The organism is Candidatus Zixiibacteriota bacterium (genome assembly GCA_035574315.1).
In the GTDB taxonomy this organism is placed as follows: domain Bacteria; phylum Desulfobacterota; class Binatia; order UBA9968; family UBA9968; genus DATLYW01.
Genome location: DATLYW010000053.1, coordinates 112,718 through 167,801 on the forward strand (window position 1 = coordinate 112,718; position 55,084 = coordinate 167,801).

Consider the following 55,084-nt stretch of genomic DNA (forward strand, 5'->3'; position numbering starts at 1 on the left):
GTGATCGACCTCGGCGGCTGGAAGTACGTGACCTGCGCGATTTCCTTCTTCATCTTTTTCCTGGCCGTGATTCTTCCGGTCTTCGTGCTCCTCTGGTCGTCGTTCATTCCGTACTACGGTGTGCCGTCGCGCGAGCTGATGGCGAAGATGACCCTGGGAAACTACCAGTACATCCTGACCTACCCGCTGGCGATCACCGCCTTCAAGAACAGCTTCTATCTCTCGCTCGGCTCCGCCACGCTGGTGATGCTGTTGACCTCGGTGATCGCCTGGATCACCGTCCGCACCCGGATCCCCGGGCGCGCCTTTCTCGACAACATGACCTTCATACCGATCGCCATGCCCGGCATCGTCCTCGGCGTGAGCCTGATCTGGGTCTATCTGACGCTGGCCAGGGTGGCCGAGTCGAGCCGGTTCCTCGGATTCCTGAATCTCTACGGGACGATCTGGGTCCTGCTTCTGGCCTACATCACGAAGTTCATGCCGTATGGCATCCGGGCCGCCTCCGCCTCCATGATTCAGATCAACAAGGAGCTGGAGGAGGCGTCCATGACCGCCGGCGGCACGTGGTTCCAGACCTTCAAAAAGGTGATCCTGCCGCTGTTGATGCCCGGGTTCACCGCGGGGTGGATCTACATCAGCATCATCGCCCTGCGGGAGCTGTCGACGTCGATCCTGCTCTATTCCTACAACAGCACCGTCCTTTCGATCATGGCGTTCGACTTGTGGGAGGGCGGCCAATATACTTACGTCTGCGCGCTGGGCGTCCTGATGGTGCTCTTGCTCGTGGCGATGGCTTTCACGGCGCGCAAGCTCGGGGCTAAAATAGGAATCGCGGAATAAGAGAATTCGTTCGGGGCCCGGCCGCCGGGCCGGGTCGGTGCGGGAGGCGCAATGGCTGACAAGCAGGACATGGTGCAAATCGAGGCGCTCGAGAAGTACTTCGGCGAGGACAAGGAGCGGGTGCACGTGCTGAAAGGGGTGACGCTGCACGTGCCGGAGGGCTCGCTGTACACGTTCCTGGGCCCGAGCGGTTGCGGCAAGACCACGACGCTCAGGTGCGTGGCCGGGCTGGAGCGGCCCGACGGCGGCCGGATCAGCATCGGCGGCCAGACCGTCTTCGCCGCCGGCGAGCGGGTTTACGTCCCGACCAACAAGCGGCCGATCGGCATGGTCTTTCAGTCGTACGCGATCTGGCCGCACATGACCGTCGCGGAGAACGTCGCGTACCCCCTCACCATCCAGCGCCGGCCGAAGGACGAGATCAAGCGGCGGGTCAGCGAGGTGCTCAGGATCGTCGGCCTCGACGGCCTGGAGGACCGCCCGGCGCCCAAGCTCTCCGGCGGCCAGCAGCAGCGGGTCGCCTTCGCCCGCGCCCTGGTGAACGAGCCGAAGGTGATGCTGCTCGACGAGCCCCTCAGCAACCTCGACGCCAAGCTGCGGGTGCAGATGCGGTCGGAGATCAAGGCGCTGCAGCGGCGCACCAACATCACGACGATCTTCGTCACGCACGACCAGTCGGAAGCGCTGGCGATCTCGGACCAGATCGCGGTCATGCACGGCGGCAAGCTGATCGAGGTGGGCTCGCCCTATCAGCTCTATACGCGCCCGAAGAGGAAGTTCACCGCGACCTTCCTCGGTCTCACCAATCTGATCGAGGGGAAGGTCGTCGAGGTCGACGGCGACTCGACGCCGGGGAAGATGGAGACCAAAAAGGGGCTCCTGAGCTTTGTTCCCACGACCACCCTCAAGCGCGACCAGGCCGCGGTCATTTCGATCCGACCGGAGAACATTCCTCTCTACAAGGAAAAGCCGCAAAATCTGGAGAACGTCCTCGAGGGCACCGTCAAGGAAGCGGTTTTCATGGGGGACGCCTATCAGTGCAAGGTGGCGGTGGGTGACGACATCCTCGCGGTTCACACGCATCCCTTCAATGCCGTAAGCCCGGGAGACAAGGTCTACCTCCACCTCGATCCAAAGAGCTGCAACGGTCTGCCGGCCGACGACACCGAAGGGGTTGATGAGTCGATGTTGGGGAACTAGAATACCGGCAGCCGACGTGCCGGGCTGAAAGGAGATCGAAACTGATGACCGCACTGGAAGCGAGGAAGCTCGCCGAGGAGGAGATCAAGGCCGGAAAGACGCCCAAGTACAAGGACCTGCGCGACTGGCTGGAGATCGTCGACAGCTTCGGCGAGCTGAAGAAGATCGACGGGGTCGACTGGAACCTGGAGATGGGGACGCTCTCGGAGCTGATCGCGCGCGAGAGCAAGGGGCCGGTGCCTGCGGTCCTGTTCGACAACATCAAGGACTATCCAAAAGGATACCGGACGCTGTTCGCGCAAAACGCTTCCTTCAAGCGGATGGCGCTGAACCTGGGGCTGCCCCTGGACCTCACGAGCCTGGACCTCGTGCGGGCGTTGCGCCAGAAGCTGGCGAATCACCAGCCGATTCCGGCGAAAAAAGTGACCAAGGGCCCGGTCCTCGAAAACGTCATGTCGGGCGACGACGTCAACCTGCTGAAGTTCCCCGTGCCGTTCATCCACGAGCTGGACGGCGGGCGCTTCATCGGGACCGCGTGCCTCGTGATCACGCGCGACCCGGACGAGGGCTGGGTGAACTTCGGCGCCTATCGCGGGATGGTGCAGGACGAAAAGACCATGAGCTGCTACATCTCGCCCGGCAAGCACGGCAGCATCCAGCGTGCCAAGTACTTCGAACGCGGCCAGCCGTGCCCGGTGATCATCTCGGTCGGCCAGGATCCGGTGCTGTTCATGGTTTCGGGTAACGAGATCGACTACGGCGTATCGGAGTTCGACTACGCCGGCGGCTTGAAGGGAGAGCCGATCGAGGTCATCGAAGGCAGGGCGACGGGGCTGCCGTTCCCGGCGCACGCGGAGATCGTGATCGAAGGCTTCATGGACCCCAACGATCGCCGAACCGAAGGCCCGTTCGGCGAATGGACCGGTTATTACGCCAGCTCGAGCCGGCCCGAGCCCGTGGTGCGGGTGCAGAACATCTACTACCGCAACGACCCGATCCTCACCTGCGCCCGGCCGGGGCGGCCGCCCTCCGACTACTCGCTCGCCAAATGCATGGTAAAGTCGGCGCTGATCTGGGACCAGGTGGAGAAGGCCGGCGTTCCCGACGTCAAGGGCGTGTGGTGCCACGAGGCCGGCGGCGGCCGGTTGTTCAACGTGATCTCGATCAAGCAGCGCTATCCCGGCCACGCTCGCCAGGCGATGCTGGCCGCCTCTCAGGTGCACGCCGGCGCCTACCTCGGGCGCTACGTGATCGTGGTCGACGACGACATCGATCCCACCAACACCTTCGACGTCATCTGGGCGCTCGCCAGCCGCTCGGACCCGGTCGAGTCGATCGAAATCCTGCGCCGCTGCTGGAGCGGGCCGCTCGATCCCAGGATCCAGCCGGGCAAGAAGGGCTTCAATTCCCGGGCGGTGATCGACGCCTGCCGGCCGTTCGAATGGATCAAGGACTTCCCGCCGGTCGCCGAGTCCTCGCCCGAGCTGAAGGAAAAAGTTCGGGCGAAGTGGAAGAAGGTCATCGAGGGCTGAGAGAATTCGTCGAGCCGACGGCAAGGGCAGCCGCGCCTGACGCGGCTGCCCTTTTTTGTGCGTGGCGCCGCTTGTAGAACCCCTTCCCAATGCAGCGATGACCCGGAGGCCACGAGCTCAGGGTTGCTGAAATTTCTCGTTGACGGATTGTCTCGGAGCAGATCCGGCGGTCGGCTCGGCGGCACCGGGCTCCTTTTTCCGCGCCGTCCGTTGCTGCCCGGCTGCCGCTCGTAGAAGGCCGAAGGCTACGTCTCCGGGGGCACGCCAGGGTCAGGCGGCTGGCTCGCGTTTCCCGTTTCCGACATCCGGCTTTTGGCTTTGTCCGCCTTTCGCTGAAGCCGCCGTGCGAGCTTGTCCTGTTGTTTCCGCTTGCGCGCCAGCTCTTTCTGGCGCTTGCTATAAGTTTGATTTCCCATGCGAAAGCCCCCCTGGTCGAAAACTCCCCGGCCGGCTAACGCCGGCGCTTGCGGCGCGCCGGGCGGTGCGGGGATCCAACCGATAACGACACCGCGTTCAGCTTCCTGTCGGGCTCGCTCTCGCCCGGGCCGTTGAGCGCCCGGTCGATCCGCTCTTCCGCGGCCACTTTGCTTTCGTTCAGCACTTCTGCGATCTCGCAAACGAGCAGCTCCCTGGCCCGTTGCAACGTCGCGCGCTCGTGCGGGGCGAGGGGCTTGTTGCTCTGCGATTGAGTCAGCGACCCCACCATATCAGCCAGGTCGAATATGGATCCCGACTTGAAAAGTTTCGAAGTTTCGGCCGCTCGCTGGCGCCAGCTCTTCGGCGTTTCGAGCCCTCCGGGCACTGCGGCGTGCGTCTTGAGGCGGTTCAGCAACATGGGAATCTCGGAGCGGTCCAACAGCGAGCGCGTCTGTAAATGGCTGAAGCCGTCGACCGGCACGAACAAATCGGCCTTGGTGTCATCCAGCAGGGCCAGCCGATAAAAGCTCGCGGACCTTCCGCAAACCACTTTTTGAACGATCCCTTCTACGAGACAGGGCCCGCGTCCTGGATAAACGACTTTCTCGCCGACCGTGAACGCCATGGACCACCGGGACTTCCGCTGGACGCCGGGACGCGAATCCAGCTGATCAGGCCGTTTGTTCCGGCCCTGCGTGCGTTCGTCCGCCGCCGCCGTGAAGCGGACACGGCACGCCGAAACGACCCGTGCGGGGCCTTGCGGGATTCGCCGAAGAAACGCCCGGAGACTCGGCCGGAAAGCGGGGACGACCTCGCTGCGCGACCGGCCACCGACAGTCGAAGCATATCATCGGCCACGGCCGAAAGATACAGGGGCCGGGTTGCGGCCAACGATCTCTCCGGCCGGCGGCGCGACGCCGGTTTGTTCCGGATTGACCGTCGGTTGGTCGGCGCCGGAGGGGCGGCGCAGTCAGGCGCCCGGCGAGCGCGCCTTCCTTGCGCGGTGGTGGCGGCTCTGTTAGCTTCGGAAGAAAACTTTTTGCGAGCGGAGTGGTCATGCGCAAGCGGTCGTTCCAGTACGTCGGGCGCAGCGTTCCCAGGGTGGACGGCGTCGACAAGGTAACCGGCAGGGCGAAGTTTCTCGGCGATCTCGTCGTGCCGGGCATGCTTCACGGGAAAATCCTGCGGAGCCCCTACCCGCACGCGCGGATCCGCTCGATCGACACCACGCAGGCCGAGGCTCTGCCCGGGGTGGCGGCGGTCCTCACCGCCGCCGACCTCGAGGGCCTCGATGCCGTCTACAACGGCCGGCCGGTGATCGCGACGGGCAAGGTTCGCTACGTCGGCGAACCCGTGGCGGCGGTCGCCGCGGCGGACGCGGAGACCGCGGAGGAGGCCGCCGGCCTGATCGCCGTCGAGTACGAGGAGCTTCCCGCGGCCATCGGGATCGACGCCGCCCGCGCTCCGGGAGCTCCGCTGATTCACGAAGGCAAAGTGGACAACATCTGCGCGCACGAGAGCGTGGAGCGGGGAAGCGTCAAGGAAGGTTTCGCGCAGGCCGACGAGGTCTTCGAGGATCACTTCACGTTTCCCATGGTCTACCATTACGCGATGGAGCCTCACGCGGTGGTCGCCAGCTGGACCGAGGAGGGCGTCACCGTGTGGTCCTCGGCGCAGCACCCGTTTCAGGTCCGCAAGGACATCGCCCAGGTCTTCCGGATTCCGGTCGAGCGGGTGCGCATGGTGATCAGCTATCTCGGCGGCGGCTACGGGAGCAAGTCCTACACCAAGTTCGAGCCGCTGGTGGTGGCGCTGGCCCGCAAGGCCGGCGCGCCGGTCCGGGTGTGCAATTCGGTCGCGGACTCGATGGTGACCGTTCGCCGCCACGCCGCCAAGGTCAGGATCAAGACCGGCTTCAAGAGGGACGGCACGATCGTGGCGCGGGAAGCGGAGATCTATCTCGACACCGGCGCTTACGACGACAATGGCCCGCAGGTGACCGTCCGGGCGGCGACCCGGGTGCTCGGCCCCTACCGCATTCCCAACATCCGCACCGACGCCTATGCGATCTATACCAACTCGGGCTCCGCGGGATCGTTTCGCGCGATCGGCGCTCCCCAGGTGATCTTCGCCGGAGAATCCCAGATGGACATCGCGGCCGCGCGCCTCGGCATCGATCCGGCGGAGCTCCGGCGCAAAAACCTGCTGCGGCGCGGAGAGGAGCTGCGGCCCGGCCTCAAGGGAATCGATGCGAACCTCGCCTCAGGGTTGAGAAAGCTTCTCGGCGCGAGCCAGTGGAAGAAGTCGGCGCGAAAAAAGAACGCTCCGATCGGCATGGCCTGCGCCGTGACCAACGCGGGGGCCACACCGGTTTCGGTGGCGCTCGCGCGCGCACAGGCCGACGGAACGGTCGAGATCGTCGCCGGCAGCACGGAGATGGGGCAGGGGGTGCGGACGGTCCTGTCGCAGATCGCGGCGGAGGAGCTGACGCTGTCCCCGGATCGGATTCGGATTTCCGGTGCCGACACCAGGGTCACCCCCTACGACAGCTCGACGGGCTCGAGCCGCTCGACGACCTGCATGGGAACGGCGGTGCAGGCGGCGGCGCGCGACCTCAAGAAGCAGCTGATCGACATCGCCAGCGAGACGTTCCGCTGCCCGCGCAACCGCGTCACGGTCGCCGACGGAGCGTTGATCTCCGGCGAGGCCCGCCTCACGTTCAAGGAAGCGCTCGAACGCCGTTTCGGCAGAGGATCAGGAGGCGAGCTGATCGGGCGCGGCTACACCTCGCCGAGCATCACCGACGGGAAGCTCCCCGTGTTCTGGGAAGTGGGCATGGGAATGGTGGAGCTGGAGCTCGACGTGGAAACCGGGCTGATCGAGATCAAGCGCCTGGTGTCGGTGGCCGACGTCGGCAAGGCGATCCACCCCGAGGGCTGCATCGGGCAGGAAGAGGGGGCGGCGATGATGGGAATCGGCCACACCCTGTTCGAGCAGCTGGTGTACGACTCGAGCGGGCAGCTGGTGAACTCGAACCTCGTCGACTACCGCGTGCCGCGTTTTTCCGACGTGCCCGAGGAATTTCACACGGTGCTGGTGGAAAACGAGGACGGCCCGGGGCCGTTCGGAGTTCGCGGGATGGGGGAGGGAGGGTTGCTGTCGATCGCGCCCGCGGTGAGCAACGCGCTCGACCGCGCCACCGGCGTTCGCATCCGGGACCTCCCGCTCACGCCCGAGCGAGTTTGGCGGGCGCTGCGGGGAACGGATAAAAAATAACCGTTCAGTCGCTTCGCTCCGTTGAAGCCGTCCGCCTCGCGGCGGTCCAAAGAGGGAAGCGACGACCGGCGCGAACGACAACCCGCCGGCGGCTCACCGCCCGCCGCCAGCCGGCGCTCGTTGGAACGCCTCGCGGACGAACAGGCTTTCCAGCGGCGGGGCTTCCCGCAGCAGCCCCTGCTCGACCTGATAGCGGGCGAGAGCCTCCATGGTCCGTTTTTCCGTCTCGCCCAGGACGTAGGCGTAGGGATCTTCCCCGAGCACGGCCCTTTCCTTCTCGTAGCCTTCTATCTCCGCCGCGCTGAGATAGTTGACCGAAAGCCTCTTCGCCTCGCGAAACGCCTCGATCAGCCTGGCGGCGAGGTCCGGGTAGCGGGCCGCGACGTCTTCCTTCATCGCGACGAGGTGGATCACCGGGTAGATGCGCTTTTGCCTGACGTAGCGGACGATCTCGTCGGTGTCATCGAACAGGGGTTTCACTCCCGGGAAGGCTCCCATGACCCGCGGCAGCCTGCCGCCGCCGAAAAGCCCGTAGAAGCCGGAATCGCCGGCCACCAGCGCGGCGTGCAGCTCGCCCTCGCTGAGCAGCCGGGAGAGGTGAGGGATTTCGCGGCCGAAGGGGGGCGGCGGGTCGAGGCGCTCGACCGGGACCGGCAGCTTCCCGTCGATGTAGACCTCGCGGCCCGAAACGAACCACCGCATGTCGGAGGTCCGAAGGCCGTACTCGTCGAGGAGAAAGCCGCGCGCCCAGACGACGGCCGTCGCGCCGTAGCGGAAGCAGCCGATCTTCTTCCCTTTGAGGTCCGAGGGATGGCGCAGCCGCCCCTCGCGGCAGAAGATGTTGCGCTGCCGCGGCCCGCGCTCGAAAAAGATCGGCAGCGCGATGAACGGAAATCCCTTTTCCCGCGTGCGCAGATAGGTCGCGGCGGAAAACTCGCCGACGTCGAATTCTCCGCGGGCAAACCGGTAGTGGCGCTCGCCCGCGTTGGCGAACTCGCAAGTGATCGCCGGCTCGTAGCCTTCGATCTCCACCGTCCCGTCGATCAGCGCCCGGGTGCGCGGGTGGTCTGGAATACCGAGCGTGATTTTGATCCTCGCCATCGGCTCTCCGCGGCGGTCGTCAGCCCGAATTTGCGCCGCGGTCCAGCAACGGCAGGAGCTCGCGAAGGCTGTGGATGCGGGTTCCGCCTGCGACAGGCGCGGCGGAGCCGTCCGTGCGCCGGTCGACGAGCACGCCGGCTAGTCCAGCCTGTACGGCACCGGCGAGATCGTTTTCCTCGCTGTCGCCCACGTGCACGGCGCTGCGGGGCTCGAGCCCGTGCGCTTCCAGCGCGGCCGCGAAGATCTCCGGGGCCGGCTTGGCGTATCCGACCTCGGCCGAGACATAGACGTTCTCGAGGTAGGGAGCGACTCCCAGGCCGCGCAGGACGCCGTGGAGGCGGGAATCGAAGTTCGAGATCACCGCGAGCGTGAGGCCGCGGCCCCTGAGAGCCGCCAGCGTTTCCGGGACTTCGGGATAGAGCGTCCAGGCTTCCGCGGAGCCGTAGTAATCGAACAGCTCGGTAAAGCAGCGGTCGAAAGCGTCGAACGGAGCCCACGGCTCGAAGACGCGCGCCACCAGCGTGCGCCACCAGGAGCGGGCACGCCCGCTTCGCTCGGAGGGCGCAGCGCCGGGGAAGGCGAGCGGCGGAGCCTCCTCGAAGCAGACGCGGAATCGCCGGTCGATCTCCCGCGCCGGCGCCTCCACGCCGTACCGCCGCGCCGCGGCGGCGTAAATCTCGCCGACCGGCCGCGCAGGCCGAATCAGCGTTCCCGCCGCGTCGAAGAATACCGCCCGAAACTCCATACTTGCGCGTCGTTCCCGGGAAAAACTACGTTGCAATGACCGTAGCACCCTTTATAATGAAATTCGATGCCGGACGCAGCGGAAAAAGACGCGCTGGTGGTCGTCGATCTCCAGAACGACTTTTGTCCCGGCGGGGCTCTCGGAGTGGCGGGCGGGGACAAGATCATTCCGATCGTCAACGACTACATCAAGAAATTCGCCGCGCGTGGGCTTCCCGTCATTGCAACTCGGGACTGGCACCCCGAAAAGACCAGGCATTTCGCCGAGTACGGAGGAGCGTGGCCGCCGCACTGCGTCCAGGGAACCCGCGGCGCGGAGTTCCACCCGGAGCTCCGGCTCGAAGGCGCGATCGTGGTCTCCAAGGGCATGGACCCCTCCGAGGACAGCTATTCGGGGTTCGAGGCTTGCGATGCGGAAGGGACACCGTTGCCGGAGCTGCTGCGGCGGCTCGGGGTGGAGCGCATCTTCATCGTGGGGCTGGCGACGGATTATTGCGTGCGGCACACCGCGCTCGACGCGCTGCGCCGGGGATTCAAGGTCGTGGTGCTCAAGAACGCCGTCGCGGGAGTGAACCTGAAGCCGGGGGATTCGGAAGAGGCGCTCGCCGAGATGGCGCGGGCCGGCGCGGAGCTCCGGGAGTCTCTGTAAGGCGCGGTCCAGCGCCGCGGCCGGCTTGGAGAAACGGTGAACGACTTTGAATACCGCGCGGAGCTCGAAACCGCGGAGAAGGCCGCCAGGGAAGCGGGCGCCATCGTCATGGCGATGTTCAGGGGGAAGTTCGATGTCCGGGAAAAGGGCAGGAACAACCCCGTGACCACCGCCGATTTACGGGCGAATCAGAGGATCCGGGAAATCATCCGCGGGCGTTTTCCCGAGGACGGCTGGCTTTCGGAAGAGGACAAGGACAGCGCGCAAAGGCTCGCCGCCCGGCGCGTCTGGGTCATCGATCCCATCGACGGAACCAAGGAGTTCATCGAAGGCGTCCCTCAGTTCGCGATCTCGATCGGCTTCGTTGTCGGAGGCTTTCCCAAGGTCGCGGTGGTTTTCAACCCGGCCGAGCAGAAGCTCTACTGCGCCGGCGCCGGACAGGGGGCGTTTCTGAACGGCCGCTCCATTCACGTGACGACGCGGTCCGAAGTCGAGGGGGCCTTGCTGCTGGTGAGCCGGTCGGAGCCCCAGCGGAAGTTTCAGGTCTTCGTGGACCGTTGCTCGATCGAGCCGATCGGAAGCATCGCCTTCCGGCTGGCCAAGGTAGCCGGCGGCGACGGAGACGGCACGCTGACCTTCCGCTTGATTTCGGAATGGGACGTCTGCGCCGGGGTGCTCATCGTCGAGGAGGCAGGCGGCAAGGTGCTCGACGGCGCAGGACAGGAGCTGACGTTCAACCGCCGGAACCCGCGGCACAGAGGCGTCATCGCCGCCAACGAGCGGCTCGCGCGCGCTCTCCAGGTTTTTTGGCAGAAGGCCATGGCCGAGACCCGCGTCCCGGTCCGCTAGCGGCGGGGCGCGGGGACCGGCGGTCGGACGCGGGGCCGGTCGCGGCCGGTGGTCGCGCTGAGATGCGACTCATGCGACGTTGCGTGTACTGCGGAGACCGGGCGCGCTGGTGGTCCCGGACCTGTCCGGACTGCAAGAGGCTTCTGGCCCGCGTCGAGCAGCTGCGAGGAAGGGTGGGCTACGGTGAATTTCTCGACGGGCTGGAGGCGACCGGCGTGCCCAGGGAAAAGATCATCACCTTCCTCAAGGCCGACCCTGACGGCCGCGGCAGCGTCCAGGATCAGGTGACCGCCGAAATGACGACGGAGCTGATGAAAGTCATGGGCATCCCCGGCCGTCAAACGGCGCAGGAGGTCAAACGGATCCGGAAGTCGGCGGCCAAGGAGAGCGAGTGAGCGGGGTCGTTCGCGCCGCGAATGGAAATCACGATATATCTCTCGCTCGGCTTTCTGCTGCTCTACGCTCTCGGGCTGGTTCTTCACCGGATCAAGTTCGTCCGGGACCGGCGGCGGATGCGCCTCGAGAGCAGGCTCGGGCGCCGGGTGGTTGCCAGGGTGGAGGAGGTTGCGCCGGGCACGGTGAAGAAATTCTGGCTGATCTGCGAGAAGTACCGGGTGGACGGGTTCGTGGTGAACGACGGCGGCGAGTTCCACGCCTACGTCAACCGCTGCCGGCACATGCCGACGCCTCTGGATTTCGTACGCGACGAGTTCTTCAGCGCCGACGGGCGCCATCTGATGTGCTACACGCACGGCGCGCTTTACGAGCCCGCGACCGGTTTTTGCGTCTCGGGGCCGTGCCAGGGCCAGTCGCTGTACCGCCTGCCGGTGACGGTCGACCGCGGCGAAGTGCTGGTCGGATGTCCGGAGGGAGATCTTTCGTTCTTGAAGGACTGAGGAAGGCGCATGGGTTCTGAAGGGAAGGCCGGGCGCAAGCTGATCGGCAAGGTCGGAGATCTGGCGCACGGCGGGAGCAGGAAGTTCGTCCTTCGCTGCGCCGAAAGCACCGTCGAGGCGATGCTCGTCAACTACCGGGGCGAGCTCCGCGCCTACGTGAACCGCTGCCGCCACGTCGCGCTCTCCCTGGACTGGGTCGACAATCGGTTCTTCACCGCCGATACGCGCTATCTGCTCTGCGCCAATCACGGCGCTCTCTACGAGCCGACGACCGGCGAATGCGTCTGGGGACCGTGCGCGGGAAAGGCGCTCCGGCGGGTGCCGCTCGAGATCGAAGGCGGCAAGATCTTCGCCCGCTGCCCGGACGACGGAGACGACCGGGGGGCGTGAACGCGGGAGGAACGATGAGCGAGTGTCTCTTTTGCGGGATCGTGGAGGGGAAGGTGAGGGGCGAGATCGTCTATCGGGGCGATTCGGTGGTGGCCTTCAAGGACATCCACCCGAGGGCGCCGGTCCACCTGCTGATCGTTCCGCGGAAACACGTCGAGACCCTGCTCGATTTCGAGCCCGCGGACGGCGCGGTGGCCGGCGAGATCTTCCGGGCCGCGGCGGAGCTGGCCCGGAAATACGGCGTCGCGGATACGGGTTTCCGGCTCGTGGTCAACTGTGGGCCGCACGCGGGGCAGACGGTTTTTCACGTTCACTTCCACCTGCTCGGCGGGCGCGCGCTCGGCTGGCCGCCGGGGTAGAGCGCTCGTCGCTCGGGCGAACAACGGGAGGCTTTATGGCGACCGAAGAGTGGCACAGCGAGACCTACGACATGGCCGTGCAGCAGTTCGACATCGCCGCCGGGAGGCTGAACCTCGATCCCAACGTGGCCAATCGCCTGCGTCGGCCCGACCGCTCGCTGATCGTGAGCGTTCCGACCCGAATGGACGACGGGCGGGTCCGGGTCTTCACCGGCTACCGGGTGCAGCACAACGACGTGCTCGGCCCCTTCAAGGGGGGCATCCGCTACAATCCCGGAGTGAACCTGGGGGAGGTGTCGGCTCTGGCGATGTGGATGACCTGGAAGTGCTCGCTGGTCGGCCTGCCGCTGGGCGGCGCGAAGGGCGGGATCGCCTGCGACCCGGCGACGCTTTCGCGCCAGGAGCTGCAGTCGATGACCCGGCGCTACACCGCCGAGATCCTCAATTTCATCGGGCCGGAAGTCGACATCCCGGCGCCCGACATGGGAACGAACGAACAGGTGATGGCGTGGGTCATGGACACCTACAGCCAGCACAAGGGACACGCGGTCCCGGAGATCGTCACCGGCAAGCCGGTCGCGATCGGCGGAACGCTCGGGCGCAAGGAGGCGACCGGCCGGGGCGTGGTTTACACCATCATGGAGGCGGCCAAGCACCTCGGGATCGATCTCGGCAAGTGCACGGCCGTGGTCCAGGGCTTCGGCAACGTCGGCTCCGTGGTGGTCAAGGAGCTGGCGAACATCGGCGTGAAGGTGATCGGCGTTTCGGATAGGACCGGAGGGTTGTACGACGCCAGGGGCCTTCCGGTGGCGGAGCTGTTGAAGGTCGCCGAGCGCGACCACAGCCTGGAGGGGTGCAAACACGGCGACAAGATCACGAACGCCGAGCTGCTCGAGCTCCAGTGCGACATTCTCGTGCCGGCCGCCATCGAGATGCAGATCACCGGCGCCAACGCCGATCGGATCAAGTGCCGCATCCTGGCGGAAGGAGCGAACGGTCCGACGACCGTAGAGGCCGACGCCGTGCTGAACGACAAGGGGATTTTCGTCATCCCGGACATTCTCGCGAACGCGGGCGGCGTGGTGGTCTCCTACTTCGAATGGGTGCAGGACCTGCAGAACTTCTTCTGGACCGAGGAGGAGGTCCACCGCAAGCTCCGCGACATCCTGGTGCGCTCGTTCCACGCGGTGCTCGACGCCAGCGTCAGACACAAGGTCGACATGCGCCTGGCGGCGCTCATGATCGGGATCGAGCGCGTGGCGCGCGCGATGCTGTGGCGGGGCCTCTACGCTTGAGGGCCGCGTTGAACCGCCTCGGGGAAACTGCTAACAAAAATTGAAGTTTTTTGTCAGGAAGGTTGGCCAATGATTCAGGCTACGCAGCTGCGGACGGGGATGATCATCGTTCACGAGGGAGACCTGTACCGGGTCACCGCCGTGCGCCATCTCACCCCGGGCAACAAGCGCGGCTTCATGCAGACCAAGCTGAAAAATCTCCGGACGGGCGTCGGCACGGAGTACAAGTTCCGCTCCGAGGACCGCGTCGAGCAGGCGACGCTCGAGACCCGCCAGATGCAGTATCTGTACGGGGACGGCGATCTCCACACTTTCATGGACACCGAGAACTACGAGCAGATCACGCTGACCGCCGACGACATCGGCGACCTTCTGGCCTTTCTGCTGCCCAACCAGGTGGTGGAGGTGGAGTTGCACGAGGGAAAGCCGGTGGGCGTGAGCCCTCCCTCGACCGTCGACCTCGAGGTGATCGACACCGAGCCGTCGCTCAAAGGGGCGACGGCCACCGCGTCCTACAAGCCCGCGAAGCTCGAGACCGGAGTCACGATCCAGGTCCCGCCGTTCATCCAGGTCGGCGACAGGGTCCGGGTCGATCCATCGGAGGGCACCTACCTCGAACGCGTCAAGTAGACTCGATCTCCCGCAGAAGGGCTTCGACCTTCCGTTCCAGGTCGGCGAGGCTCCCGGTGTTCTCGATCACGTAATCGGCGAGCCGCCGCTTTTCTTCCAGGCTCATTTGCGCCTCCAGATGGCGGTCGATCTCTTCTTCGCTCAGGCGGTCCCTGGCCCGCAGCCTTTCCCTCTGCGTCGACTCATCGCAGGCCACGAGGATCACCGGCCGGAGCCAGTGGTGCGCGTTGGTCTCGAAGAAGAGCGGCGCCTCGTAGACGACCAGGCGCGCGCCCGCGCGCTCGAGCTCTTCGATCCGCCGCTGAGCGAGTTCCCGGATCCGCGGGTGCGTGATCGCTTCGAGCCGTTTTCGCGCGGCCGGGTCGCTGAAGACGATCTCGCGCAGCTTCTTGCGGTCGAGGGTGCCGTCCGGCTCGAGGACCTCGCGTCCGAAGGCGTCCACGATCTCCCGCCAGGCGGGCTCCCCCGGCCGCACGACCTCGCGGGCGATCGCGTCGGCGTCGACGACCTCGGCGCCGAGGCGGCGGAGGATGGCCGCGACCGTGCTTTTCCCCGAGGCGATGCCGCCGGTGAGGCCGACGCGTTTCACGGGACCAGTCATGGCAAATAAGCCGGAACCTTGCAACACGGAGGGCCGCGCTCCGGTGAAAACGAAGCCGCGAGTGGTAATCTATACGACGACCTATTGCCCGTACTGTGCCGCCGCCAAGGCGCTCCTGCGCTCGAAGCAGGTCGAGTTCGAGGAGATCGACGTGACCGCCGACCCCGAGCGGCGCGCCGAGATGGAGCGCCTCTCGGGCCGTCGCACCGTGCCGCAGATCTTCATTGACGATCTCCCGATCGGCGGCTACGACGACGCGCGCCGCCTCGACGCCGAGGGCGAGCTCGACCGTTTGCTGGGGAAGTAAAAACCGGTTCCGGCTTGCCGGTTTCCGGTTAGTTCGAGGCTCGGACCTCGGACCCCGGGCTGAAGGCGAGGAAACCCGGCCGGGGGCCTCAATCCTTCGGGTGGCTCTAACTAGGCCGTTGAAAAACGATCATTGAGGCGGCGATGTAGGGGATTGTCCATTTTATCGTTGGTAGAAGTGGCTATAGTTGCGACTTGTTTATCCCCATTGAGGGTTGATTCGATCAGACGTTTGGATTTGCGCATGCAGTTATCCTGTGGCCGGGCGCAAATGCCATGCGCAGCAGGTTGTAAGCCGAGCCGACCAAGTAAGCGGCAAGCGGATCGGTGCTCGACTCGTGCGTCTGGTTGCTTTTTTCCTCGCCCCGAAAATCCACCATCCCGGTGCCGTCCCCCACTTCCCTTGGGCGGCTCCCCGCCGTTGAGCCTAAAACTGTAAAAAGAAGCCCACCATTCAACGAGCGTCCCATCCACGGTGAAGTACTCATCAAACAGCAGCCGCTGCTGGCGGGCTTCTCAATGACGCCCGAAAAGAACTCCGTGGCAATGTCGTGCCCAATCAGCCGCTGCCGGTTCTTGGAAAACGTCGAATGATCGAACGCCGCCTCCTCCACTTCCATGTCCAAAAACCAGCGAAACAACAGGTTGTACTCCAGCCCTCGCAAAACAGCCGGTCCGAGCGCACCGAATAAAGAGCCATCAACACCGATGCCTTAAGTAGCCTCTCGGGGGCTGCCGAAGGCCGCCGCCTTCGGCATACATCGCATCCAGGCTCGCGTTCATCAACGCCGGCACCCCATCGGCCTGCCTCTTGATCCGCGGCTATTTATCGGGGTACGGGTGCATAACAATTTCTTGCTAACTATCGGAGAAGGTTATAATATCAGCGTTGGTTCAAAAACGGCTGGCCGGGATAACCTGGCCAGCTTACATAACCAGCTTACATAATTAGTTAGCAGGCAGCGGATATGGCCAGAACACGAAAAATTCAACGTATGCCGAACAACAAGAACTGCTATCTGGTCGATGCCAAGTTTTTGGCGAATCGCTTCATCCCTGCGGCGAAGGTTACAGACCTAAACGGGATCCGGGTCGAGTGGTCGCAAGCATGGTGGAGGGAGATTGACCATCAACTCAGGCTTGGACACGCCCTTGTGTATGTGCCAGACCTATGGATCGCCGAAGCCTTTAACGTTCTCGCCAAGAAGTACTACGTCGACGGCTACTTTGCGCGGCCGGTCGACTACAAGAATGCGCGTGACAAACTGAGGGAGTTTCTCCACGTCAGCCTGCGTACGCTCAAGCCGGCGCGACGTTCTATTAAGGTTCATGACATCTCGCTTTCGCGTGACATCATCATCGCCGCGGGCCGATTCGACGAACTGTTTTTTAAGCACAAGCTATCTGCCAGGGTAGTCGATGTAGTCATACTCCTTACCGCGAAGTACCTAATCGACTTCCCTTATATTTCGGCCAACAATCTCCACGTTGGGCTCCCGTCGCGCTTCGCGCGCCGCCGGCCAGTCATGCCAGTCGTTAGCCTGCCAATCATGATGGTGAGGGACGGTTACCAGGACGAGTGCCAATGCTCGATCTAGTGCAAGTACTAACGGCGATCAAGAACCGGTGGGAGTTAGTGACGGTCATTGTGTTGGCCGGGATCGCGCTTATTGCAGTGAACGTGGTCAGCCACGCGCTGGTTGAAAACTACAAGGTAAGGAAGCAGCGCAGGGAACTCGTCAAACGCAATCTTAAACCGCTTCTTTCTGCGACGACGGAGCTTATCTCCCGCATTTCTGAGCTCCTGATTCAAGAAAAAAAAGAGCTAATCGATGCTATTCGCAGCTATAGCCCAGAAATTTTGGCTCAAAGAATTCCAACTCTAAGCGCGGCCACTATGAATCGCCATGAGTCAACGGCGTACAGACTAGTGAACTTCTTGACATTAGCGGCGTATTTCGGTCGGCAGACTGCAGACGTCCCGTCCTTTCGACTTCTCGATCGGGTTGAGTACTTCATTCAAAACAAGATCGCGGTCGGGCTACGCGGAAACCTCTACGGCAAGAATTTTTTGAGTACTGAACTTCAGGAGGAGCTGGCCGAGAGCTACCTTGCATGTAATCCTCACTTGCGTGCGGCCGAATTGAGTATTGGGACCTTCGTCGCGAATCTCAAGACCCGGAAGTATGATCCCGTTCTCTTCGCATGCGCGCTTTCTTTCTTCGATGTTGATCCAGCCCGGGCGCGAGTCGCTGACGGGATCAGTAGAACGTCAGACGAGTGGAGACACATCCTCGTTCTGGCTCATCTGGCGATATACCTAATAGATTTCTATCAGGAACTTGCAGAAGACCCGCAGTGGGAAGAACACCGATTGTATTTTGTGCGCTTAGTTAGACAGTGGAACGCCGACGTACCCAAGCGACGTTATTTGTATGAACCGGGAGATTTAGATGGAGACAACTACCTTGATACTTTTCCCGCACGGCGAACCTCTGCACAGTCGTCGCTTGGACTGGGTTCGCTCGTCCCTTCGCTGGTCGGTTGTCGAGATCTATGCACACGTTGGCACAAATTCGTTGCCCTGAACTACCGAGGCTCAAGATTTGGCAAACGGCACCACCCTAAGGCTATTCGGTCCTGGGGCGTAAAGATCAAGCTGAAGGATCACCCGCACTACATAAAATGGAATGACGATCTTGAAACCGTATACGAGAGCGTACGCTCGTACATGCGAGTGCGGTTTCTCGAAATGTAGCGCCGCCAATGACGGCGGAGGGTAACGAAGGTGCAGGCTAACTTTAGGCGAACGGACGGGCTGCCAGCACACTGCCAAGCCACGCGCTGGGCGCAGCCCGCCGTTAACCATAACGTCGGGCGCAAGGGGGTTGAATGTGGACATTTTTAGTGTTGCGATCGTCGTCGCCACTCTGTTAGGCCCCATTCTAGCTGTTCAAGCGCAAAAGGCTGTCGAACGCGCCCGCGAGCGCCATAACAGAAAGGCATGGGTATTTCACACCCTTATGGCAACACGTGCGGCCCGGCTATCGACAGATCATGTTCAGGCGTTGAACATGATTGATCTAGTCTTCTATGGCAGACGGATCCTTGGCATCCATCGCCGCAGGAAAACAGAAAGCACCGTGCTCGATGCATGGCACGAGTATCTTGATCACCTCAATACCAAGTATGAGAAAGAGACTCTGTCACTTTGGGCGGCAAAAGGCGATGAACTCTTTGTAAATCTACTATTTGCTCTGGCCGTAGATGTGGGCTTCCGCTTTGATAGGGTTCAGCTAATGAAGGGCGCCTATTCCCCTATCGCTCACGGTGAGCTGGAACTTGAGCAGCAGCAACTCCGAAAGTTCGCGATTGACCTCCTTTCTGGTGGGCGGCCGCTGAAGATGGAAGTAACGGGCTTTCCTATTCACGAGGAAGCTCTCAAGTCGCAATTAGACGTTCAAGCAAAGCTCGCTGCCGCACTTGAAGGTCGCGGGCGTCTTTCAGTTGAAGTCGTGCCGAAAGCGGGCCCCAACAAGGCGCTCCAGTAGACGCGCCTTAGCGGCGCGCCACTGAGCTTTGGCGTTATGCCGCAAGGAACACTTCGTGCCGTACGTAGTCGCTGAAGTGAAACACCGTTGCTGGCCAAACGAGGAAGCTGTGGAGGACACCCTTCGGACCTTTGGCCTGTCCGTGCCCCGGATGGAGGCGGCCCTTTGTTCATTCTGTCATCCTACACCCCTCGGGACGGAGTCGGCTTCCAGCGTGATCTACGCCTTACGCTTGAGGGGCACCTGTCTGCGGTCCTGGCGCAGCACGGGTTGCGGTTAGCAAACACACGCTATTCTCAGAAATTGAATGAGAACGCCGAGCTTGCGTTCGGGCGCGACTACTCAGGCAAGGGCGTATTCGCCGAAATTGAGTTCCGCCCCAACGTTGAGAAGGATCTCGTGAAGTTCCAGATTGGCTTCAATACCGGCGCTCTGGCCGTCGCTCTACTCATTCTGACCACGGATCGTACTTCGGTAACCCTGGCTACAGGATGATGCCTGAGTTCGGGAAATTTGAACGCGTCATCGATGAAGTCGGCGTCCTACCCTTTGCTGATGCTTGGTTTTCGGTGTTAGGAGTGGGGGACATCGGAGCGCAGGGGCCCAGGGTCGGCTACGTATACGACCACCTTGGACGGCTGGTTCGAGTCATCACGGAGACCGGCGAGGCGGCCACATACCACTACGACGCGGTAGGGAATCTGTTGGCGATCACGCGGGAGACGGGGGTTCCGTTCACCGCGACCGTAACCGGCGTGTCGAGCGCCTCGGTAACCTGGGGATCGACGGCGATGGTGACCCTCACGGGCTTCAATTTGCTGTGCTCCCGGGTATCGGTCGATGCGCCGGGGGTGACAGTATCCGACGTTCGCATGGAGCTGGATCAGATCGTGTTTGCCATCAGCGTCGGAAGCCCGGCGGCGCTCGACCCGATAAGTATTCTCATCGATTGCGACCCCGAGCCGCTCAGGGTGTCGCTGAACGTTGTCGATGCGGGTCCGGTGGTGCAAATCGTTGCACCGCCGGAGGGGACGAGTGTGGTGGAGGGGGACCCGCTGACACTGGTAGCGGAGGCGACCGACAACATCGAAGTAACCCGGGTCGTGTTCTCCGTAAACGGCCTGGCTCAACCTGCGCTCGCGGCGCCTCCCTACCAGATGGAGATCAGAGTTCCGACCGGCGTCACGGCCGCGACCTTGGAAGCGATGGCCGTGGACAACTTCGGTCAGACCGCCACCGCGACGAGAACGATCACGGTGCTGCCCGACCCCGGCACGACGGTGGTCGGGCGAGTGATCGACAGCCTTGGGCAACCGATCGCCGGCGCCCACGTGTCGGCGTTCGACGTGTTTACGTCCCTCAGCCAGACCGATGGGTCCTTTGCGATTGCGGCCGTGCCCACGTATCGGGGTCCGATTTCGGCGGTAGCCGAGGTGCGGCAGGGAGGAACGACTCTGCGCGGGGTGTCCGCCACATTCGCTCCGGTGAGAGGCGGTGTCACGAGCGTCGGCGACATCGTCATTATTCTGTCTGCCGCGGTGACGGACCTTTATCCTGGACCCAAAATTTCGACGGGCGACGGTCCCGTTTTTGTTGCAGTTGCGGATTTGAACCGGGACGGGATCCGGGATCTCGTGGCGGCAAATGCCTCATCCAACGACGTTTCGGTTTTCCTCGGCAAAGGCGGCGGCGCCTTTCAGACCGAGCAGCGCTTCGCTGCCGGAAGCCGCCCATTTTCGGTTGCTGTCGGCGATGTGAACGGAGACGGGTCTCCGGATGTGGTTACCGTCAACCGGAGCTCGAACGACGTGTCAGTGTTGCTGGGTGACGGCAGCGGGACATTTGAGGCGGAGCAGCGGTTTCCGGCTGGAACGCTTCCCTCTTCGCTCGCAATTGCGGACCTGAACCGCGACGGCATTCTCGATTTAGTAACCGGGAACGAAGGCTCCAACGATATTTCCGTCCTGCTCGGCAACGGCAACGGGACTTTTCAAACCCAGCAGCGGTTTGCCGCCGGAGGATCTCCCGTTTCCGTGGCCGCGGCCGATCTCGACGGTAACGGGGCGCCGGACGTCGTGGCGGCGAACGGCTCTACGAACGATGTGTCGGTGTTTCTCGGCAACGGCGACGGAACCTTTCGCGGCGAGCAACGGTTTGCCGTGGGAGTACTGCCGGCGGCCGTTGCCGTCGCCGATTTCAACCGGGACGGCGTGCCGGACCTTGTGACCGCGAACAATTTCTCCGCCGACACGTCGGTGCTGCTCGGCAACGGCGACGGAACGTATCGAGCGGAACAGCGATTCGCAGCCGGAGGCTCTCCCATATCGATTGCGGTGTCCGATCTGAACAGCGACGGCGTGGCGGACCTCGCGGTGGCGGATCAACGTCCCGCGGGGGTCTCAATATTGCTGGGGAACGGCGGCGGTACGTTCCAGGCCGAGCAACGGTTTTCTATCGGCAACTCCCCGAATTCGGTTACCAGCGCCGACCTGAACGGCGACGGCTTCGTCGATCTGGCCATGGCGATTCCGTCCGCCGACGAGGCAGTGGTGCTTCTCGGAAACGGCGACGGCACTCTGCAGCCACAGCCGATCCCGCCGAGCTTCGCGGTGGGGAGCTTGCCTCTGTCGATGACCGCCGCCGATCTGAACGGGGACGGTCACATGGACGTCGTCACCGGCAACTTTAGCTCGAACGACCTGTCGGTGTTGCTCGGCAATGGAGACGGTACGCTTCAGGCGCAGCTCAGGGTCGCGGTCGGCTCGAATCCCTGGGCCGTGGCCGCCGCGGATTTGAATCGGGACGGATTCGTGGATTTGCTGGCGGCGAACAACTCTAGCAACGACATTTCCGTTCTGCTCGGAAACGGCGACGGAACGTTTCAGCCCGAGCAGCGCCTCGCGGCCGGCACGGGTCCGAGGGCCTTGTCGGTATCGGACCTGAACGGCGACGGTATGCCCGACATAGTGGCGGGGAACGGCTCGTCGAACGACGTCTCCGTCCTGCTCGGCAGCGGTAGCGGCACCTTTCAGCCACAACAGCGCTTTGCCGCCGGTAGCGGGCCGGCGGCCGTGGTGGTATCGGACCTGAACGGCGACGGGGCACCCGATATAGTTACCGCCAACAGCAACGCCAGCAGCTTGTCGGTGTTGCTGGGCCGTGGCGACGGTACGTTCCAGGATCAGCAGATCTATCCCACCGCCTCTTTCGGGCCGAATTCCGTTGCGGCGGCGGATTTGAACGGCGACGGCGCGTTGGATCTGATCGCCGCCCTCAACTCTTCCTCGGTTTCGGTTCTGTCAGGCAATGGCGATGGCACTTTCCAGACGCAACAGCAGTTTGCGGCGGGGTTCGGTTCCAACTCCGTGGCCGCGGTGGACGTGAACGGTGATGGTGTGGCGGACATCGTAACCGCCAACAGATCGACTAACGACGTGTCCGTGCTGGTGGGTAACGGTTCCGGCGGTTTCCAGCCACAGCAGCGGTTCATTGCGGGCAGCAGGCCTCGGTCGATGGTCTTGACCGACCTGAACGGCGACGGGCAGCCGGATCTCGTCACGGGAAACAGCGGGTCCAACAGCGTTTCGGTTCTGCTGCACCGTTAGCTCCGCAGGGCAAGCAGCGTGGATTGTATCCGGCCGAGATTGTTCCCGCCGTCGCAGGGCGAGGTTTCGCTTTAAGCAAAAGACGATGTTCGTCGTACGTCGTGCGCGGCGAAGGCAGCCGCTCAGCTACCGGGCGTACATCGCCGCCCGGTTGTGCCTCGGCGTCTACAGCGTTGCCTGGTGCGCCGCCCTTGTGTGGACATACGGGTTCTGGGAGGCGTCGATCTGGTCGAAGTTGGGAGTGACGGTTCTCCTCGCGCTGCTCGGTCCGGACGCGGGCACATTGCTGCAATCGTATCGGCAGTACCTCGAGGAGTGGAAACGCGCGTTCTCGGATTCGAAGGAGACGGGAAAGAGCAGCTATCCGGAGACGCGCGAGGAGACCTGACTCTCGTCGACCACAAGAATGGGCGCGTGAGATGGACCGGGAACTGCTGCGAGGACTGACATACGGGTCGATCGCTGTCTGCTTCTCCGCCTGGTCTCTTTTAAACCGCGATCGTGAGTCGAAACGGCTCACAAGGCTGCACATCCGGTGGCATCCGCTGAAGGAGGGCGAGACGGAGGAGGACCGGTTGGCCAGGATCAGGAGAAGGATGGTCGTCGGAAATTCCATAATCTTGGGCTTGAGCCTGCTGTCGATCGGGATTCTGTTGTTCCTGTCGATTTGATCTGGTGCCTGATCGCTGCAGGGTAAGTGCACGGTTGTGTCCCCCGCCAACGATGCACGCGATACCACCATGCAGTCCGACGAGGTCCTTTCCCTTTTTCTCTGTCGCTCAATAATTGGCCGTTCTCAGTCCGCGAAAAAACCCCGTTGACAGGCCGAAGCGGTTGATAATATAGGTTACTCGATTTGCGGAAAGACGTTCCGCTACTTTGAACGGGCAAGCCCCCTCGAGGAAGAAGCCGCGTCGGAGTAGCGAGTTGCAGCGGCAGGAAGCCTTCATGCCGGCGGAATCACTCGTGGTTTGGCGTCTTCCAATCACCCGCGCGGGGACGATCGTGGCCGGGTCGTCAGCGGCGAGAGCTGAAAGCGAGCGGTCAGCAGGCGAGCCGTGGCTATCCTTCGGCCACGAGGAAGGAGGAGCGATGGCAGGGGGAAGAAGACTGCCGGCGGCTTTACTGCTCTTGATCTTGCTGGGAGTTGTCTTTCCCGCCCCGGGACCGGCGCAGACCCGCGAGGCGGTTCTCGGCGCCATCGCCAAAATTCACGGCGCGGAGAGGGAAGCTCGTCTGTCGGAGGGGGCGCGGAAAGAGGGAGGGCTCGTCTGGTATTCCAGCACGACGGCCGAAGATTCGCTGGCCCTGGTCCGCCAGTTCGAAGGAAAGTACCCTCATGTGAAAGTTCAGCATCTGCGCAGCCCCAGCGAGAAGATGCTTACGAGGATTCTGACCGAATCCCGCGCGGGGAGCTTCAAAGCGGACGTCGTCGCCTTGCCGGAGCTCGAGCTGAACCTCCTTTTCAAGAGAAATTTGCTTTCGCGTTACGACTCCCCGGAACAGGCGGTCTACCCTGTCGAGCTCAAAGATCCGCGGGGCTACTGGACCGGAATGTATATCACCGCATGGGTGACGGCTTACAACACAAAGCTGGTCTCCGCTCGGTCGGCGCCCAAAACCTACAAGGACCTCCTGCTTCCGAAGTGGAAGGGAGGAATCGGGATGGATGAGGAGCCTTATTCCTGGTTCATCACCTCGCTCCGGTATCTCGAAAAGCCCGAGGGTAAGCCGGCGGCCGTGGAATACTTCAAAAGGCTCGCACGCCAGGGAATCCAGTGGCGCAAGGGTCACTCTCTGATCGGGCAGCTCGTGGCCGCGGGGGAATTTCCCATAGCCGCGGAGCTTCAGGTCCACACCGTGGAGAGGTTGAAGGCCCAGGGAGCGCCGATCGATTGGGCGGCCCTGGACGGAGTGATCCCGATCAACAAGGTCGGCATGGCGATGACCGGCAGCGGGAGCAACACGCATGCCGCGGCATTGTTCTACGACTTCGTTCTATCCCGCGCCGGGATGGAAACGATTCGGGGCCGACATCGGATTCCCACCCGGCCGGATGTTACGGTTCCTTATCTGAAGCCCTACCGGCTGCTCCCGTTCGACTCTCAGGCGATGGAAGATTTCGACAAGTACGTCTCGCTCTTCCGCGACCTCCTGAAGCCTGGGTCGTGAAGGGATCGTTCGCTCGTCGGCTGACAGGCTGCGCGTGTTTGCGCTCTTATCGGCGAAGATAAACGGCAACCGTCATCGGTGTCTCTGCTCGACTCGGGGGACGGGGTTGAAAAGGTCCAGGAAAGGCTGAAGGCATGCTTACGCAGGAGAACTTCGGCTCGGTGATCGACGAGGTCATGCACGGGGCCATCGACATGCACGTCCACTTCGCGCCCGACCAGCCGCCGGCGGACGATCTGCGCGTGGCGAGGCGGCTCGACGCCCTCGGCACGGCGCGCCAGGCTCGGGAGGCGGGAATGAGGGCTGTAGTGCTCAAGAGCCACCACTGGCCTACCGGGGCGCTGGTACGGACCATTCAGCCCTTGGTCCCGGAGATCGCCCTGTTCGGCACGGTCGTGTTGAACTACTCCATCGGAGGGCTCAACCCTTTCGCAGTGGAGGTGGCGGCCAGGATCGGGTGCAAGTTTCTCTTCGCCCCGACCTGGCAGTCCGCCTATCACGTCTCGGGCCGCCGCAGCAGGAACGAGGGGCCGATCCCTGCGGGGCTGCGGGGCCGGAAGGGGATCACGATTCTGGACGACAACGGCCGGCTAGTTCCCGAGATGCACGAAATCCTGGAGATCGCAAAGGCCAGCGACATGGTCGTAGCCACCGGACACGTCTCCCCTCAGGAACACCGGGTGCTGGTCGAAGAGGCTCATCGACGGGGCCTGCAGCGGATCGTGGTCAGTCACGTGCGCGACGACCTTTCCCTGGAAGATCGCAAGCGTATGGCCGATCAAGGAGCGGTCATCGAGCTGGTCTACCGGCCGACGATGGACCCCAGAGCCATCATCGAAGCGGCGCGAGGCGTGGGGGTGGAGCATTGTGCCATGACGGTGGACGGAGGCCAGGCTTTCAAGCCGCTGCCGGCGGAAGAATTCCGGGCGTTCGTAGGGCAGCTTCTCTATCACGGGATGAGCCCGGAAGAGGTCAAGGTCATGGCGCAGAAAGTCCCGGCCAGAGTTCTGGGGCTGAGCTAGCCCGGTGAGCGACGAATCAGGCGGCTCGCAATATCAGGCTCGGCGCTATTTTAGAGGAGGAGAAAGAATGATCATTTTGAGTCCTGAAGGTAAAGCTCGATCATCCGCGTCTCGAGTTCCCGCCGTGCCGCGGCTTCGAGACCTCAACGGAAAGGTCGTGGGATTTCTGGACAACGGCAAACCGAACGCCGATGCGCTCGAGGCTCGTTTCGAAGAGCTTCTCAAGGAATCCTACGGTATTGCGGGCGTCATCCGCAGGCGCAAGCTTTCAGCGCAGCAAGGGGCGCCCGAGGCCTGTCTGAACGAGCTCGCGGCCCGGGCCGATGTGATTATCAGCGGTCTCGGCGATTGAGGGTCGTGCACGTCGTGGAGTATCCACGACAGCATCGAGCTGCAAAAGCGCGGCAGGCTGGCCGTGACCGTGGTAACGCACGCCTTCGAGGCGCTCGCGAAATCGGAAAGAGAAGCCTTCGGCGCTCCAGACCATCCTCTGGTGGTGGTGCAGCATCCCGTCGGAACGGTGAAACTGGACGAGGTGAGAAAGCGCGCGGATGGCGCTTTCGTGCGGCTTCTGGAGGCGGTGCTTGCGGAGCCGTCCCGAGTGAAGGCCGCGACCGGAAGCTGAAAAAGAATTACCGGCGACGACAACGGTGCGTTTTTCGAGAAGGAAGAAAATGGAATCCTGCATGCTTCAAGCGGAACGAATCGAGATCGACGACGATCTTTGGGGCGCCAACGCCTTCTTCGAGGAGAAAGGCTGGAGCGACGGGCTGCCGATCGTTCCTCCGACGGAAGAGCGGGTCGTTCGCATGCTGGAAGCCGTTCGGCACGATCCGCAGGACGTTGTCGGGTTCGTACCTCCCCGGTGGGCGCCCGCCACGGTGGAGAAAATCGCGATCAACGCGGTGATGGCGGGCTGCCGCCCCGAGTACATGCCCGTGCTCGTGGCCGCGGTCGAGGCCATCACCGATCCAAGGCTGAACCTTTACGCGCTTCAAGCTACGACCGGCGGGCCGGCGATCATGCTGATCGTGAACGGCCCCATACGCCGCAAGCTTCAGATCAACGGCGGCCCGAACGCCTTGGGCGAGGGGTGGCGGGCCAACGCGACCATCGGGCGAACGATTCGCCTGATTCAACGAAACATCGGCGGCTCCTATCCGGGCACGACCTGCAAGGCGACGCTCGGCTGGCCGGGCAAATACGGGATGTGCATAGGGGAGAACGAAGAGGCCAGCCCGTGGGAGCCGCTCCACGTGGAGCGCGGCTTCCGTCCCGAGGAAAGCACGGTAACGGCCATCAGCGCGGACGGGCTGGTCCGGGCGTCGGACCTGGACAGCACCACGGCCGAGGGCGTGCTCACCATCTTCTCGCAAAGAATGAGCGGGCCCGCGGGTCCCGAGGCGATCATGGTCGTCTGTCCCGAGCACGCGAAAATCATCGCCGGAGACGGCTACAGCAAGAAGGAGGTCAAGCGGTTTCTCTGGGAACGGGCGATCTACAGTCTCAAAGACCTCCCCGAGGAATCCTTCGCTCAGAGAGTCAAGCGGAGGCCCGATTTGAAGCTGACGCGCGACAGCGTCCTCAAGATCGTGGACCGGCCCGAGGACATTCTGGTGGTGGTGGCGGGGGGCGACGGCTCTCAGTCTCAGTACATCCACGTGTGGGGACAGAGCACGCCGGAAGGCGGATCGACGCGCTCGGTGACGAAGGTGGTGAGTGCCTCATGAGAACGAGACCGTGGCGGGCCGCCGGTACATAGACGCAACGACGGAGTCGTAGGAGGAGAGGGGGTCCAGGGTAAGCGCCTGGTGGTGGAGAGACGGGGTTGCGCGGAAGGGCGCGCGCACGTTCCGAGGCGCCGTTTGTCTCGCACCCGAAACCGGTCCCGATGACCGGGGAAAGCCGAGGAGGGCGGTTTATGCTCAGCAAAATCTCGGTGCTTTTGGTAGGCGCGGTCGCCTTGGTCTCCCTCGCCTTCGGCCCCGCGCCGGTTTTCGCGCAGGAGTCTTTTTACAAAGGGAAAAATGTTCGTTTCCTCGTGAATTTCAGCGCGGGCGGGCCCACGGATGTTTTCGCCAGGGTCATCGCCCGGCACTTTCCCCGGCACGCGCCCGGAAACCCGGCGGTTACCGTGCAGAACATGCCCGGTGCCGGCGGCATCATCGGGGCGAACTACGTTTACGAGGTCGCCAAGCCCGATGGATTGACGGTCGGGATCTTTTCGGGAATGTACCTGCCCCAGATCCTGGGCGCCACCACCGTCCGTTACGATCTCAACAGCATGCCGATCATCGCCGGGGCCGCCGAGACCTCCGTGGTCTACATCCGGTCGGACGCCGGAGTGAAAACCGCCGAGGATCTCGTGAAGGCGGGAAAGCCGATCGTCGTCGGGGGGTTTACCCGCGAGAACAACAAGGACCTCGGGCTTCGCCTGGCGCTCGGCCTTCTCGGCGCTCCTTACCGCTATGTGACGGGATACGCGGGGGTCGCCGAGCTGCGCGTGGCCATCCAGCGAGGGGAGATCAACTACACCTCCGAGAGTTTGACCGGCTACAACACCGGCGGGGTTGCGATGGCCCGCGAGGGCGTCGTGATCCCTCTGTATCAAGAGGGCCTGCTCGGCCCCGATGGGGACCATGTTCGCGATCCCCGCTCCGACCTGCCCTCTTTCAGAGAGGTGTTCAGGAAGGTCAAAGGCAGCGACCCGTCCGGACCGCTGGCCGACGCCTTCAAGATCTCGGGAGGCTCGCGGAGCATGTTGAGGTTCGTCGCGGTCCCTCCCAAGACTCCCGCCGAACTGGTCCAGGTCCTGAGGAAAGCGTTTCGCGACACTTTTGAAGACCCCGAATTCAAGGCCGAGTCGGAGCGCACCATGCGCTTTCAGTTGATGACCTTCGTCGGCGAGGAAGCGGAAAAGGTCAACGCCGCCGTGTTCCGGGCCGCTACGGGAGCGGCGCGGGAGACCTTGAAGAAGATGGCCGCCAAGGAGTAAAGAGCCGCTTGGATCGAAATCAGTGTCTCGGGCCGGGAACCGGCACGACTCTTTTGCCCTCGAGCTTTTCGATGTGCCGCATGAAGCGATAGAGGTTTTCGACCTCGTTGCAGCCGAATGCCGGGAGCTCGCGCCAGGATTTGAAATACTCCGGTCCGGATTCGGTCTTGGCTCCGATCATGAACAGGGCTGCGCTTTCCTTGGCCTTGCGTAGAGCCGCTCGATACTCCTCCAACGAGCCCGCCCAGCAAGCGTTCTGCACGCCTGCTGCCCTGGCCATTGCGATCAAGTCGGCGCCGGCGCTCGTCGCCGTGGGTCTGAGGCCCGACGCCTCGTAGATGCCGTTGTCGAAGAGGAGCAGCGTCAAATTGGCGGGGCTTCGCCATGCCAGGGTCGCCAGGCCGCAGGCGTTCATCAGGAGAGCCCCGTCCCCGTCGAGGCCGACGACGCGCCGTTTCGGCAGCGCCAGCGCGAGGCCCATGGCGATCGAGGAGACCAACCCGAGCGTCCGGCAACGCAGGTTTCCATCGCTCGGCCTGATCGAGTTCCACTCGGCGGCAGCGCCGCCGACCGTGCAGATCACGAGAGCGTCGGCCATTTCCTCGGCCAGGATTTTCAGGCAATCGTACCGTTTCATTTTCTCGTCCCCAGGACGTCTTTGGTCAGGAGCACGGCCACCGGCCTTCTTGAATCGATCGCTAGCGTCGTAGCCCCTTTGATCGTCTGTTTGATCTCGTCCGGATTCCTGAGCACGTAATACCTGATTCCGAGCCCCCTCAGGACCGGCTCGGTGACCGAGCCGAGCGTCGCGAAGCCCTCGTCGCCGAGGTCGCCGGCGTAGTAAATCAGGAGCAAGATGGGTATGTTGAAGTTGAGGGCGGTCGTCGTCAGCGCGTTGCAGCTGTTGAGAAAGCCGCCGTTCTGCATGATGATGGCCGGAGTTCGGCCCCCCATGTAAGCGCCCGCGCAAATGCCGATGCCCTCTTCTTCGCGGCATAACGTGACGTGAGGGAGTTCCGGGTCGCCGTCCACGAGCGCCAGGAGGGTTGCCAGATTGGCGTCGGGCAGCGAGGCCACGAAATCGATGCCCGCCTCTTTCATGCCGTCGAGGATCAATTGCGGTCCGCCGCGGTCGCTCATTTTGCGTCCCCGTGATCGGTCTATTTCGTGAGAACGGTTCTCAGCTTCGCCACGACCGCGGGACTGAGCTTGAAAAGCCGCTGGACGGTTTTCTCCAGCTCTTCTCCCGTCATCGGATCGACGCCCAGCTTTGATTTCTTCGCGTCGGCGAGAAAGTCCGCGTCGCTGAGGGTGTCGACGAAAGCCTTGCGAACGATCGCGGCCCGATCCTTGGGCGTGCCGGGAGGCAGGACATAGGCGTAAGTCAGGTCCGAAACGTCATGTATGCCCGCCTGGATCAATTGCCGGGCCTCGGCGGTCTTTGCGGCATTGATCGCCAGTGGGACCTTGGGAAGCTCGGCGATGGGTTTCGCCACGGTCTGGAGCACGACAACCGCGTCTCCGGAATCGAGAGCCCTGCCCCATGTCGCCTTGAGCGAGTCCCAGGTCCACCCGCAGACTCCGGCCAGCTCGTTGCCTTCGGCCGCAAGGCGAACGTCGGCGATGCCCTTGTAACCGGAGACGAGCTGAATGGGAAGGTTCAACGCCTCTTTCAGGATCAGAGGAACGTTGTGGGTCGCGGAGCCCGGCCCGGTCGCGCCCAGCTTCAACGGCGACTTGGAAGCCATCCATTGTTCCAGGGTGGTGAAACCGCTGGACTTCGTCATGACGCAAACCGACTTATCCCTGACCGGAACTCCGACGTGCTCGTACTTGGTCGCGTCGAACTCGATCCCGGGCCAGCCGAGGAGCTGCTGGACGAAGATGCCGCCGTTGATGTTGCCGATGGTGAGGCCGTCGGGCCTGGCGGCCTTGAAAACGTGGTTAGCCGCGACCAGACTGCCGGCGCCGGTCATGTTCTCGACGATCACGGCCGGCCGCCCTGGCAAGTGCTTGCCCAGATGCCGGGCGATCGTTCGGCTGTATGCGTCGAAGCCGCCGCCGGGGCTGAAGCCGACCACGATGCGCACGGTTTGTCCTTTGTACGGGAATTCCTGCCCGGAGGCGCGCGTGAACCATCCGCTGAAAACGGCCGCGCCGGCGGCGACTGTGAAGCACAAGCTTTTCCTTCGCATCGTACCCTCCGCACCGGCTCAAAGGCTGGAACGTCCGGACTCGGTTCGCCAGGTCCGTCGCCCAACCCGTTTAACATGAAACAACTCGTGACGGAAAGAGTCGCCGGTGCCAGCCCGACAGAAGGTTTCCTGTTTCCAGTTTCAGGTTCCTTGTTCGAGGCGGAGCCACTGCAGGGCAAGCCTGCCGACGAGCCTGCGGGCGCCGATCGCTCGGATCGCGGACGGGACAGAAGCGAGTAATTCCCTGGACGGTTTGACCGGCTACGAAAGCAAGCGGTACGGCTTGAAACGTTTGAACGATTGAACACACGTTAGTGGCGCCGGTAAAGGGGGGTCCGAAACCGTATTGACAGGCGTACCCGGCCGGGACTATACGGCGTTTCAGGTGCTGCAGGGGGTTTCAGGTAAGCAATAACGCTAAGGGAGGGGCCCCTTATGGAGGACGAAAAGGAGCTGGGTAACGGACAGGGTCTGACGCGACGGAGCTTCATCAAGGGGGTCATCGCTTCGGGCGTCGCCGTCTCGTCAGTCGCCTATCTTTTCCGGGACGGCGGCTTCGCTCAAGCGAAGCCCGGCCTTCCGGGCGCGGTCGAGCGCCTGGTCACGCTCAACGTCAACGGGCAGAAGCGGCGCGTCGACATCATGAAGCAGGAAACCCTCGCGATGACGCTCCGCTACAAGCTCGGCCTCACCGGGACCAAGCTCGGCTGCGACCGCGGGGAGTGCGGCAACTGCACGGTCCTGATCGACGACGTGGCGCGCTACTCCTGTTCCGTGCTGACGCACACGGTGCGGAATTCCAGGATCACCACGATCGAAGGGCTGTCCGGGCCGAACGGCGGCCTGCACCCGGTGCAGAAAGCGTTCGTGGACGAAAACGCCCCGCAGTGCGGTTTCTGCACGCCGGGGCAGATCATGTCGGCGGTGGCTTTCCTGAAGGTCAATCCCAAGCCGACGCGGGCTCAGGCTGCGGAAGCGCTGTCGGGAAACCTTTGCCGGTGCGGAGCCTACGACTACTACCTGAATGCTGTCATGCGGGCAGCGGAGGCGAGCAGATATGGCCAGCTATAAGCTCATTGGCAAGGACTTCGCTCCTCCGGATTTGATCGGAAAGGTCACGGGCAAAGCGAAATATGCCGAGGACTTCCGCGCCTCGGGGATGCTTTTCGCCAAGCTTCTGAGGAGCCCCATGCCTCACGCGAGGGTGCGGAAGCTCGACACCCGCGGCGCGCTCGCGATGAAGGGAGTGGTCGCGGTCCTCACCGCCGATGAGGTTCCCAAGGTCGAGGGGCTGCAGGAACCCATGCTGACCAACGAGCCGCTTTACGCCGGCGAGCCGATCCTGGCGGTCGCAGCGGTCGACGAGACCACCGCGGCGGAGGCGGTGGAGCGGATCAAGATCGACCTCCAGCCGCTGCCGTTCGTGATCGATCCGCTCGAGACCCTGCGGCCGGGCGGCCCTGATCCGCGCGCCGGCGGAAACGTCGGCGGGCGCGAGCTCAAGCTGCAAACCATCAAGTGGACGGCGCGCGATTTCGCCGGGGTCGAGCACGGCAGGCTCCCCACGGGCAGGCCCGCGGAGGAGTGGCAGTACGGCGATCTCGAAGCGGGCTTCAAGCAGGCCGATCTCGTTCTGGAAGAGAGCTTTGTCACGCAGGCGCTGTCGCATCACAGCATGGAGCCGCGCACGGCGATGGCCTACTGGCAGAACGGGAAGCTCTACCTCCACGCCTCCTCACAAAGCGTCTCCTTCGTCGTCCCGGGCGTCGCGAAGCTCCTCGGCATCGATCCCTCGCAGCTGGTTTTCATCAGCGAGAACACCGGCGGCGGCTTCGGCTCCAAGGGCACCGGCTACCCGCAATGGGGAATCCCGGCGCTGCTGGCGAAGAAGACCGGCCGGCCGGTGATGATGCGCGTGAGTCGCGACGAGGAGCACGCCTTCGGGAGAGCGCGGCCGGGATACCAGGGCTGGGTGAAGATCGGCTTCCGCAAGGACGGGCGCATCACGGCGCTCGACCTCTACATCATCCAGAGCAACGGCCCGTATGAAGGGTTCCCCGACTTCCGCAACTCCGGCACGGCCGTTTCGTTGGTGTATCAGCCGATGGCGATGCGCTGGCGTTCGGTCTGCGTGCTTACCAACACGCCGCCGCGGTATCCCCAGCGCGGGCCGGGCGAAAATCAGATCGCGGCCGCAATCGAGCCTTTCATCGACAAGGCCGCCCGCAAGCTGGGAGTCGATCGCGTCGCGATCCGCCGCGTGAACGCTCCCGGCCACGACGGCAAGGTCGGCCCCAAGCAGGGGCCGATCACGAGCTCCTATCTGCGGGAGGCTCTCGACAAGGGGGCAAAACGCTTCAACTGGGCGAAGAAGCAGGCGCTGAGCGGCCGGCGAAAGGGCAGCAAGGCGACCGGAGTCGGCGTTGGAGTCGCGTTCCACTCCGCCGGCCGCACGGGATTCGACGGCCTGGTGCTGATCAAGCCCGACGGCAAGCTCTACATTCACAACGGGGCGGGCAACCTGGGAACCTTTTCCTATGCCGCCACCTCGCGCACGGCGGCCGAGGTGCTCGGCATGCCCTGGGATCGCTGCGAGATCGTGGCCGGCAACACCGGCAAGAACGTGCCGTGGAACTCGCCTCAGGTCGGAAGCAACACCTCTTACACGCTCACGCGCACGAATTATGTCGCGGCGATGGACGCGAAAAAGAAGCTCCAGGAGATCGCCGCGAAGGCGCTCAACGGGACGCCGGACGACTTCGACGTCGGCAACGGCAGGGTCTTTCTCAAGGCGGACCCGTCGAAGGGGTTGAGCTTCGCCGAGGCGGCGCAGCGCGCCATCAAGCTCGGGGGAAAGTACAGCGGCCAGGAGTTGCCGAAGGACCTGAACCCGCTCACGGTGCGCGCGGCGACTGCGCTCGCGGGGCAGGGGCTCATGGGCGTGGCCAGGGATAACCTGCCCAGCAAAGGGCTGATCCCCGCTTTTTGCGCTGCGTTCGTTCAGGTCGAGGTCGACCTCGAGACCGGTCGCGTCGAAATCCAGGAGTGTCTGGAGGTGGCCGACTGCGGTACCGTGCTTCATCCCAAGAACCTCGGCAACCAGCTGACCGGCGGGGCGGTCCAGGGCTTCGGCTTCGCGCTCACCGAACGGCACATTTTCGACTCGAAGCTGGGGCTCTCAGCCACCCGGGGGCTTTATGGCCAGAAGCTTCCGACCTATCTCGACGTGCCGCTCGACATTCAATGGGACGCCGTCAACCAGCCCGACCGGTTCAACCCGGTCGGCGCCAAGGGGATCGGCGAGCCGCCCCTGGGAGCGGCGGCGGCGGCGGTGCTGTGCGCGATCTCCGATGCGCTGGGCGGAGTCTATTTCAACAGGTCGCCGGTGACCTGCGACATGATCTTGAACGCGGCGGAGGGCAAGCCGCAGTCGTTCAAACCGCTCGAGGTCAACGTCTAGCGGAGGGTGAAGCGATGGCGATGATCCAGGATATGATGCCGACCTTCGAACTCTTTCAGCCGGCGAGCGTCGCCGACGCGGTCGCGCTGCTCGCAAAGCACGGCAAGGACGCGTGGGTTCTGGCCGGGGGGATGGACAGCCTGGACTGGTTTAAGGATCGCGTCAAGCGACCCAGGGTCGTCGTCGACCTGAGCCAGATCAAGGAGCTCAGGGGCATCCGCCAGCAGGGCGACGGCGTCGAGATCGGCGCGATGACGACGCTCACGGAGGTCGCGACGAGCTCCCTCATCCAGTCGCGCTACGCGCTTCTGGCTCAGGCCGCGCGCAAGGTCGCGACTCCCCAGATCCGCCACCAGGGGACGCTCGGCGGCAACGTCGCCCAGGATACGCGCTGCTGGTATTACCGGGGCGGGATGCCTTGTTACCGCGCCGGCGGCAACACGTGCTACGCGGACACGCCGACGGCCATGAACCGGGAGCACTGCCTGTTCGAGGCCGACCGCTGCGTGGCGGTGTCGCCGTCGGACACGGCGCCGGCGTTGATCGCGCTGGACGCGCGGTTCGTCATCCGGAACGCCAAGGGAGAGCGAACGGTCCCGGCAGAGGAATTTTTCATCGGCCCGAAGACCGACATCACGCGCATGACGGTCCTCAGGCCGGGCGACCTGCTCACGGCGATCCGGATTCCCGGAACCTGGGCGGGCGCGCGCTTCTATTTCGAGAAGGTCGCGGATCGCGAGGCCTGGGACTTCCCGCTGGTCAACGTCGCTTCCGCGATGATCGTCGACGGGGGCGTCATCAAGCAGGCGCGGATCGCGGTGGGCGGCGTCGCCGCCCGTCCGCTGCGGCTCAAGGCGGTGGAGGACAGCCTGAAAGGTGAAAAGCCGAGCGAAGACGTTGCGGACCTTGCCGGCCGGACGGCGATCTGGGGCGCCAAGCCGCTCAACTACAATCATTTCAAGGTGCTGCTGATGAAGAACCTGGTGAAGAGGGCGGTGCGGGGGGTCAAGGTTTAGATGGAGTGGCTTCGCCGGGAGCGCAATCCCTGGGGCCAGGAAATTCTCGTCGGCCTGTCGTGGGATCTGATGTGGGTGGCGGTGGCGGTGGCGGCGCTGGCGGTCGTGGCGCACGCGGCGCTGTACCACTGGCGCTGGCGCAGGCTTCCCGCCGGGGAAACTCAGCGGACCGGGGATGTGTCGAGCCGGCTCCCGAAGTGGGTCCTGCGCCACACGCTGGCGTCGCGGCTGTTCCATTGGGTGATGGCGGCGTCGGTCCTCACGCTGCTCGGCACGGCATTTCTGCCGATCTGGGGGGTCAAGTTCGCGTGGGTGACGCCGCACTGGATCGCTGGCTTGGCGCTCACCGCGGCAATCGCCTTCCATGTCGTCCACGCCTCCTTTTATAAGGGGCTCGGCCTGATGTGGGTGAGCGGGCGCGATCTCCGCGACGGGTGGCTGGCGCTCAAGCAGATCTTCGACCGCTCGGCGCCGGCACCGGGAAAACCGGGAAAGAACCCGCTCGAAAACAAGCTCTTCCATCACGCCGCGGCGCTCGCCGTGCTGGCGACGATCGCCACCGGCCTCGCCATGATGGCGAAGGTCGACACCCCGTGGTGGGAGCGCAATCCTTACGTTCTCGACGACGGCACCTGGGGAATCATCTACGTGATCCACGGCGCCGCGAGCGTGGCGCTCATCGCCCTGATCCTCGTCCACGTATATTTCGCCGTCCGGCCCGAAAAGCGCTGGATCACGCTCTCGATGCTGCACGGTTTTATCCCGCGCGAGCGCTACCTCGAGCACCACGACCCGAGCCGCTGGCCGGTCGAGCTGGAGCGAAGCGACGCGACCGCGGGCCGCAGAGGCGAAGCGGCCGCTCGATGAGCGCGTCGATCGAAAGCGCGCTCAGGGAGCGCATCGAGACGGTCGAGTCGGCTTACGAGTTCATGCTGGCCTATGCCGCTCAGGGCGCGACCGGCGAAGAAGAGGGCGGCGCGCCGTCGGAGGTCCGCGAGCAGTTGAAGCGGTCGGAGCGGGCGCTGGAGGGCCTCGGCGCTCTCGCCCGGCAATGGGCCGCGACCCGGGAAGCGAGCGTGCGGGAGGCGTACGATGCCTTCGTCGACGCTCTCGACCGCGACGCCCGGAGCAGCCGCGCGGCGCTGCAGGTCGTCCTTGCCCAGCGCGCGATCAGCTCCCAGCTCGTCGACGACCTGAACGCGCTCATCTGCCTGCGATCCCTCCTCACCGGACTTTTCCTGCTCGACGAGATCCTCGAGCACCGGGGGAGTTGAAGGCGCGCCAGCGCCCACGAGCTGCAGAGAGCAGTGAGCGGACAAGTGTCAGCACCTCTCGGTCACCCAGATGCCAATAGCTCGGTCCTCCGTCTCCGGTCCTCGGTCGTTTCCAAGAAATTCTTGCCCTGATTTTGCAGAACGCGTAAAATCCGCGGTTGATACAAGAATTGTCGCACCGGCGTTTTGCGCAGGCCAAGGGGCGTTCGATCTGAGCCGGCAATTTTCCGGTGCCGGCCGGCACTTTGCGGAGAAATGTTGTGGGACGGGATCGGCCCGTACTGCGCGCTATCAAGCTTCTCTCCTTGATCGAGAACAACAAGGGCGGGCTCCGGGTGGCGGACATGGCGCGGCAGCTCGACGCGCACCCGCGGGCGATTTACCGGGACCTGCAGGTCCTGGAGCGGTTGCCGGTGCCGATCTACCAGGACAGAAGCGGGCGGGAAGTTTATTGGAAGCTCGATCCGGATTTTCGCAAGACCCTCTCGATACCGGTCACGCTCTCGGAGCTCCTCGCCGTTTACCTTGCCCAGGATGCACTGCGGCCCCTGGAGGGGACCGTCCTCTACGAGTCGCTGCAGTCGCTTTTCGACAAGGTCCGGGCGGGAATACCCAGATCCCTGTTCCGCGAGCTGGTCGACCTGCGGGGGGCGTTCGTTTCGGATCTTCCGGCGCAAAAAGAGTATCGAACGCACCGTGAGTTCGTGGAGATCGTCAACGAGGCGATCCGGGAGCGGCGCACGCTCCGGCTGGTGTACCATCCCAGGGATCAGGAGCCGGGCGAGCGCCGGATCGATCCGTACGCCGTGCACCTGCGCAACGGTACCCTCTATGTGATCGGCTACTGCCACGTCCGCAAGGATGTCCGGACGTTCGTGGTGGACCGGATGCGAAAAATCACCATGACCGGCGAGCGTTTCCCTGCGCCCGTGGGGTTCTCGCTAGCGAATTACCTGCGCCACAGCTTCGGCATATTTCGCGAGGACATCGTTCGAGTGAAAGTCCGATTTCACAAATCCCTCAGCCGCTATCTTCAGGAGCGCCGCTGGCACCCGAGCCAGCGGAACAAGAAGCGTACGGACGGCTCCTTAGAGCTCACTTTCGAGGTGGCGGGAACGAAGGAAATCAAGACCTGGATTCTGGGCTTCGGTGCGCTCGCGACAGTTTTGGAGCCGGCGGCGTTGAGGGAGGAAATTGTAGGAGAGCTGCGAAAGAGCCTGAAGGGCTACGGAGGGCGATAGCTACGACGCCGAAGGCAGCGGCCGAATGGGGGAAAATCGGGGACCGGTTTTTGCCCGCAAAGCGGCCTGCTTGAACGGTTTGAACCGCCGCGAAGCGGCCGTCAGACATTGGACACGATCCGACACACGTCCGTGGTATAGGGAATACTCGGTTCGAGGTCGAAGAGTATGGATCGACGAGAGATCATGACCAAAGCTGCCGCCTGGATGCAGGCGCGGGAGTGGAAACAAAAACTCGCCAAGCGGCGGGAGCGTTGAGCCTTTCGAACCGGGGAGCATTGGCGGTGTGGCGGAAAACGCGAGTGTAGCCCGATCGAGCTGAACGTGCTGGCGGAGCGGGTGTTCTTCGGGACTTTCGGAATTCCGGAAGTCAGTGCTGGCTAGGAATTCTTCTCGACAAAAGTTGGCCAGGACGTGAGTGAACAGGTGCTCGCTGCGACGTTAGGTTCCGAGCCACAAGTTGTGACCTTGGCGCTGGAATCTGCTCGGAGCAAGAGGCTATTCCATCGCGACGGTGAAGGTCGTTCGTACGATGGGTGAGTCTTTTTAAGCGGGTTTGGTGGCAGCCGGTGAAACCAAATCGAGCTTCCAATCGTGCGGTTCCCATTGAGACGGCAATTCAGACGCTCCGAGGCGAAAGGGTGATTCTGGACGCGGACCTGGCGAGGATCTACGGCGTTGAAACGCGGGTGTTGAACCAAGCGGTTCGGCGCAATCGCGAAAAATTCCCCGCCGATTTCATGTTTCAGCTCAACAGGGTTGAAACGAGACAGTTGAACCGATCACAAGTTGTGATCGGTTCGCAGAAGCACCGGGATCCCCGGTTTCTCCCCTACGCGTTTACCGAACACGGCGCGATCATGGCAGCCAACGTGCTCAATAGCCCTCGGGCCGTTCAAATGAGCGTATTCGTGGTCCGTGCCTTCGTTCGTTTGCGCCAAATGGTCGGCGCTCGCGGAGAAATGGCCGCTAAGCTGTCTGAGCTGGAGCGGAAAGTCGCAAGCCACGACGGCGATATCAAAGCGTTGTTTGATGCCATCCGCCGACTAATGGCGCCGCATCAGCCGCAGAAAAGAAAGATCGGGTTTGTGGTGGAAGAAAAGGCCGGCGGATACGGGCGGCGATAGTGCCCGGATTTCTTTGCGTTTCCGGAATTCCGGAAACGCGAAACCGCCGCGAAGCGGCCGTCAGACATTGGACACGATCCGACACGCGTCTGTGCTATAGCGAACGCTCGGTTCGAGGTCGAAGAGTATGGATCGACGAGAGATCATGACCAAAACCGCCGCCTGGATGCAGGCGCGGGGTTGGAAACAAAAACTCGCCAAGCGGCGGGAGCACGAGCAGAGCCTCTTCGAACACAGCCTGATCGAACTGGACGTGCTGATGGAGCTGCTGCCGATCCTCGCGAGCCCCCGCCACTACGGGCTGAGGGAGGAAGAGCAGCGAATCCTCGCTGTCGCCGTCCTCGTGCACGACGTGGGGAAAGAAACTGACGCATGGCAGGCGTACATTCGCAACCCGCGGCGCGATCAATGGGTGCCTCACGTGATCCCCGAGCTGACGCGCGGCGTGGTACCCGAGCTTTGCGCCGCCGTGGGCTTTCAGGACCTCGCCGAGCCGGTCCAGCGCATCATGGCCCACTGCGCCGAGTTTCACCACGCCCGGGAAGGTAATGGCGGAAGGCCGTAATGAACAACTATCAAGATTGTGAGGCAGAAGAGCTTTTTCGGCGCATAGCAAACCTGCCCCCAGGCAAGCACCCCTACATGTATCAGACCGAGACGCTTCGCCTGTTGAGCGAGGGCAAGTCTGTCCTGCTACATGCTCCTACGGGATCAGGAAAATCCGAGGCAGCGTTCGTACCGTTTCTAGCGTTTCGCGGCCAGCACCACTTCCCTGCGCGGCTGATCTATGTTCTGCCAAGCCGCGCACTCGTCGAGGCCATCGCACATCGTTTCCGAACGCTGGCTGATGATCTCGAAAGTCACGTCCGAGTAGCAGCCCACCACGGACGACGACCGGAGAGTGTCCTGTTCTACGCTGACGTTGTGGTGGCTACGGTGGATCAGGTGATCAGTTCGTACGCGTGCGCTCCGCTGACGCTCGGTGTCCGCCATGGAAACATCCCAGCAGGGGCTGTAGCTACGAGCTTCGTAGTGTTTGATGAAGTACATACCTTCGATCCGGAGCGCGCGCTCCAGTCCTGCCTGATTGTTGCTTCCAGGCTTAAGGTCGCTGGGGTGCCCTTCGTGATCATGACAGCCACGCTTGCGAGCCAGGCGCGGGATCTTATGCGGGATCGTCTTGGTCTTACACTCGTAGAGGCTCGGGAAGCAGACATTCCAGTCCGCAGGCAGCGGAGAGTTACCCTCCGCATGGCCCTTGAGCGGCAACTGACCCCCGATGTCGTCCGCGAAGTCGCAGCGAACTCGTCACGACGGATTTTGGTCGTGTGCAATACAGTTGATCGCGCGGTTGCGCTTTGCGGCGCTCTCGTTGACCTGAATCCGGTTCTCGTGCACAGCCGGTTCCTCGATGACGATCGGACTGCGCAGAACAATCGGGTGCAGGCTGTTCTGGGGCAGAACGGCCGAGGATTCGCGCTCGTACTGGCGACCCAAGCTGTGGAGGTCGGGCTTGACATCTCGTGTGATGTGCTTCTCACAGAACTCTGCCCTGTGGACGCGCTCATCCAGCGCGCAGGACGGTGCGCTCGGTGGGCGGAGACCCCCGGTGAACTCGTCGTCTTCGGGTTACCGCAAGAGAACGGGAAATGGGTAGCAGCGCCGTACGACGAGGAGATCCTACAAAGCACAGCCCGCACGTTGGAAGAGGTCCAGGGGAAGATCCTCACATGGGATCTTGAACAGGAACTCGTGGATCGAGTGTTGGGTCCCCGGTACAAGGCTTGGCTGGATCACAGCATGGCCGCTCAGGCAGCGAAGAAGCTCGCTGATGCTGCCTTCACGGGCGACAGAAAAAAGGCGGAGGAAGCAGTCCGGGAAACCGATTCCGTCGAAGTGACACTGCACTCCAACCCAGAGAAGCTGAGAGGACAGCTTCGCTTCCTTCCTCGGATCGCCGTATCCGTCGGCCTCGTGCGCCGCTTTGTAAGCGAGCATCCGGATGCAGTATGGTCGCTTGACGTGGACGCAAGTGGCGGGGCTGACGAGAGCCACGGCGCCGAGTCCGTAGAGCGTGTTCGAGAGTCCAGGGATGTTCGTTTCGGGCGGGTCTACATCCTCTCTTCTCATGTCTCATATTCGAGCGAGACAGGGCTGTTCTTCGAGGGGGAGAGTGTAGACTGGAAACCGCTGAGTGCTCAGCCGCGCTCTGTCCTTCCCGTGCGAGGACGGCTCCTGGAAACGCTGGAACAACACGTCAGAAGAGGTATATCGAGCTTCCGGAGGATTGTCAGCGTAAAGGAGGGCTACGGTCTGGACAGGATCGCCTCCGTCATTGGTCTCCCGCGGGACGAGCTTGAGCGCCTAGTTATCGTCGGCCAGATCTTTCACGATCTCGGCAAAGCGAACGACGCGTGGCAACGCGCCGCGTGGGAGACCGTGGATCTTTGGCTCCAGGAGAATCCGTCAAACGTCGACCGGCTAACATCGGAGGAGCAAAAACTGCTCGAGGCGGACCGACAGCGCACCTTCCTTGCCCGCTTCCCGTCTCTTGCCGATCAGTCAAGAGAACCAGGGCGGCCTCCTCACGCGACCATCGGAGCTTATGTTCTATGGGATTGGTTGAGTCGACAGTGGAGCAATTTGGGGGCAGCCGCGGCTCTCGCAATGGCCCATCACCACTCCGTGCGGGCCTGTCAGGTACCCCGCTATCGCTTGCGAGACGGCTGGGCCGACTTGGCTCAGCGGTTGATGCGAGAAGAGACCGCGATGGAGATCGACAGCCACTTAGCGGGCAGAAGCAAGCAAGAATCCACAACCAGGCTTCCTTGCACCATGCCGCCATTTCACCAGGAAAAGCTGTACACGCTTTACGTCCTGCTGTCGCGCTGCCTGAGCGTGTCAGACCGCATGGCGGCAGGAGGAGGAGAAGATGCAATTCTGGATTACGAAAAGTGGGCTGGAAATCTTTGATGTTGCCAGGGCCTACGGTCTGGCAGCCCTTCTGAGCTTCGCTGACGAAGACCAATCATCCTCACCGGAAATAAAGGATGTCGGCACGGCATATCGAATCAACCTCCCTAACGGTAAACCATCGCTGTCTCGTCTAAAAGATCGCGGCAACACCGGCTGGCTGGAAGCGTTTACCGTCGGTGATTTCCGCGATCCCCTCTCGGCCCAGTGGAACTGCTTGTTTATCACCGACACTGCCGGCCAGAGGGAAACCAAGCGGTTTTCCGTGCAGTCCGCTCTCGAAAAATTCGTTGATGACCTTCGTGCACGTGAGAGCGTTGCTCTGGTACCGAAGTTCGATGGGGAAGAGACGCTACCCGGCGCGCTCGATCCGACAGCGTTTAAGGGGCTCCGCGGCCGTACTCGTGGACAGTACAGCGAGGGACAAACCAAGGTGGATCGCTTCAACTGGGCGCTCGGATGCGTGGGTGGAGCCTTGGCTGGGCGGTTCGTGTACCAGAGAAACGCAGGGTACTTCGTCCTTTACCCGATGCCAGAATCGGTGAAATGGACAGATTTCCGGGAGCTAAGGCAGGAGACGTACGGTGAACGGCTAAACTACCTGAGCGTCCAGAATGCCGCCGCGCACTACTCCGTTGTTCTTGCGGAACGTTTGCGGCAGAGGGCGGCCAGCGGATTGTCATCAACGCCGCGCTACTCAAACATCCTGTATTTCTCTCTGTTCAAGACCGGTAATCAGTGGAAGCCCGGAACCGCTGGGCATCTGAACCTTCAGCCTCTCCTGGAACTCGCGACCCAGCGGCCGAACGATGCGGAAGGCGTGTTTAACGTCTGGCGATACCTCTTTCGCAGGGGTAGCGTGCGAGGCAATGAGGACCTTGCCCTCGCGATCACCGACTTCATCATGCATCCCACCCTCACGACCTACGAACGGCACGTTCGGGTCTTCACCCGTTATATAGCACGGGGCACTACCGTGGAATTCCAGTACAGCGAACAATCTTTAAAGGAGGTGACCGCCCTTGTCTCGTCTCAGTGATGTTTATAGCCATCCATCCATAAAGCGCTTCGGTCAGGCATACCGACGGGCTCTGCGAGACCGGTCCACGCAGGACTATGCTTCCCTGATAGATCTGGAAAACGCAGAGACACCCGAACGGCTGGCCGAAGCGATCCGTCGCTTCCTGCGGCGGAATCATAAGGCGGCGGAGGAGAAGAACTGGTTTTGGCCTGGAGATCAGCAGCTCGAGGAAGTGATGGCCCTGGCGCAGGAAAACGTCGCCTTGGTTCGTGCCGCAATCGAGAGCTACGCGCTGCTATGGGAACCCTCCCAGCGCGCAAGTGGGATGAAGGAGGATTAGTCATGCCGACAAACAATGGCTCTGTCTTCGAGATCAGTTTTATGATGCGTGTGACGTGGAATCTGCACTCACTCAATAACGAGGGGACCGTCGGCAACGTCAGCGAGCCCCGCACGGTAGTCCTCGCCAATGGGATGAAGACCGACGGAGTCTCCGGTGAGATGCTGAAGCACCTGCACACCTACAACATCTGGCTAGCGGAATCTCAAAAAGATCACTTCTGCCAAGCCTGCCGGCGGCTTGAACCTCAGAAGGCCGATCTGCCGGAGTACCGTCGAACGTTCGCGCGGCTCGACAACGCGGCGGCTATGGGCCAAGCCATCACTAACTGTGTTCTCTGCGACCTGCACGGCTTTTTGATGCAAGAGCCAGCGATATCTCGCCGCTCAACGGTTGAATTTGGTTGGGCGGTCGGTTTACCGGAGGTCTACCGCGATACACATGTGCATGCACGGCACGCGGTATCGGGCCGCGGGCAGGAACGGCCGGAAGGCGAGGAAGAAGTTGCCGCCCAGATGGTGTACCACCGACCGACTCGCTCGGGGGCTTATGCAGTGGTTTCCCTCTTCCAGCCTTGGCGGATCGGTCTCAACGAGATCACCTACGAATACGCGATAGCCGACGAAGCGACGAGACTGGCTCGGTATCACCTTGGCCTCGAGGGCTACAAGAACATGCTCCAGCGGGCGGACGGCGCTATGACCTCGACTCGCCTGCCGCACCTGGAAGGCGTCGAGGGGATCATAGCCGTCTCCCATCGCAACGCTCCGGCACCGGTCATCAGCCCGCTCCGAGACGACTACACGCAGCAGATCGAGGCCCTAGCGGCTAGGAACGGCGCGCTGGCCGTGCATCGGTTCAACAACGTTGCGGAGGCGTGCGGAGTTTTGGACACCCTGGCCAGGGCGACCTTATACCCGTTCAGGAGCTAGAGCTGTGGCTGCTGATTGGATTCGGGCCGAGGTGTTCTTCGCCTCGATGTACTCGTACCGGATTCCGAATACATCGCCGAGCTTTGCACCGGCCTCGCCGGTTCCGAGCCCCTCTGCGGTCCGTTTGGCTCTTGTAGACGCGGCGATTCAGCGCAACGGATCGGTAACCGAGGGGCGTGAAATTTTCGACGTGGTCAGGGCCGCACCGCTCCGTTTGGTGCCGCCTGAGCGTGTCTGCGTGGTTCGAGCTTTCACCAAACGGCTCAAGCCGCTCCAGCCGAAGACCCGAGAGGCACGAGAGCGTGGCCAGGAAAAGAGACTCGTCGAGTCGACAGGCATCCGCGAGTACTGCCATCCGAGCGGGCCCTTGGAGATTTATATTGAAGCAGAACGAGAGGCTGAGCGCATCGCTCAGCTCTTCGGATTGCTTCGGCGGCTGGGTACGACCGACTCTTTGGCACACTGCCGTGCCGAGATCGGTCCTGAGCCTCCTGAAGAACTGACATGCCATCTGACAGCCAGTCTCGCTGTCGAGCGGGATAACTTTGCGCGGCGGATGGCGGTTACTCTTCTGGAATTCCCGGACAACGTCACCTTTGATGACGTTAACCCCTACGTGCAAGCGCGGCGTGGTTTCAAGTACGAGCAGCAGCTGTGGTCGCTGCCGCTGGTGCCACGCCAGCGCGGAGAGAACTGGATCCTCTATGAGCGCGAGCCCTTCGTTCTGAGCGGGCGTGAGGCGTGAGAGATGAGTGACCCAGCTGCTATGCCCAAAAGATACCGCGGCCTCAACCGGTTTCGGACGTCGCTCCCGAGCGTCAAGGTTCACGATTTCATGGAGCAGCACCGTCGGCGGGACTGGGAGATGGGGGAGTACGAGGCCGATCTGGCCATGCTGCTCAAGCGCGCCGTTGAGCTAAGATGGAACGAAAAGCTTGGGATGCTGACGATCAAGGGGATCGGGAAGTGTCGTCGCGTTCACGCGAGCGAGTTCTTCCGCGACGAGGATTGCGGCGTGATCCTGGAGACGAAGGACTATCCCAATCTCCTGCTCTACCAGGATGGTGAGGCGACGCCCGTGTCGGATCTGATGGGGCGGAAGAATCACATTTTCACGGTGGTGCCGAGAGCCGAGGTGGAGGCCGGGCTGGACTGGCGCGTGCCGGTGTTCGAGGCGGGGAAATATGTTCTTGCCTTCGACGGCGCGGCGCTGTTGCTCCTGGAGCTCTGGCAGAGGAAACGGAGGGGAGCGTGACCGGTGATGGCTGGGTGACATGGGCGGGGATTCCCCGTATTTCGGGAATACCCGAAGTTCGGAGGTTACTATTCGGATGAGAGTCGTGAGGAGTCATAGGAAAGCGATGAAGCCGATTGTTTTCGCGATCGGATGCTTCTTTATGCTGGCCGGGTGCGCGAAGCACGTGACCGTGCGGCCACCGGTAAGTACCAGCCTGGGTTATCGGGTTTTCAAGGCATTGGCGGAAATTCACCGTTATCCGGTTCATGTGGGCGTCGTGATCGACCCGAAGCTGGAGGAAGAGACCATTCGGGTGACTCGTGATCTCGGGACGGCGGAGATCCCCTTCGGTCAAGTCGTCTCGGCCAAGGTGCTCCAGGTGCTCAGCTATAAATTCGATCGGCTTACGCTGGTAACTGATATCAGCAAGGCGCCGCCGTTGGTGCTTACGATCGCCCTGGAAGGAGACAAACCGTCGGTCGGCGTGGATATCAACGAGCATCCCACGATTATAACCGGCGCATCGACGTTCGATGTCGTCGCCAAGGTCGATGCCCGTATTAGACTGACGCTCACCGAGAACGGTAAGCAGGTGTGGGTGGGCCATGCGCGAACGGTTGGTGAAGCGGTTTCCGGCGGCGCCGCATACGGAGTCATGGAGGGAAGTAGTCAGGCGACGGACATCACCAATCGCGTTACGGACGAGCTTGTTGCCGATCTTGCCCGGCAGATGCAGCGCTCTGAGGAATTAAGAAAGTTTTTCCAGGGGAAAAGGCTATGAAGGTAGGTGGAGTTGTCTTGGCGATGTGTTTGGCCGCAGGTTGTGCCGCGCCGTTGCGTACTAGTGTGGCACCTTTTCGCCCGCCGGAATCCTTTCCGAACGCCAGGAGGATAGGCGACCTCGTGATCGCGGTGGACGTGCTGGATACGCCGGAAAAATCGTCCCGGGTCTTCGGGACCGATCTCGCGGCGGCCGATATCCTGCCTGTCCATCTGATCGTGTCGAACAAGGGGTCGCAAGAATTCGAAATCGATGCGGGGCAGATATTCGCCGTTGCCGGAGGCGAGTATTACCCTGCGTTCAATTTGACTCAGGCCGCAGAGCGAGTACGAGAATCGTCGATCGGAACCACGGTTGCTACGCAGGCTGCGGTCGGGGCTATCGCCGCGGCTGCGGCAGGAGCCGCCGTGGGTGCCGGAATCGGTCATGCTGCGGGAGACTCGGGGCGGGGAGCAGCGGCGGGCGCGGCAATCGGGGCAGGAACGGGCGGCATCGCAGGTGCCGCCGCGGGGGCTTCAGACAGTTACACCAATCGATTCCGCTATGAGCTCGCCGTACAGGATTTCGGCGCGCGCAATATCTACCCAGGCGATCTCCACAGGGGATTCATTTACTTTCAGCAGCAGCCTTATTCGACGATCAGGGTCAAGGTGACGAACGTCAGCGAGCGCAAGTCAGAAATAGTGGAGATACCGGTGGAGGTTTCGTGGCAGAGGTAAGGGGAAACGGAAAGGGAGCGCGAGGGACGGGGCTTGCTACCGAACTTCGGGAATACCCGAAGTTTGCTGCTTTACCGGGACGCCTGTCTGCCGCGGGGCAACGCGTTGGGCTCTCATGACTCTCGTTCGCGTGGCGGAACGCGAAAAATTGCGGCGTATCTTCGCCACCGACCGGCGGGACTTCGAAGTCTATCGCCCGTCCCGCTTGGGTCCGTTTTCGATCATTCCCTAAAAGGGATGCGAAAAAGGCCCGGGGGTCTGGTGTGCTACGAACACGCCATCCCATTATCGATGGTACTGACGGACGGAGTCGCGGCGAGTGGCGTTTCCTCGAGATGGGGATTGTGCATCCGGATTGATGTGCTGGCTCCACGCGATGCATCGCGCGCTGCGGGGCCAGCCCCACGGAGCTTCGAACGTCTTTCGCCGATTTCGGATATTTTCGAAGTCGGGGAGCTAGGGTCGTGAAGGAATCGAGATACCGCGAGTCGCGGGTGTGTCGGGTTCTCGGCAATCCGGTGGTTTACTGGATGGTTCGGCTGCTACATGAACGCGGGCCGATGACCCCGACGAGGATCGCCGACCTCGTCGGGCGCCGTCTTCAGACCGTCAGCGGCCATCTGGCGACTCTGAGGGCTACCGACCTGGTGCGGTACGAAAGACGAAATGGGATCAGCCGCTATTGGCTCAAGCACGGTCCGGAAACCGGAGCGCTCCTATCGGCACTGGCCGGCCTGGTCAGGAAAGCGAGTCGATTGCGCGATTGACGGGAAGGAAAAATGCATCTGGACTTCTCGCTGTCCCACCTTCGGTTTCATTTCGAGCCCAAAAGCACACTCATCATGCCGGCCAGGAACAAAGGCAATGTGATCCGGGGCGGATTCGGGAGCACGTTTCGTCGAATCGTCTGTCACTCCGGTTGCAGAGAGCCGGCGACCTGCCAGCTCAGGAACGTTTGCCCCTATGTGACCGTGTTTCACCCGTTCGTCCCCGAGGGCTCGGAGAGGCTCAGCAGGAATCCGGATATCCCGAGACCCTTCGTCATCAAGCCCCCGCTCGAGGAGAAGGAGACCTATGCCGCGGGAGACCGCTTGTCCTTCGACATGGTGCTGGTCGGCAGGATCCGGGACTACCTGCCCTATTTTATCGTCACCTTCAAAGAACTTTGCCGGGTCGGCCTGGGGCGCGGCCGCACGCCCGTGGAGCTGGTTGCGGTGGAGAGCGTCGGCGCGGACGGGGACACGACGCCGGTTTATACCCTGGAGGAGAACATCGTCCGGCCGCCGCGGGCCCCTCTGGGCTGGGCGGATATCGCCGGTTCCGCAGGGAAGGGAAGGATCGAAAGGGGGAGACAAATAACGCTTCGGTTCTTGACGCCGACGATGCTGAAGGTCGATGGTGCGGTTGTGCGCCACCCGAGCTTCGGGACGATCCTGAAGCGCCTGCGCGACCGGATCAACGCCCTGTCATACTTCTACTGCGGGGCGGCGCTGGAGATCGACTTTAAAGCATTCGGCGAAGCTGCCGATAAAGTCATCACCAGAGCCGACGTGACCCGCTGGGTGGAAACGAGGCGCTATTCGCGCAGGCGCGAGGTTCCCCACGACCTGAGCGGCTTCGTGGGGGACGCGTCCTTCGAGGGCGATCTCGGACCGTTCGTCCCGTATCTGAAGCTGGGCGAGTACGTCCACGTCGGCAAGAACGTCGTGTTCGGGAACGGCTGGTACCGCATCGTGGAGGTCGACTAGGCATTTTTTTCTAGCTGAAGCGATCGGGTTTGAGCACCTGCGGGACAAGGTATGGCGGACGAGACCTCCTACGAAGTTCCAACTTCTCCGGAACCCGAGCGTTATCTCCCGGCCCAGTACAACCTCTTCACGGGCGCGGCAGAGGTTCTCCCGATCGAGGCGCCCGAGCCCACGGAAGACGGGCGCGAGGTGCGCGTCGACGAGGGCATTTCGCTTGTCAAGAGCGAGGATGGGTCGCAGCTCATTTTCTCCGGATTCGGCCTCTTCCTCAGCAAGAAGAGCGAGCGACTGCTTGCCCGAAAGGGCAAGGACGTAATCTATCAATTTCCTTTGTTCCGGCTCCAGGAGGTGGTGGTCGGCTCGAAGGGGATCACGGTCTCTTCGGACCTTCTGCAGGAGCTTTGCGTGCGTGGCGTCCGGCTGAGCTTTCTGGATTCGACGGGGAAGCCCTACGCGATGGTGACCTCGCCGATGCTCACGGCAACAGTCCAGACCCGCCGAGAGCAGATTCTCGCTTTGACCGACCGGAGGGGGCTGGAGTTCTCCAAGGCGGTGGTGCTCGGCAAGGTCAAGAATCAAGAACGACTGCTTCGCTATTTCGGCAAGCACATCAAAAAGGAAGATGAAGAGAGATTCCGGAAGATCGAAGCGATCGTCGGCCAGCTCCGGGGTCTGTGGAAGAAGGTGCCGCGGATCGATGCCACTTCGGTCGCCGAGGCCCGGGGAACTCTGATGGGAACGGAAGGGACGGCCGGGCGTCTCTACTGGGACGGCGTCAAAGAGATCGTCGGCCATAAGGTCGAGTTCTTCGGCCGCGAGCATCGGGGCGCCCAGGATGCGGTCAACTCCCTGCTCAACTACGGCTATGGGATCCTGTACTCCCAGGTCTGGGGAGCGGTGCTCAACGCCGGGCTGGAGCCGTTCGCCGGGTTTCTCCACGTGGACCGGCCGGGGAAGCCGTCGTTGGTGCTCGATCTCGTCGAGGAGTTCAGGCAGCCCGTCGTCGACCGTAGCGTCATCGCGTGCGTCAATCTCGGCATGGACATCGGCATGAAGGACGGATTGCTGGACGCCGAAACGAGGCGGCGCATCGGCGAACGGATCATCGAACGGCTTTACACCGAAGAGCCGTATCGCGGCAAGCAATATCAGATTCGGTCGATCATCCAGATGCAGGCGAGAAGGCTCGCGGCATTTTTGCGCGGCGCCGGACCGTACAAGGCGTTCTCGTTCAAATGGTAGGGGAAACCGACGGTGAGCGCGAGTGTGAACGTCACCGGGCAAGGCGCGGGAACGGGCAGTGGAAGAACTCCGGACACTCGTCATCTACGACATCGAGAGCGACAGGATCCGGCTGAAGGTTTCCGAGACCTGCCTCGACTATGGGCTCACGCGCATTCAATACAGCGCCTTTGCGGGCAAGCTGAACCGAAACAAGAGGGAGGAGCTGTTTTCAAGGCTGGCGGCAGTCTTGGACGGGAATCCCGGAAGGATTCTCTTGCAGCCGATCTGCGACAGGGACGTCAAGGAGGTGCTGATCAAGGAAAACCGGAAACCGGAGGAGTCGAACGTCCGATGATTCCCCTCCGCGTCAACGACGTCAAGCAGTACGCGTACTGTCCGCGGATCGTCTTTTTCCAGTACGCGATGCCCGTCGAGAGAAAAGCGACGTGGAAGATAGAACAAGGCAAGGTCGAGGAGGCGCAGATCGATCGATTGGAAAAACGGCGGAAGCTCAGGGAATACGGTCTTCAGGAGGGCAAAAGACATTTTCATTTTTGGCTCGACTCGGAACGGTTGGGCCTCTCCGGCCGGCTGGATCTGCTGATCGAAACGACGGACGGTTTGTTTCCGGTCGATTTCAAATGGACCACCGGGAAACCGCACCGGAACCATGTATTCCAGCTCTGCGCGTACGCTCTGCTGCTAGAGGATCGCTTCCGGCGCCCGGTAACAAAAGGATTCGTGTACCTCATTCCGGCCGACGACGCGGTCGTCATGAACCTGACGGAGGACCTCAAGGAGCGAACGCGGACCTTGCTCGGCGAAATGAGGCGAATGATCGTGACAGAGGAGATGCCGCCGCCGACGCCGGTAAGAAACCGCTGCGTCGACTGCGAGTATCGGAATTTTTGTGGGGATGTCTTCTGATCGAGAGATTCTCGAAAAGCATCGGGGGTTTTGTGCAGAAACCGAGTTTTCGACGTAAAAGGCAGCCTGTCCGGCCGCAAGGTACCGTTTTTATGCAGCTTTCCGAGCGGTTGAAACGATGATCCCGATGAAGAGGGAACTGAAACACCAGACGCGGCGGCCCGCTCGCTTGTACTCCAACGGTTGAAACGATGATCCCGATGAAGAGGGAACTGAAACGTATCCGTCTCTTGTCGTCCTTGCCCTGCCACCCGAGTTGAAACGATGATCCCGATGAAGAGGGAACTGAAACGCGCAGATGTTCGCCACTCCGATCCGGCCTGGGGGTTGAAACGATGATCCCGATGAAGAGGGAACTGAAACGGTGAAGTCCCCGCGCGGCAGGGTCCAGAGGCCCCCCGTTGAAACGATGATCCCGATGAAGAGGGAACTGAAACGCGAGGCGGTGGTCGAGGGAGCGAAGAAAGTTGGCGGTTGAAACGATGATCCCGATGAAGAGGGAACTGAAACTGAAGATCGTGAAGTCGCTGGAATCCTACTGTGAGTTGAAACGATGATCCCGATGAAGAGGGAACTGAAACACGGCAAGTACCCGGAATTCCGCTTCAAGGCGGTCAAGTTGAAACGATGATCCCGATGAAGAGGGAACTGAAACGCCGCATCCACTGGGTCATCGTCGGCGGCGAGAGCGGTTGAAACGATGATCCCGATGAAGAGGGAACTGAAACTTGTACGCCTCTCCATCCTTTGTCCGTGCGTCCTGGGTTGAAACGATGATCCCGATGAAGAGGGAACTGAAACTCAAGTGAACCGGCCTGCAACTCTCGGGGCCGAACCGTTGAAACGATGATCCCGATGAAGAGGGAACTGAAACGGAATTCGTCCTTATCTGGTATTGAGGTAGTATCAGGTTGAAACGATGATCCCGATGAAGAGGGAACTGAAACGCAAGTTCAACGAGGCCGTGCAGGCTGAGCTGGAACGGGTTGAAACGATGATCCCGATGAAGAGGGAACTGAAACATGCACCCCTCGTGGGCAAGCAGCGTGCGCGACCAAGTTGAAACGATGATCCCGATGAAGAGGGAACTGAAACGGATTGCCGTCAAAGCGGTCCTGGAACTCGAAAACGTTGAAACGATGATCCCGATGAAGAGGGAACTGAAACGCGCTCGCACTGGCGCAGCCCTCCGGCCCGCAGCCGAGGTTGAAACGATGATCCCGATGAAGAGGGAACTGAAACTTTAGGCCTTTTCGAGGAAATCACCCTCGCCGGGCGTTGAAACGATGATCCCGATGAAGAGGGAACTGAAACACGCGTCGGCGTCGCGGGTGGTGGCGGCGGAACCGGTTGAAACGATGATCCCGATGAAGAGGGAACTGAAACGTGATTACCAATGTGTCCCTTGACTTGACGTATCGGAGTTGAAACGATGATCCCGATGAAGAGGGAACTGAAACATCGAGGCTTCGGACGAGGTCAAGAACGAGATCCAGAAGTTGAAACGATGATCCCGATGAAGAGGGAACTGAAACTCTGAAAAACGCCGAACGTTCTCGTGGGACGGCAGCCAGTTGAAACGATGATCCCGATGAAGAGGGAACTGAAACCCGGCTCGCGTTCGTAGTGGAGATACCCGAGGTTTACGTTGAAACGATGATCCCGATGAAGAGGGAACTGAAACCGGTAGACCCTGCCCAGGATGCGCCCGAACGCATCCCTTGTTGAAACGATGATCCCGATGAAGAGGGAACTGAAACTTACCAGAGCGATCTCCCCGCCCGCTCCGGCATGGGGGTTGAAACGATGATCCCGATGAAGAGGGAACTGAAACAAGGGGGCGGCCACCAACAGCCGCCCCTTCAAGGGCAAGTTGAAACGATGATCCCGATGAAGAGGGAACTGAAACAGGGCCTGATCGTCAACCTTCAGTTCACCGCGCCATGTTGAAACGATGATCCCGATGAAGAGGGAACTGAAACGGACCACGCCCCTCTCGTCCATGTGCAAAATCTGCGTTGTTGAAACGATGATCCCGATGAAGAGGGAACTGAAACGAGAAGGTGGTTTCCGACAGTCAAGGTGACTTCATCGTTGAAACGATGATCCCGATGAAGAGGGAACTGAAACCGATGGTTCCGACAAGAGTATACCCTATGGCCGCACCGTTGAAACGATGATCCCGATGAAGAGGGAACTGAAACACTCGGCGTTGAACATGGCGAACTTGTCGCCATCGGTTGAAACGATGATCCCGATGAAGAGGGAACTGAAACTCGACAAACACCGGCACAACGTTGGTCGTCGTCAGGTTGAAACGATGATCCCGATGAAGAGGGAACTGAAACCGCGGCGCAAAAGGGGTCGTTCTCGTTGTAGTACGCGTTGAAACGATGATCCCGATGAAGAGGGAACTGAAACTACGACACCGTGGTAAGCATCCCTGCCCTCGTATCGGTTGAAACGATGATCCCGATGAAGAGGGAACTGAAACCCGTTTATTCGTGATACAGGCCCGCATGGAATATGTGTTGAAACGATGATCCCGATGAAGAGGGAACTGAAACGACACGCCTTTAAGACGTTCGGATTCTCCGGGCAATTGGTTGAAACGATGATCCCGATGAAGAGGGAACTGAAACTGTTTTCTTAAGGCACGCACTCATCCCGGCCTCGTCGTTGAAACGATGATCCCGATGAAGAGGGAACTGAAACTGTAGCAAGACCCAGGTCTGTTTATCGCAGTCGGAGTTGAAACGATGATCCCGATGAAGAGGGAACTGAAACACTTGTATAAAATGGTACCCGGGTTGTCAAGGCTTCAAGTTGAAACGATGATCCCGATGAAGAGGGAACTGAAACAGTTGGCAAGAGCCGCCGGGACACCACGGAGAGGACCGTTGAAACGATGATCCCGATGAAGAGGGAACTGAAACCGACAGGCCGGTCGGGGACGCCATCGGCACCCGACCGTTGAAACGATGATCCCGATGAAGAGGGAACTGAAACGAGGTTAAACCCGCCGAGCAAGCCGCGGTCGAAGTCGTTGAAACGATGATCCCGATGAAGAGGGAACTGAAACGGAAAGGCGGGCGGCGGATCAAAGATCAGAAAATCAGTTGAAACGATGATCCCGATGAAGAGGGAACTGAAACCTTTCCAGGTAGCCGTGCCACTGGATTTTGCAATCGGTTGAAACGATGATCCCGATGAAGAGGGAACTGAAACGGAGTCATCTACCGTGTGTTCTCCAAGGTCGACCCTGTTGAAACGATGATCCCGATGAAGAGGGAACTGAAACTCGCGGCGGCGCGAAGGAGGCTCACGGCTCTAGGGTTGAAACGATGATCCCGATGAAGAGGGAACTGAAACCCATCGATGCCGATCGCGCGGCGGACTTCGCCGCCGTTGAAACGATGATCCCGATGAAGAGGGAACTGAAACTCCCTTCTCCTGCCGGGATCCGCCCGGCGCGGATCAGTTGAAACGATGATCCCGATGAAGAGGGAACTGAAACAGGGACTTCTGCCGGTCCCGGATCGCCTTCACCTGGTTGAAACGATGATCCCGATGAAGAGGGAACTGAAACGTGGAAAAGAAGATCGGGATCTGATCCGAAGCTAGTGCGAGGGTTGAAACGATGATCCCGATGAAGAGGGAACTGAAACTTAGGCCGCCACCTGATCGCCAATGGCGCCGCCTATGGTTGAAACGATGATCCCGATGAAGAGGGAACTGAAACTCAACCGCTACTCCGAGACGCCCGACGACGCCGCGGAAGTTGAAACGATGATCCCGATGAAGAGGGAACTGAAACGCAGTTGTCACATACACATGTTAGTTCATGCGAGCCGTTGAAACGATGATCCCGATGAAGAGGGAACTGAAACAGTTCCGCCAGCATCTCCGCCCAGAGCATTTCCCAGTTGAAACGATGATCCCGATGAAGAGGGAACTGAAACAGGCCTGGCTCGGGGCGGTCGACGGCACCCTCTATCGTTGAAACGATGATCCCGATGAAGAGGGAACTGAAACATTGATGCCAATCCGACCAATTTCAACCACATGGTGTTGAAACGATGATCCCGATGAAGAGGGAACTGAAACGGAAGCACGAGGTAACGATTCGGGTGGAATCTCCAAGTTGAAACGATGATCCCGATGAAGAGGGAACTGAAACGGATAAACGCCGAGTTCAAGCCGGTGCGGGACAAGCAGGTTGAAACGATGATCCCGATGAAGAGGGAACTGAAACAAAAGAATCTTCGTGAACTCGATGAGCGATCTCTTCCGTTGAAACGATGATCCCGATGAAGAGGGAACTGAAACATATCGCGTCAGCGGACGATCCACGGCTTGCGGCGGTTGAAACGATGATCCCGATCAAGAGGGAACTGAAACATAACGGGAAGGTAAGACGGAGGAACCGATGAGCG

54 protein-coding genes and 1 CRISPR repeat array (1 of these 55 only partly in view) are annotated in these 55,084 nt (G+C 61.9%); of the genes, 46 read left to right on the plus strand and 8 right to left on the minus strand.

Annotated features, from left to right (window positions below):
* The 3 genes in view from VNN77_19950 to VNN77_19960 are tightly spaced (at most 51 nt apart) and all read left to right on the plus strand, a layout consistent with a single transcriptional unit that may run on beyond the window.
* A protein-coding gene (locus tag VNN77_19950) for an iron ABC transporter permease (GenBank protein HXG53682.1) crosses the window boundary here: on the plus strand, positions 1-843 show its end. Its footprint begins 882 nt before the window's first position; the window shows 843 of its 1,725 coding nt (coding positions 883-1,725); the start codon falls outside the window, past its left edge; the stop codon is at positions 841-843.
* A 51-nt stretch (positions 844-894) separates the two neighbouring features.
* On the plus strand, positions 895-2,043 hold the full coding sequence (locus VNN77_19955) for an ABC transporter ATP-binding protein (GenBank protein ID HXG53683.1): 1,149 nt from the start codon (positions 895-897) through the stop codon (positions 2,041-2,043).
* Positions 2,044-2,087: 44 nt separating this feature from the next.
* On the plus strand, positions 2,088-3,575 hold the full coding sequence (locus VNN77_19960; GenBank protein HXG53684.1) for a UbiD family decarboxylase: 1,488 nt from the start codon (positions 2,088-2,090) through the stop codon (positions 3,573-3,575).
* 451 nt (positions 3,576-4,026) lie between these two features.
* Here the strand turns inward: VNN77_19960 and VNN77_19965 are convergent, their stop codons facing one another.
* Complete coding sequence (locus VNN77_19965) at positions 4,027-4,617, minus strand: CarD family transcriptional regulator (GenBank protein HXG53685.1); 591 nt, start codon at positions 4,615-4,617, stop codon at positions 4,027-4,029.
* A gap of 431 nt (positions 4,618-5,048) precedes the next feature.
* Between VNN77_19965 and VNN77_19970 the strand changes: the two genes are divergently transcribed.
* Positions 5,049-7,268, plus strand: a complete 2,220-nt coding sequence (locus VNN77_19970; GenBank protein ID HXG53686.1) for a xanthine dehydrogenase family protein molybdopterin-binding subunit — start codon at positions 5,049-5,051, stop codon at positions 7,266-7,268.
* A 93-nt stretch (positions 7,269-7,361) separates the two neighbouring features.
* Here the strand turns inward: VNN77_19970 and VNN77_19975 are convergent, their stop codons facing one another.
* Entirely contained in the window at positions 7,362-8,369 is a 1,008-nt protein-coding gene (locus VNN77_19975; GenBank protein ID HXG53687.1) for a hypothetical protein, read from the minus strand.
* Positions 8,370-8,388: 19 nt separating this feature from the next.
* On the minus strand, positions 8,389-9,114 hold the full coding sequence (locus tag VNN77_19980; GenBank protein ID HXG53688.1) for an HAD-IA family hydrolase: 726 nt from the start codon (positions 9,112-9,114) through the stop codon (positions 8,389-8,391).
* A 66-nt stretch (positions 9,115-9,180) separates the two neighbouring features.
* Here VNN77_19980 and pncA point away from each other — a divergent pair, with 66 nt between their 5' ends.
* The 8 genes from pncA (at position 9,181) to efp (ending at position 14,181) form a co-directional block, all read left to right on the plus strand.
* The gene (pncA, locus tag VNN77_19985) at positions 9,181-9,762 is read left to right on the plus strand and encodes a bifunctional nicotinamidase/pyrazinamidase (protein HXG53689.1); all 582 of its coding nucleotides are present in this window, start codon (positions 9,181-9,183) and stop codon (positions 9,760-9,762) included.
* Between the two features lie 36 nt (positions 9,763-9,798).
* The gene (locus tag VNN77_19990) at positions 9,799-10,611 is read left to right on the plus strand and encodes a 3'(2'),5'-bisphosphate nucleotidase CysQ (protein ID HXG53690.1); all 813 of its coding nucleotides are present in this window, start codon (positions 9,799-9,801) and stop codon (positions 10,609-10,611) included.
* A 71-nt stretch (positions 10,612-10,682) separates the two neighbouring features.
* Positions 10,683-11,006, plus strand: coding sequence for a hypothetical protein (locus VNN77_19995; GenBank protein HXG53691.1), 324 nt, complete (start codon positions 10,683-10,685; stop codon positions 11,004-11,006).
* Positions 11,007-11,027: 21 nt separating this feature from the next.
* Complete coding sequence (locus VNN77_20000) at positions 11,028-11,507, plus strand: Rieske 2Fe-2S domain-containing protein (protein ID HXG53692.1); 480 nt, start codon at positions 11,028-11,030, stop codon at positions 11,505-11,507.
* Positions 11,508-11,516: 9 nt separating this feature from the next.
* The gene (locus VNN77_20005; protein ID HXG53693.1) at positions 11,517-11,897 is read left to right on the plus strand and encodes a Rieske 2Fe-2S domain-containing protein; all 381 of its coding nucleotides are present in this window, start codon (positions 11,517-11,519) and stop codon (positions 11,895-11,897) included.
* A gap of 14 nt (positions 11,898-11,911) precedes the next feature.
* On the plus strand, positions 11,912-12,256 hold the full coding sequence (locus VNN77_20010) for a histidine triad nucleotide-binding protein (GenBank protein ID HXG53694.1): 345 nt from the start codon (positions 11,912-11,914) through the stop codon (positions 12,254-12,256).
* Between the two features lie 35 nt (positions 12,257-12,291).
* Positions 12,292-13,551, plus strand: a complete 1,260-nt coding sequence (locus tag VNN77_20015; GenBank protein ID HXG53695.1) for a Glu/Leu/Phe/Val dehydrogenase — start codon at positions 12,292-12,294, stop codon at positions 13,549-13,551.
* Positions 13,552-13,620: 69 nt separating this feature from the next.
* Positions 13,621-14,181, plus strand: a complete 561-nt coding sequence (gene efp / locus VNN77_20020; protein HXG53696.1) for an elongation factor P — start codon at positions 13,621-13,623, stop codon at positions 14,179-14,181.
* On the opposite strand, the gene coaE is transcribed toward efp, so the two are convergent.
* Positions 14,174-14,770, minus strand: a complete 597-nt coding sequence (coaE, locus tag VNN77_20025) for a dephospho-CoA kinase (protein ID HXG53697.1) — start codon at positions 14,768-14,770, stop codon at positions 14,174-14,176. The two genes, efp and coaE, sit on opposite strands and share 8 nt — an antisense overlap.
* A 55-nt stretch (positions 14,771-14,825) precedes the next feature.
* On the opposite strand from coaE, the gene grxC reads away from it, so the two are divergent.
* Positions 14,826-15,089, plus strand: coding sequence for a glutaredoxin 3 (gene grxC / locus VNN77_20030; protein ID HXG53698.1), 264 nt, complete (start codon positions 14,826-14,828; stop codon positions 15,087-15,089).
* A 223-nt stretch (positions 15,090-15,312) separates the two neighbouring features.
* On the opposite strand, the gene VNN77_20035 is transcribed toward grxC, so the two are convergent.
* Positions 15,313-15,753, minus strand: coding sequence for a transposase (locus VNN77_20035; protein ID HXG53699.1), 441 nt, complete (start codon positions 15,751-15,753; stop codon positions 15,313-15,315).
* A gap of 303 nt (positions 15,754-16,056) precedes the next feature.
* Here VNN77_20035 and VNN77_20040 point away from each other — a divergent pair, with 303 nt between their 5' ends.
* The 12 genes from VNN77_20040 (at position 16,057) to VNN77_20095 (ending at position 28,433) form a co-directional block, all read left to right on the plus strand.
* Positions 16,057-16,686, plus strand: a complete 630-nt coding sequence (locus VNN77_20040; GenBank protein HXG53700.1) for a hypothetical protein — start codon at positions 16,057-16,059, stop codon at positions 16,684-16,686.
* On the plus strand, positions 16,674-17,846 hold the full coding sequence (locus tag VNN77_20045) for a hypothetical protein (protein HXG53701.1): 1,173 nt from the start codon (positions 16,674-16,676) through the stop codon (positions 17,844-17,846). Before VNN77_20040 ends, VNN77_20045 begins: the two co-directional genes overlap by 13 nt.
* A gap of 136 nt (positions 17,847-17,982) precedes the next feature.
* The gene (locus VNN77_20050; GenBank protein HXG53702.1) at positions 17,983-18,639 is read left to right on the plus strand and encodes a DUF6680 family protein; all 657 of its coding nucleotides are present in this window, start codon (positions 17,983-17,985) and stop codon (positions 18,637-18,639) included.
* A gap of 165 nt (positions 18,640-18,804) precedes the next feature.
* Entirely contained in the window at positions 18,805-19,134 is a 330-nt protein-coding gene (locus VNN77_20055; GenBank protein HXG53703.1) for a hypothetical protein, read from the plus strand.
* Entirely contained in the window at positions 19,131-22,244 is a 3,114-nt protein-coding gene (locus tag VNN77_20060; GenBank protein ID HXG53704.1) for an FG-GAP-like repeat-containing protein, read from the plus strand. The genes VNN77_20055 and VNN77_20060 overlap by 4 nt, the downstream gene beginning before the upstream one ends.
* Before the next feature lie 85 nt (positions 22,245-22,329).
* Positions 22,330-22,632, plus strand: a complete 303-nt coding sequence (locus tag VNN77_20065) for a hypothetical protein (protein HXG53705.1) — start codon at positions 22,330-22,332, stop codon at positions 22,630-22,632.
* 704 nt (positions 22,633-23,336) lie between these two features.
* Complete coding sequence (locus VNN77_20070) at positions 23,337-24,416, plus strand: extracellular solute-binding protein (GenBank protein HXG53706.1); 1,080 nt, start codon at positions 23,337-23,339, stop codon at positions 24,414-24,416.
* 134 nt (positions 24,417-24,550) lie between these two features.
* On the plus strand, positions 24,551-25,438 hold the full coding sequence (locus VNN77_20075) for a DUF6282 family protein (GenBank protein ID HXG53707.1): 888 nt from the start codon (positions 24,551-24,553) through the stop codon (positions 25,436-25,438).
* 4 nt (positions 25,439-25,442) lie between these two features.
* Positions 25,443-25,790 (plus strand): hypothetical protein, encoded by a 348-nt coding sequence (locus VNN77_20080; GenBank protein HXG53708.1) that lies wholly within the window; start codon positions 25,443-25,445, stop codon positions 25,788-25,790.
* A gap of 63 nt (positions 25,791-25,853) precedes the next feature.
* Entirely contained in the window at positions 25,854-26,063 is a 210-nt protein-coding gene (locus VNN77_20085) for a hypothetical protein (protein HXG53709.1), read from the plus strand.
* Between the two features lie 49 nt (positions 26,064-26,112).
* Positions 26,113-27,168 carry a hypothetical protein gene (locus VNN77_20090; GenBank protein ID HXG53710.1) on the plus strand — a complete coding sequence of 352 codons (1,056 nt, stop codon included), beginning with the start codon at positions 26,113-26,115 and terminating at the stop codon, positions 27,166-27,168.
* Between the two features lie 191 nt (positions 27,169-27,359).
* A complete protein-coding gene (locus tag VNN77_20095) occupies positions 27,360-28,433 on the plus strand; it encodes a tripartite tricarboxylate transporter substrate-binding protein (GenBank protein HXG53711.1) in 1,074 nt (357 codons plus the stop codon).
* Between the two features lie 19 nt (positions 28,434-28,452).
* Here the strand turns inward: VNN77_20095 and VNN77_20100 are convergent, their stop codons facing one another.
* Genes VNN77_20100 through VNN77_20110 form a run of 3 tightly spaced genes read right to left on the minus strand, consistent with a single transcriptional unit; the run spans position 28,453 to position 30,628 of the window.
* Positions 28,453-29,070, minus strand: a complete 618-nt coding sequence (locus VNN77_20100) for a thiamine pyrophosphate-dependent enzyme (protein HXG53712.1) — start codon at positions 29,068-29,070, stop codon at positions 28,453-28,455.
* Positions 29,067-29,573: a thiamine pyrophosphate-binding protein gene (locus tag VNN77_20105; GenBank protein ID HXG53713.1), complete on the minus strand. Its 507-nt coding sequence runs from the start codon at positions 29,571-29,573 to the stop codon at positions 29,067-29,069. The genes VNN77_20100 and VNN77_20105 overlap by 4 nt, the downstream gene beginning before the upstream one ends.
* 20 nt (positions 29,574-29,593) lie before the next feature.
* On the minus strand, positions 29,594-30,628 hold the full coding sequence (locus tag VNN77_20110; protein HXG53714.1) for a tripartite tricarboxylate transporter substrate-binding protein: 1,035 nt from the start codon (positions 30,626-30,628) through the stop codon (positions 29,594-29,596).
* Between the two features lie 435 nt (positions 30,629-31,063).
* Between VNN77_20110 and VNN77_20115 the strand changes: the two genes are divergently transcribed.
* The 21 genes from VNN77_20115 (at position 31,064) to cas4 (ending at position 50,648) form a co-directional block, all read left to right on the plus strand.
* A complete protein-coding gene (locus VNN77_20115; GenBank protein HXG53715.1) occupies positions 31,064-31,699 on the plus strand; it encodes a (2Fe-2S)-binding protein in 636 nt (211 codons plus the stop codon).
* Positions 31,686-34,088 carry a xanthine dehydrogenase family protein molybdopterin-binding subunit gene (locus VNN77_20120; protein ID HXG53716.1) on the plus strand — a complete coding sequence of 801 codons (2,403 nt, stop codon included), beginning with the start codon at positions 31,686-31,688 and terminating at the stop codon, positions 34,086-34,088. Before VNN77_20115 ends, VNN77_20120 begins: the two co-directional genes overlap by 14 nt.
* 14 nt (positions 34,089-34,102) lie before the next feature.
* Positions 34,103-35,104 (plus strand): xanthine dehydrogenase family protein subunit M, encoded by a 1,002-nt coding sequence (locus tag VNN77_20125; protein ID HXG53717.1) that lies wholly within the window; start codon positions 34,103-34,105, stop codon positions 35,102-35,104.
* Positions 35,105-35,971 carry a cytochrome b/b6 domain-containing protein gene (locus VNN77_20130; GenBank protein HXG53718.1) on the plus strand — a complete coding sequence of 289 codons (867 nt, stop codon included), beginning with the start codon at positions 35,105-35,107 and terminating at the stop codon, positions 35,969-35,971.
* Positions 35,968-36,378: a hypothetical protein gene (locus tag VNN77_20135; protein HXG53719.1), complete on the plus strand. Its 411-nt coding sequence runs from the start codon at positions 35,968-35,970 to the stop codon at positions 36,376-36,378. Before VNN77_20130 ends, VNN77_20135 begins: the two co-directional genes overlap by 4 nt.
* 260 nt (positions 36,379-36,638) lie before the next feature.
* On the plus strand, positions 36,639-37,619 hold the full coding sequence (locus tag VNN77_20140; protein HXG53720.1) for a WYL domain-containing transcriptional regulator: 981 nt from the start codon (positions 36,639-36,641) through the stop codon (positions 37,617-37,619).
* Between the two features lie 641 nt (positions 37,620-38,260).
* Positions 38,261-38,746 (plus strand): ORF6N domain-containing protein, encoded by a 486-nt coding sequence (locus VNN77_20145; protein HXG53721.1) that lies wholly within the window; start codon positions 38,261-38,263, stop codon positions 38,744-38,746.
* A 127-nt stretch (positions 38,747-38,873) separates the two neighbouring features.
* A complete protein-coding gene (locus VNN77_20150; GenBank protein ID HXG53722.1) occupies positions 38,874-39,311 on the plus strand; it encodes a hypothetical protein in 438 nt (145 codons plus the stop codon).
* The gene (gene cas3 / locus VNN77_20155; GenBank protein HXG53723.1) at positions 39,311-41,719 is read left to right on the plus strand and encodes a CRISPR-associated helicase Cas3'; all 2,409 of its coding nucleotides are present in this window, start codon (positions 39,311-39,313) and stop codon (positions 41,717-41,719) included. The genes VNN77_20150 and cas3 overlap by 1 nt, the downstream gene beginning before the upstream one ends.
* A complete protein-coding gene (locus VNN77_20160) occupies positions 41,679-42,758 on the plus strand; it encodes a hypothetical protein (protein ID HXG53724.1) in 1,080 nt (359 codons plus the stop codon). Before cas3 ends, VNN77_20160 begins: the two co-directional genes overlap by 41 nt.
* Positions 42,742-43,080, plus strand: a complete 339-nt coding sequence (locus VNN77_20165; protein HXG53725.1) for a hypothetical protein — start codon at positions 42,742-42,744, stop codon at positions 43,078-43,080. Before VNN77_20160 ends, VNN77_20165 begins: the two co-directional genes overlap by 17 nt.
* A gap of 2 nt (positions 43,081-43,082) precedes the next feature.
* Positions 43,083-44,012, plus strand: coding sequence for a DevR family CRISPR-associated autoregulator (locus VNN77_20170; GenBank protein HXG53726.1), 930 nt, complete (start codon positions 43,083-43,085; stop codon positions 44,010-44,012).
* A 4-nt stretch (positions 44,013-44,016) separates the two neighbouring features.
* Positions 44,017-44,757 carry a hypothetical protein gene (locus VNN77_20175; GenBank protein ID HXG53727.1) on the plus strand — a complete coding sequence of 247 codons (741 nt, stop codon included), beginning with the start codon at positions 44,017-44,019 and terminating at the stop codon, positions 44,755-44,757.
* A gap of 3 nt (positions 44,758-44,760) precedes the next feature.
* Positions 44,761-45,267 (plus strand): hypothetical protein, encoded by a 507-nt coding sequence (locus VNN77_20180; protein ID HXG53728.1) that lies wholly within the window; start codon positions 44,761-44,763, stop codon positions 45,265-45,267.
* A gap of 106 nt (positions 45,268-45,373) precedes the next feature.
* Positions 45,374-46,030, plus strand: coding sequence for a hypothetical protein (locus tag VNN77_20185; protein HXG53729.1), 657 nt, complete (start codon positions 45,374-45,376; stop codon positions 46,028-46,030).
* Between the two features lie 122 nt (positions 46,031-46,152).
* Complete coding sequence (locus VNN77_20190) at positions 46,153-46,749, plus strand: hypothetical protein (protein ID HXG53730.1); 597 nt, start codon at positions 46,153-46,155, stop codon at positions 46,747-46,749.
* 464 nt (positions 46,750-47,213) lie between these two features.
* Positions 47,214-47,516 (plus strand): helix-turn-helix domain-containing protein, encoded by a 303-nt coding sequence (locus VNN77_20195; GenBank protein ID HXG53731.1) that lies wholly within the window; start codon positions 47,214-47,216, stop codon positions 47,514-47,516.
* 12 nt (positions 47,517-47,528) lie between these two features.
* The gene (gene cas6 / locus VNN77_20200) at positions 47,529-48,497 is read left to right on the plus strand and encodes a CRISPR system precrRNA processing endoribonuclease RAMP protein Cas6 (GenBank protein HXG53732.1); all 969 of its coding nucleotides are present in this window, start codon (positions 47,529-47,531) and stop codon (positions 48,495-48,497) included.
* A 51-nt stretch (positions 48,498-48,548) separates the two neighbouring features.
* Positions 48,549-49,739, plus strand: a complete 1,191-nt coding sequence (gene cas1 / locus VNN77_20205) for a CRISPR-associated endonuclease Cas1 (GenBank protein ID HXG53733.1) — start codon at positions 48,549-48,551, stop codon at positions 49,737-49,739.
* A gap of 58 nt (positions 49,740-49,797) precedes the next feature.
* Positions 49,798-50,076, plus strand: a complete 279-nt coding sequence (cas2, locus tag VNN77_20210) for a CRISPR-associated endonuclease Cas2 (GenBank protein HXG53734.1) — start codon at positions 49,798-49,800, stop codon at positions 50,074-50,076.
* The gene (cas4, locus tag VNN77_20215) at positions 50,073-50,648 is read left to right on the plus strand and encodes a CRISPR-associated protein Cas4 (protein ID HXG53735.1); all 576 of its coding nucleotides are present in this window, start codon (positions 50,073-50,075) and stop codon (positions 50,646-50,648) included. The genes cas2 and cas4 overlap by 4 nt, the downstream gene beginning before the upstream one ends.
* Positions 50,649-50,757: 109 nt before the next feature.
* Positions 50,758-55,049: direct repeats of the CRISPR family, unit length 37 nt; unit sequence GTTGAAACGATGATCCCGATGAAGAGGGAACTGAAAC.
* Positions 55,050-55,084 lie beyond the last annotated feature (35 nt).

Excerpts from the sequence above, each read along its gene's own strand:
- VNN77_19955 (HXG53683.1), top strand. The coding sequence starts at position 895 with ATGGCTGACAAGCAGGACATGGTGCAAATCGAGGCGCTCGAGAAGTAC.
- VNN77_19960 (HXG53684.1), top strand. The coding sequence starts at position 2,088 with ATGACCGCACTGGAAGCGAGGAAGCTCGCCGAGGAGGAGATCAAGGCC.
- VNN77_19965 (HXG53685.1), bottom strand. The coding sequence starts at position 4,617 with ATGGCGTTCACGGTCGGCGAGAAAGTCGTTTATCCAGGACGCGGGCCC.
- VNN77_19970 (HXG53686.1), top strand. The coding sequence starts at position 5,049 with ATGCGCAAGCGGTCGTTCCAGTACGTCGGGCGCAGCGTTCCCAGGGTG.
- VNN77_19975 (HXG53687.1), bottom strand. The coding sequence starts at position 8,369 with ATGGCGAGGATCAAAATCACGCTCGGTATTCCAGACCACCCGCGCACC.
- VNN77_19980 (HXG53688.1), bottom strand. The coding sequence starts at position 9,114 with ATGGAGTTTCGGGCGGTATTCTTCGACGCGGCGGGAACGCTGATTCGG.
- pncA (HXG53689.1), top strand. The coding sequence starts at position 9,181 with ATGCCGGACGCAGCGGAAAAAGACGCGCTGGTGGTCGTCGATCTCCAG.
- VNN77_19995 (HXG53691.1), top strand. The coding sequence starts at position 10,683 with ATGCGACGTTGCGTGTACTGCGGAGACCGGGCGCGCTGGTGGTCCCGG.
- VNN77_20000 (HXG53692.1), top strand. The coding sequence starts at position 11,028 with ATGGAAATCACGATATATCTCTCGCTCGGCTTTCTGCTGCTCTACGCT.
- VNN77_20005 (HXG53693.1), top strand. The coding sequence starts at position 11,517 with ATGGGTTCTGAAGGGAAGGCCGGGCGCAAGCTGATCGGCAAGGTCGGA.
- VNN77_20010 (HXG53694.1), top strand. The coding sequence starts at position 11,912 with ATGAGCGAGTGTCTCTTTTGCGGGATCGTGGAGGGGAAGGTGAGGGGC.
- VNN77_20015 (HXG53695.1), top strand. The coding sequence starts at position 12,292 with ATGGCGACCGAAGAGTGGCACAGCGAGACCTACGACATGGCCGTGCAG.
- efp (HXG53696.1), top strand. The coding sequence starts at position 13,621 with ATGATTCAGGCTACGCAGCTGCGGACGGGGATGATCATCGTTCACGAG.
- VNN77_20040 (HXG53700.1), top strand. The coding sequence starts at position 16,057 with ATGGCCAGAACACGAAAAATTCAACGTATGCCGAACAACAAGAACTGC.
- VNN77_20045 (HXG53701.1), top strand. The coding sequence starts at position 16,674 with ATGCTCGATCTAGTGCAAGTACTAACGGCGATCAAGAACCGGTGGGAG.
- VNN77_20060 (HXG53704.1), top strand. The coding sequence starts at position 19,131 with ATGATGCCTGAGTTCGGGAAATTTGAACGCGTCATCGATGAAGTCGGC.
- VNN77_20065 (HXG53705.1), top strand. The coding sequence starts at position 22,330 with ATGTTCGTCGTACGTCGTGCGCGGCGAAGGCAGCCGCTCAGCTACCGG.
- VNN77_20070 (HXG53706.1), top strand. The coding sequence starts at position 23,337 with ATGGCAGGGGGAAGAAGACTGCCGGCGGCTTTACTGCTCTTGATCTTG.
- VNN77_20075 (HXG53707.1), top strand. The coding sequence starts at position 24,551 with ATGCTTACGCAGGAGAACTTCGGCTCGGTGATCGACGAGGTCATGCAC.
- VNN77_20090 (HXG53710.1), top strand. The coding sequence starts at position 26,113 with ATGGAATCCTGCATGCTTCAAGCGGAACGAATCGAGATCGACGACGAT.
- VNN77_20095 (HXG53711.1), top strand. The coding sequence starts at position 27,360 with ATGCTCAGCAAAATCTCGGTGCTTTTGGTAGGCGCGGTCGCCTTGGTC.
- VNN77_20100 (HXG53712.1), bottom strand. The coding sequence starts at position 29,070 with ATGAAACGGTACGATTGCCTGAAAATCCTGGCCGAGGAAATGGCCGAC.
- VNN77_20105 (HXG53713.1), bottom strand. The coding sequence starts at position 29,573 with ATGAGCGACCGCGGCGGACCGCAATTGATCCTCGACGGCATGAAAGAG.
- VNN77_20110 (HXG53714.1), bottom strand. The coding sequence starts at position 30,628 with ATGCGAAGGAAAAGCTTGTGCTTCACAGTCGCCGCCGGCGCGGCCGTT.
- VNN77_20115 (HXG53715.1), top strand. The coding sequence starts at position 31,064 with ATGGAGGACGAAAAGGAGCTGGGTAACGGACAGGGTCTGACGCGACGG.
- VNN77_20120 (HXG53716.1), top strand. The coding sequence starts at position 31,686 with ATGGCCAGCTATAAGCTCATTGGCAAGGACTTCGCTCCTCCGGATTTG.
- VNN77_20125 (HXG53717.1), top strand. The coding sequence starts at position 34,103 with ATGGCGATGATCCAGGATATGATGCCGACCTTCGAACTCTTTCAGCCG.
- VNN77_20130 (HXG53718.1), top strand. The coding sequence starts at position 35,105 with ATGGAGTGGCTTCGCCGGGAGCGCAATCCCTGGGGCCAGGAAATTCTC.
- VNN77_20135 (HXG53719.1), top strand. The coding sequence starts at position 35,968 with ATGAGCGCGTCGATCGAAAGCGCGCTCAGGGAGCGCATCGAGACGGTC.
- VNN77_20150 (HXG53722.1), top strand. The coding sequence starts at position 38,874 with ATGGATCGACGAGAGATCATGACCAAAACCGCCGCCTGGATGCAGGCG.
- cas3 (HXG53723.1), top strand. The coding sequence starts at position 39,311 with ATGAACAACTATCAAGATTGTGAGGCAGAAGAGCTTTTTCGGCGCATA.
- VNN77_20160 (HXG53724.1), top strand. The coding sequence starts at position 41,679 with ATGCAATTCTGGATTACGAAAAGTGGGCTGGAAATCTTTGATGTTGCC.
- VNN77_20170 (HXG53726.1), top strand. The coding sequence starts at position 43,083 with ATGCCGACAAACAATGGCTCTGTCTTCGAGATCAGTTTTATGATGCGT.
- VNN77_20180 (HXG53728.1), top strand. The coding sequence starts at position 44,761 with ATGAGTGACCCAGCTGCTATGCCCAAAAGATACCGCGGCCTCAACCGG.
- VNN77_20185 (HXG53729.1), top strand. The coding sequence starts at position 45,374 with ATGAAGCCGATTGTTTTCGCGATCGGATGCTTCTTTATGCTGGCCGGG.
- cas6 (HXG53732.1), top strand. The coding sequence starts at position 47,529 with ATGCATCTGGACTTCTCGCTGTCCCACCTTCGGTTTCATTTCGAGCCC.
- cas1 (HXG53733.1), top strand. The coding sequence starts at position 48,549 with ATGGCGGACGAGACCTCCTACGAAGTTCCAACTTCTCCGGAACCCGAG.
- cas4 (HXG53735.1), top strand. The coding sequence starts at position 50,073 with ATGATTCCCCTCCGCGTCAACGACGTCAAGCAGTACGCGTACTGTCCG.